The sequence below is a fragment of the Cognatiluteimonas sedimenti genome, assembly GCF_022808325.1.
In the GTDB taxonomy this organism is placed as follows: Bacteria; Pseudomonadota; Gammaproteobacteria; order Xanthomonadales; family Xanthomonadaceae; genus Cognatiluteimonas; species Cognatiluteimonas sedimenti.
The window spans coordinates 1329377-1386399 of record NZ_JALGCL010000001.1 but is presented as its reverse complement, the minus strand read 5'-3'; the positions used below and the strand labels follow the sequence as shown (position 1 = coordinate 1386399).

45 protein-coding genes, 2 tRNA genes, 2 rRNA genes and 1 riboswitch (1 of these 50 cut by a window edge) are annotated in these 57023 nt (G+C 69.0%); of the genes, 31 read left to right on the top strand and 18 right to left on the bottom strand.

Annotation, left to right across the window (positions count from 1 at the left end):
* Positions 1 to 332, bottom strand: partial view of a protein-disulfide reductase DsbD gene (locus MQC88_RS06530; protein ID WP_243320100.1) — the start only. Its footprint begins 2116 nt before the window's first position; only the first 332 of its 2448 coding nucleotides appear in the window; its start codon is at positions 330 to 332; the stop codon falls past the left edge of the window.
* 5 nt (positions 333 to 337) lie between these two features.
* On the bottom strand, positions 338 to 694 hold the full coding sequence (gene cutA, locus MQC88_RS06525; RefSeq protein ID WP_243320098.1) for a divalent-cation tolerance protein CutA: 357 nt from the start codon (positions 692 to 694) through the stop codon (positions 338 to 340).
* A gap of 296 nt (positions 695 to 990) precedes the next feature.
* Here cutA and groES point away from each other — a divergent pair, with 296 nt between their 5' ends.
* Both groES and groL read left to right on the top strand, forming a co-directional pair.
* Positions 991 to 1278 carry a co-chaperone GroES gene (gene groES, locus MQC88_RS06520; RefSeq protein ID WP_243320095.1) on the top strand — a complete coding sequence of 96 codons (288 nt, stop codon included), beginning with the start codon at positions 991 to 993 and terminating at the stop codon, positions 1276 to 1278.
* Positions 1279 to 1347: 69 nt separating this feature from the next.
* On the top strand, positions 1348 to 2988 hold the full coding sequence (gene groL / locus MQC88_RS06515) for a chaperonin GroEL (protein ID WP_243320093.1): 1641 nt from the start codon (positions 1348 to 1350) through the stop codon (positions 2986 to 2988).
* A gap of 165 nt (positions 2989 to 3153) precedes the next feature.
* On the opposite strand, the gene MQC88_RS06510 is transcribed toward groL, so the two are convergent.
* The gene (locus MQC88_RS06510; RefSeq protein ID WP_243320091.1) at positions 3154 to 5199 is read right to left on the bottom strand and encodes a tetratricopeptide repeat protein; all 2046 of its coding nucleotides are present in this window, start codon (positions 5197 to 5199) and stop codon (positions 3154 to 3156) included.
* Positions 5200 to 5309: 110 nt separating this feature from the next.
* Here MQC88_RS06510 and MQC88_RS06505 point away from each other — a divergent pair, with 110 nt between their 5' ends.
* Positions 5310 to 6926 carry a phytoene desaturase family protein gene (locus MQC88_RS06505; RefSeq protein WP_243320089.1) on the top strand — a complete coding sequence of 539 codons (1617 nt, stop codon included), beginning with the start codon at positions 5310 to 5312 and terminating at the stop codon, positions 6924 to 6926.
* A 282-nt stretch (positions 6927 to 7208) separates the two neighbouring features.
* The gene (gene glnE, locus MQC88_RS06500; protein WP_243320087.1) at positions 7209 to 10031 is read left to right on the top strand and encodes a bifunctional [glutamate--ammonia ligase]-adenylyl-L-tyrosine phosphorylase/[glutamate--ammonia-ligase] adenylyltransferase; all 2823 of its coding nucleotides are present in this window, start codon (positions 7209 to 7211) and stop codon (positions 10029 to 10031) included.
* A 25-nt stretch (positions 10032 to 10056) separates the two neighbouring features.
* On the opposite strand, the gene MQC88_RS06495 is transcribed toward glnE, so the two are convergent.
* Positions 10057 to 11040, bottom strand: coding sequence for a mitochondrial fission ELM1 family protein (locus MQC88_RS06495; RefSeq protein ID WP_243320085.1), 984 nt, complete (start codon positions 11038 to 11040; stop codon positions 10057 to 10059).
* 109 nt (positions 11041 to 11149) lie between these two features.
* Here MQC88_RS06495 and MQC88_RS06490 point away from each other — a divergent pair, with 109 nt between their 5' ends.
* The 7 genes from MQC88_RS06490 to MQC88_RS06460 all read left to right on the top strand — a co-directional run bounded on the left by MQC88_RS06490 (position 11150) and on the right by MQC88_RS06460 (position 16892).
* The gene (locus MQC88_RS06490) at positions 11150 to 11755 is read left to right on the top strand and encodes a malonic semialdehyde reductase (protein WP_243320083.1); all 606 of its coding nucleotides are present in this window, start codon (positions 11150 to 11152) and stop codon (positions 11753 to 11755) included.
* Positions 11756 to 11815: 60 nt separating this feature from the next.
* Positions 11816 to 12403, top strand: coding sequence for a YceI family protein (locus MQC88_RS06485; protein WP_243320081.1), 588 nt, complete (start codon positions 11816 to 11818; stop codon positions 12401 to 12403).
* A gap of 4 nt (positions 12404 to 12407) precedes the next feature.
* Positions 12408 to 13118, top strand: coding sequence for a pirin family protein (locus MQC88_RS06480; protein WP_243320079.1), 711 nt, complete (start codon positions 12408 to 12410; stop codon positions 13116 to 13118).
* 200 nt (positions 13119 to 13318) lie between these two features.
* Positions 13319 to 13525 (top strand): zinc-finger domain-containing protein, encoded by a 207-nt coding sequence (locus MQC88_RS06475; RefSeq protein WP_243320077.1) that lies wholly within the window; start codon positions 13319 to 13321, stop codon positions 13523 to 13525.
* A 40-nt stretch (positions 13526 to 13565) separates the two neighbouring features.
* The gene (locus MQC88_RS06470; RefSeq protein ID WP_243320075.1) at positions 13566 to 14681 is read left to right on the top strand and encodes a glycosyltransferase; all 1116 of its coding nucleotides are present in this window, start codon (positions 13566 to 13568) and stop codon (positions 14679 to 14681) included.
* The gene (locus tag MQC88_RS06465) at positions 14656 to 15996 is read left to right on the top strand and encodes an O-antigen ligase family protein (protein WP_243320073.1); all 1341 of its coding nucleotides are present in this window, start codon (positions 14656 to 14658) and stop codon (positions 15994 to 15996) included. The genes MQC88_RS06470 and MQC88_RS06465 overlap by 26 nt, the downstream gene beginning before the upstream one ends.
* A complete protein-coding gene (locus MQC88_RS06460) occupies positions 15993 to 16892 on the top strand; it encodes a lysophospholipid acyltransferase family protein (protein ID WP_243320071.1) in 900 nt (299 codons plus the stop codon). The genes MQC88_RS06465 and MQC88_RS06460 overlap by 4 nt, the downstream gene beginning before the upstream one ends.
* A 3-nt stretch (positions 16893 to 16895) precedes the next feature.
* On the opposite strand, the gene lpxL is transcribed toward MQC88_RS06460, so the two are convergent.
* Positions 16896 to 17837, bottom strand: coding sequence for an LpxL/LpxP family Kdo(2)-lipid IV(A) lauroyl/palmitoleoyl acyltransferase (gene lpxL, locus MQC88_RS06455; protein WP_243320069.1), 942 nt, complete (start codon positions 17835 to 17837; stop codon positions 16896 to 16898).
* 70 nt (positions 17838 to 17907) lie between these two features.
* Between lpxL and waaA the strand changes: the two genes are divergently transcribed.
* Entirely contained in the window at positions 17908 to 19200 is a 1293-nt protein-coding gene (waaA, locus tag MQC88_RS06450) for a lipid IV(A) 3-deoxy-D-manno-octulosonic acid transferase (RefSeq protein ID WP_243320067.1), read from the top strand.
* 15 nt (positions 19201 to 19215) lie between these two features.
* Here the strand turns inward: waaA and MQC88_RS06445 are convergent, their stop codons facing one another.
* From MQC88_RS06445 to MQC88_RS06435, 3 genes are all read right to left on the bottom strand, one after another.
* On the bottom strand, positions 19216 to 20652 hold the full coding sequence (locus MQC88_RS06445; protein ID WP_243320065.1) for a TolC family outer membrane protein: 1437 nt from the start codon (positions 20650 to 20652) through the stop codon (positions 19216 to 19218).
* A 62-nt stretch (positions 20653 to 20714) separates the two neighbouring features.
* Entirely contained in the window at positions 20715 to 21383 is a 669-nt protein-coding gene (locus MQC88_RS06440; protein ID WP_243320064.1) for a protein-L-isoaspartate O-methyltransferase family protein, read from the bottom strand.
* A gap of 162 nt (positions 21384 to 21545) precedes the next feature.
* Positions 21546 to 22199, bottom strand: a complete 654-nt coding sequence (locus MQC88_RS06435) for a TetR/AcrR family transcriptional regulator (RefSeq protein WP_243320063.1) — start codon at positions 22197 to 22199, stop codon at positions 21546 to 21548.
* 82 nt (positions 22200 to 22281) lie between these two features.
* Here MQC88_RS06435 and MQC88_RS06430 point away from each other — a divergent pair, with 82 nt between their 5' ends.
* The 8 genes from MQC88_RS06430 (at position 22282) to MQC88_RS06395 (ending at position 35039) form a co-directional block, all read left to right on the top strand.
* Positions 22282 to 23430 carry an efflux RND transporter periplasmic adaptor subunit gene (locus tag MQC88_RS06430; protein ID WP_243320062.1) on the top strand — a complete coding sequence of 383 codons (1149 nt, stop codon included), beginning with the start codon at positions 22282 to 22284 and terminating at the stop codon, positions 23428 to 23430.
* A 6-nt stretch (positions 23431 to 23436) separates the two neighbouring features.
* Positions 23437 to 26601 carry an efflux RND transporter permease subunit gene (locus tag MQC88_RS06425; protein WP_243320061.1) on the top strand — a complete coding sequence of 1055 codons (3165 nt, stop codon included), beginning with the start codon at positions 23437 to 23439 and terminating at the stop codon, positions 26599 to 26601.
* Between the two features lie 539 nt (positions 26602 to 27140).
* Positions 27141 to 28964: an FAD-dependent oxidoreductase gene (locus MQC88_RS06420; RefSeq protein ID WP_243320060.1), complete on the top strand. Its 1824-nt coding sequence runs from the start codon at positions 27141 to 27143 to the stop codon at positions 28962 to 28964.
* Positions 28961 to 30874 (top strand): 2-oxoacid:acceptor oxidoreductase subunit alpha, encoded by a 1914-nt coding sequence (locus tag MQC88_RS06415; RefSeq protein ID WP_243320059.1) that lies wholly within the window; start codon positions 28961 to 28963, stop codon positions 30872 to 30874. The genes MQC88_RS06420 and MQC88_RS06415 overlap by 4 nt, the downstream gene beginning before the upstream one ends.
* Before the next feature lie 3 nt (positions 30875 to 30877).
* A complete protein-coding gene (locus tag MQC88_RS06410) occupies positions 30878 to 31933 on the top strand; it encodes a 2-oxoacid:ferredoxin oxidoreductase subunit beta (protein ID WP_243320058.1) in 1056 nt (351 codons plus the stop codon).
* 140 nt (positions 31934 to 32073) lie between these two features.
* A riboswitch (TPP riboswitch) is annotated at positions 32074 to 32177 on the top strand.
* Positions 32178 to 32260: 83 nt separating this feature from the next.
* Positions 32261 to 34138: a phosphomethylpyrimidine synthase ThiC gene (gene thiC / locus MQC88_RS06405; RefSeq protein WP_243320057.1), complete on the top strand. Its 1878-nt coding sequence runs from the start codon at positions 32261 to 32263 to the stop codon at positions 34136 to 34138.
* Positions 34139 to 34179: 41 nt separating this feature from the next.
* Complete coding sequence (locus tag MQC88_RS06400; RefSeq protein ID WP_243320056.1) at positions 34180 to 34353, top strand: hypothetical protein; 174 nt, start codon at positions 34180 to 34182, stop codon at positions 34351 to 34353.
* Complete coding sequence (locus MQC88_RS06395) at positions 34353 to 35039, top strand: ion channel (protein WP_243320055.1); 687 nt, start codon at positions 34353 to 34355, stop codon at positions 35037 to 35039. Before MQC88_RS06400 ends, MQC88_RS06395 begins: the two co-directional genes overlap by 1 nt.
* A gap of 51 nt (positions 35040 to 35090) precedes the next feature.
* Here the strand turns inward: MQC88_RS06395 and ppa are convergent, their stop codons facing one another.
* Together ppa and MQC88_RS06385 are read right to left on the bottom strand one after the other, a co-directional pair.
* The gene (gene ppa, locus MQC88_RS06390; RefSeq protein ID WP_243320054.1) at positions 35091 to 35639 is read right to left on the bottom strand and encodes an inorganic diphosphatase; all 549 of its coding nucleotides are present in this window, start codon (positions 35637 to 35639) and stop codon (positions 35091 to 35093) included.
* A gap of 142 nt (positions 35640 to 35781) precedes the next feature.
* Positions 35782 to 37812 (bottom strand): sodium-translocating pyrophosphatase, encoded by a 2031-nt coding sequence (locus MQC88_RS06385; protein WP_243320052.1) that lies wholly within the window; start codon positions 37810 to 37812, stop codon positions 35782 to 35784.
* Positions 37813 to 38030: 218 nt separating this feature from the next.
* Here MQC88_RS06385 and MQC88_RS06380 point away from each other — a divergent pair, with 218 nt between their 5' ends.
* Positions 38031 to 38543 carry a hypothetical protein gene (locus MQC88_RS06380; protein ID WP_243320050.1) on the top strand — a complete coding sequence of 171 codons (513 nt, stop codon included), beginning with the start codon at positions 38031 to 38033 and terminating at the stop codon, positions 38541 to 38543.
* 72 nt (positions 38544 to 38615) lie between these two features.
* Here MQC88_RS06380 and MQC88_RS06375 read toward each other — a convergent pair whose 3' ends face one another.
* Positions 38616 to 39089, bottom strand: a complete 474-nt coding sequence (locus tag MQC88_RS06375) for a hypothetical protein (RefSeq protein WP_243320048.1) — start codon at positions 39087 to 39089, stop codon at positions 38616 to 38618.
* 95 nt (positions 39090 to 39184) lie between these two features.
* Complete coding sequence (locus MQC88_RS06370; protein WP_243320046.1) at positions 39185 to 40456, bottom strand: 6-phosphofructokinase; 1272 nt, start codon at positions 40454 to 40456, stop codon at positions 39185 to 39187.
* A gap of 125 nt (positions 40457 to 40581) precedes the next feature.
* On the opposite strand from MQC88_RS06370, the gene MQC88_RS06365 reads away from it, so the two are divergent.
* The 3 genes from MQC88_RS06365 to MQC88_RS06355 all read left to right on the top strand — a co-directional run bounded on the left by MQC88_RS06365 (position 40582) and on the right by MQC88_RS06355 (position 43226).
* Positions 40582 to 41160, top strand: a complete 579-nt coding sequence (locus MQC88_RS06365) for an adenylate kinase (protein ID WP_243320044.1) — start codon at positions 40582 to 40584, stop codon at positions 41158 to 41160.
* 94 nt (positions 41161 to 41254) lie between these two features.
* A complete protein-coding gene (mpl, locus tag MQC88_RS06360) occupies positions 41255 to 42625 on the top strand; it encodes a UDP-N-acetylmuramate:L-alanyl-gamma-D-glutamyl-meso-diaminopimelate ligase (RefSeq protein ID WP_256451735.1) in 1371 nt (456 codons plus the stop codon).
* Positions 42626 to 42641: 16 nt separating this feature from the next.
* Positions 42642 to 43226: an LON peptidase substrate-binding domain-containing protein gene (locus MQC88_RS06355; RefSeq protein ID WP_243320042.1), complete on the top strand. Its 585-nt coding sequence runs from the start codon at positions 42642 to 42644 to the stop codon at positions 43224 to 43226.
* Here the strand turns inward: MQC88_RS06355 and MQC88_RS06350 are convergent.
* Positions 43223 to 45217, bottom strand: a complete 1995-nt coding sequence (locus tag MQC88_RS06350; RefSeq protein ID WP_243320040.1) for a bifunctional DedA family/phosphatase PAP2 family protein — start codon at positions 45215 to 45217, stop codon at positions 43223 to 43225. The genes MQC88_RS06355 and MQC88_RS06350 overlap by 4 nt on opposite strands.
* A 153-nt stretch (positions 45218 to 45370) precedes the next feature.
* On the opposite strand from MQC88_RS06350, the gene MQC88_RS06345 reads away from it, so the two are divergent.
* Complete coding sequence (locus MQC88_RS06345; protein WP_243320037.1) at positions 45371 to 46189, top strand: SDR family oxidoreductase; 819 nt, start codon at positions 45371 to 45373, stop codon at positions 46187 to 46189.
* A gap of 68 nt (positions 46190 to 46257) precedes the next feature.
* Positions 46258 to 46689, top strand: a complete 432-nt coding sequence (locus MQC88_RS06340; RefSeq protein ID WP_243320035.1) for a VOC family protein — start codon at positions 46258 to 46260, stop codon at positions 46687 to 46689.
* Between the two features lies 1 nt (position 46690).
* Here MQC88_RS06340 and MQC88_RS06335 read toward each other — a convergent pair whose 3' ends face one another.
* Genes MQC88_RS06335 through thiE form a run of 3 tightly spaced genes read right to left on the bottom strand, consistent with a single transcriptional unit; the run spans position 46691 to position 49774 of the window.
* Complete coding sequence (locus MQC88_RS06335; RefSeq protein WP_243320033.1) at positions 46691 to 47812, bottom strand: trans-sulfuration enzyme family protein; 1122 nt, start codon at positions 47810 to 47812, stop codon at positions 46691 to 46693.
* Between the two features lie 3 nt (positions 47813 to 47815).
* On the bottom strand, positions 47816 to 49108 hold the full coding sequence (hemL, locus tag MQC88_RS06330; protein WP_243320350.1) for a glutamate-1-semialdehyde 2,1-aminomutase: 1293 nt from the start codon (positions 49106 to 49108) through the stop codon (positions 47816 to 47818).
* A gap of 30 nt (positions 49109 to 49138) precedes the next feature.
* A complete protein-coding gene (thiE, locus tag MQC88_RS06325; RefSeq protein WP_243320031.1) occupies positions 49139 to 49774 on the bottom strand; it encodes a thiamine phosphate synthase in 636 nt (211 codons plus the stop codon).
* A 101-nt stretch (positions 49775 to 49875) separates the two neighbouring features.
* On the opposite strand from thiE, the gene MQC88_RS06320 reads away from it, so the two are divergent.
* Positions 49876 to 50076, top strand: a complete 201-nt coding sequence (locus MQC88_RS06320) for a rubredoxin (protein ID WP_243320028.1) — start codon at positions 49876 to 49878, stop codon at positions 50074 to 50076.
* Between the two features lie 65 nt (positions 50077 to 50141).
* Here MQC88_RS06320 and MQC88_RS06315 read toward each other — a convergent pair whose 3' ends face one another.
* Both MQC88_RS06315 and MQC88_RS06310 read right to left on the bottom strand, forming a co-directional pair.
* The gene (locus tag MQC88_RS06315) at positions 50142 to 50987 is read right to left on the bottom strand and encodes a SirB1 family protein (protein ID WP_243320026.1); all 846 of its coding nucleotides are present in this window, start codon (positions 50985 to 50987) and stop codon (positions 50142 to 50144) included.
* 53 nt (positions 50988 to 51040) lie between these two features.
* Positions 51041 to 51493 carry a DUF192 domain-containing protein gene (locus MQC88_RS06310; RefSeq protein ID WP_243320024.1) on the bottom strand — a complete coding sequence of 151 codons (453 nt, stop codon included), beginning with the start codon at positions 51491 to 51493 and terminating at the stop codon, positions 51041 to 51043.
* Positions 51494 to 51944: 451 nt separating this feature from the next.
* On the opposite strand from MQC88_RS06310, the gene MQC88_RS06305 reads away from it, so the two are divergent.
* From MQC88_RS06305 to MQC88_RS06290, 4 genes are all read left to right on the top strand, one after another.
* A 16S ribosomal RNA gene (locus MQC88_RS06305) occupies positions 51945 to 53489 on the top strand.
* A gap of 88 nt (positions 53490 to 53577) precedes the next feature.
* Positions 53578 to 53653: transfer RNA gene (locus tag MQC88_RS06300), tRNA-Ala, on the top strand.
* 22 nt (positions 53654 to 53675) lie between these two features.
* Positions 53676 to 53752: transfer RNA gene (locus tag MQC88_RS06295), tRNA-Ile, on the top strand.
* A 210-nt stretch (positions 53753 to 53962) separates the two neighbouring features.
* A 23S ribosomal RNA gene (locus MQC88_RS06290) occupies positions 53963 to 56828 on the top strand.
* Together the 16S and 23S rRNA genes with 2 tRNA genes alongside form the textbook arrangement of a ribosomal RNA operon.
* The last annotated feature ends 195 nt before the right edge of the window (positions 56829 to 57023 follow it).

Sequence of the window (57023 nt, the reverse complement as noted above, 5' to 3'; positions counted from 1 at the left end):
GCCCGGAAGGTCTCGACCTCGCCGAAGAATTCGTCGTGGTGACTGCGGCCGTGGGGCAGTTGCAGCGGCTGCGCCGCGAACGCGCCATCGAGCGACTGCACCGAGATCCGGTGCCGGTACAGGTAGTAGCCGTCGGCGATCTTCCAGGACAGCTGGATGCGGCCGCGCTCCGGCGCGGTGGCGGTGAGCGCGAACGCCTGGTCAACCGGCAGCAGGTCGGCTTCGTCGACCGCGGCGCGGGCCGCGCTGATCCCTGCCACCCACAACGGCGCGCACAGTGCGACGGCGCACAACCAGCGGGCCGCCCGCGCGCGGCTCGAACTCAAGGACATTGCGTTCACTCTCCCGTGCCGGTCGCGGACGCGACTGGCATCGCGGCGGCGGATTCGGCGACCCAGTCCAGGTAGGCGGCCAGGCCGCCGGCGACTTCGACCGCCACCAGTTCCGGCAGTTCATGGGGGTGCAACGCCGCCACCCGCGCCTGCAGCGCCGGCAGCCGGTCCTGCACGGTCTTGATCAGCAGCAGCGCCTCGTCCGCGCGTTCGATCGCCCCCTGCCAGCGGTACACCGAACGCAGCCCCGGCAGGATGTTGACGCAGGCGGCCAGGCGCTCGCCGACCAGCGCATCGGCGATGGCCAGGGCGCTGGCGGTATCGGGGCAGGTGCAGAAGCAGACAAGTACGCTCACCGGCATAGCTTAGCGTCAGGCGGTCGTGGCTTCCCGGATTGCCGGGCGCGGGGCGGCAGCGGCCAGGGGCCGGGCCCGGTGTTGCGGGGAGGCACGGCAAGCGGGCGGCGCAGCGGCGCGTTGCCGATGCGCTGCGATCGAAATTCCGCCTGGCGCCCCTTGAAACCCGCGCACCCTTGCCCAATCTCGGTGCAGTCCCGGAGGCCCGGGCGTTTTCGCGCCGTGGTGCTGGCAGTCGCGGGTTGAGACTGCTAATATCGCCGGCCGTTTCCCCAAACAATCAAGTACTTGCGAGGGTTGCAATGAACATCAAGCCGCTTTACGACCGCGTCGTGATCAAGCGCATGGAAGAAGAAAAGATGTCCGCCGGCGGGATCGTGATCCCGGACAGCGCCACCGAGAAGCCGATCAAGGGCGAAGTGGTCGCGGTCGGCGAAGGCAAGGCGCTGGACAACGGCTCGCTGCGCGCGCCCAAGGTCAAGGTCGGCGACAAGGTGCTGTTCGGCAAGTACGCCGGCACCGAGGTCAAGCTCGACGGCACCGACCTGCTGGTGGTGAAGGAAGACGACATCTTCGCGGTCCTCGGCTGAGTCGCACTCCCGCCGGTCCCCCGGATCGATCCTTCGAACAATTCCTGAAATTCTCTTGAGGTAACTGCAATGGCTGCCAAGGAAATCCGTTTCGGCGAGGACGCGCGCTCCAAGATGGTGCGCGGCGTCAACACCCTCGCCAATGCCGTCAAGGCAACGCTCGGCCCGAAGGGCCGCAACGTCGTGCTCGAGAAGAGCTACGGCGCGCCGACGATCACCAAGGACGGCGTGTCCGTCGCCAAGGAGATCGAGCTGGCCGACAAGTTCGAGAACATGGGCGCGCAGATGCTGAAGGAAGTCGCGTCCAAGACCTCCGACAACGCCGGTGACGGCACCACCACCGCCACCGTGCTGGCGCAGGCGCTGATCCGCGAAGGTTCCAAGGCGGTCGCCGCCGGCATGAACCCGATGGACCTCAAGCGCGGCATCGACAAGGCCGTGGTGGCCGCCGTCGCCGAACTGAAGAAGCTGTCCAAGCCCACCGCCGACGACAAGGCCATCGCCCAGGTCGGCACCATCTCGGCCAACTCCGATGAATCCATCGGCACCATCATCGCCGACGCGATGAAGAAGGTCGGCAAGGAAGGCGTGATCACGGTCGAGGAAGGCTCGGGCCTGGAGAACGAGCTGGACGTGGTCGAGGGCATGCAGTTCGACCGCGGCTACCTGTCGCCGTACTTCATCAACAACCAGCAGTCGATGTCGGCCGAGCTGGACGACCCGTACATCCTGCTGCACGACAAGAAGATCTCCAACGTGCGCGACCTGCTGCCGGTGCTGGAAGGCGTCGCCAAGTCGGGCAAGCCGCTGCTGATCGTCGCCGAGGAAGTCGAGGGCGAGGCCCTGGCCACGCTGGTCGTCAACACCATCCGCGGCATCGTCAAGGTGTGCGCGGTCAAGGCGCCTGGCTTCGGCGACCGTCGCAAGGCGATGCTGGAAGACATGGCCACCCTGACCGGCGGCACGGTGATCTCCGAGGAAGTCGGCCTGTCGCTGGAGAAGGCCACGATCAAGGATCTCGGCCGCGCCAAGAAGATCCAGGTCAGCAAGGAAAACACCACCATCATCGACGGCGCCGGCGAAACCAGCGGCATCGAGGCGCGCATCAAGCAGATCAAGGCGCAGATCGAGGAGACCTCCTCGGACTACGACCGCGAGAAGCTGCAGGAGCGCGTGGCCAAGCTGGCCGGTGGCGTCGCCGTGATCAAGGTCGGTGCCTCGACCGAGATCGAGATGAAGGAAAAGAAGGCGCGCGTGGAAGATGCGCTGCACGCGACCCGCGCCGCGGTCGAAGAAGGCGTGGTCCCGGGCGGCGGCGTCGCCCTGGTGCGCGCGCTGCAGGCCATCGGCGAGCTCAAGGGCGCCAACGAAGACCAGAACCACGGCATCGTGATCGCCCTGCGCGCCATGGAAGCCCCGCTGCGCGAGATCGTGACCAACGCCGGCGAAGAGCCGTCGGTGGTGCTGAACCGGGTCAAGGACGGCAAGGGCAACTTCGGCTACAACGCCGCCAACGGCGAGTTCGGCGACATGATCGAGTTCGGCATCCTGGACCCGACCAAGGTCACCCGTTCTGCGCTGCAGAACGCGGCCTCGATCGCCGGCCTGATGATCACCACCGAGGCGATGGTCGCCGAGCTGCCGAAGAAGGACGAGCCGGCGATGCCGGCCGGCGGCGGCATGGGCGGCATGGGCGGGATGGATTTCTGATCATCCACCGTTCTTCCAGCGCCGGGCCGCAGGCCCGGCGCCGAGGGACACCGCGACACGAAGAGCCCCGCAGCGATGCGGGGCTTTTCTTTTGCATGGATGGAGGCCGGGAAAAGGTTCCCGTGCTTCCAGCGCGCAGGGCCGCAGGCCCGGACTCGAAGGGCCTTACTCAAGCCAGGGATTGCGCATCGGTGCGATTGCGGCCGGGTCGGCGGCCGCCGCCACCAGGTCGATGTGCGACTGCAGCTGCGCCGCCAGCATCGGTTCGACCGGCACCTTGTCCTGCTCGAGCAGGCGGCGGTAGGCGGCGATGGCTTCATCGCGCCGGCCCAGGCGCAGGTAGGCGTTGCCCAGTTCGACGCCGGCGTCGACCTTCTGCGGCATCTGCGCGACCACTTCCTCCAGCCGCGTCGCCACCAGTGCCCAGTCGTCGCCATTTTCCTTGTAGATGTAGTCGGACACCCTGGAGGCGAGGGCGCCGGCGCGCGTCTGCGGCCTGCGCAGCGTGCCATGCCAGATGCCGACATGGCCGAAGCGGGCGACCATCCGCATGTCCTTGAACACCACCGCCGGGTCCCAGTCCCACTGCGGCCAAGGCAAGGTGTCGCTCATCGGATACACGAACCAGCCGTTGTAGATCCCGTCGATATTGGTGTCGTCCAGGCGCTCGACCGGCTTGCGGAACTTCATGTGCGCGGCCCGGATCTGCTGCTCGCCCATCCAGTAATTCACGTATAGCGACTCGCCGGAAGGCGCGATCACGCGATCGTGGAACGCGCGTACCTCGCCGAAACGCTGGCCCAGGTCGAGGCCTTCGTTGCCGAAATAGCGATAGGCGTTGCCGGTGCCGCGCACCAGTTCGTTGTGGTACTCCCACAGGCGCGGTTCGCGCACGGTCATCCCGACCGCCGCGAGGTACAGCGCCGCCACGCCTGCGAGCATGGGGCGGGAGCGCCGCTGCCACGCGAACGCAAGTGCGCCGCCCGCCAGCACCGCTGCGCCGGCGATCACCGGCAGCGCGTGTCGCACCCCGCCCCAGATGCCGCCGGATCCGAGCAGCGCGGCCATGTGGAAACCGCATGCGGCAAGCACCGCGGCCAGGCTCCAGCGCGCGGCGACGGGCAGCGTCGTGCGCAGCAACAACGGCACCGCCGCCAGCGCCAGCAACAGCAACGCCAACGGCAATTTCGACAACACGATCGCCGGCCAGCTGAACCACGGCGGGTTGCCGTAATGCACCTTGCCCCAGACGAAGTGCATGCCGATGCTGCGGCCTTCGACACCGGTGCGCACGGTGTCCGCCAGGCCCCAGAGATAGGCTCGCGGCAGCAAGTGGTATTCATCCGCGAAGGCGATCGCGCCGCGCCAGTGCGGCAGGCGCAGTTCGGCGATCTTCTCCGGCATCGGCCGGTTGAAGGCATCACTGCCGTTGGGCGCGGCGTGGAAGCGAAAGCCGTACTGCGCCCACAGCACCGCCACGGCGAGCAGCCCGCAGGCCAGCAGTTTCAGCAGGCGCGTGCCGGCCTCGCGCGCGCCACCGCCCCGCCACCCCAGCAGCGCAACGACCAGCAGCCCCAAGCCCAATCCTGCCAGCCCCGCAAGGGCCGAATGCTTGGCGCCCAGGGCGATCCCGACCGCCAATCCGCAGCCCGCCACCCAGCGCCAGCGCCAGCCACTGGCCAGCAGGCCCGCGCACAGCGCGGCGATCATCAACGCCAGCGCCAGCGGCAGGTCGGTCATGACCACCGGCAGGTGCGCGCCCACGGTCGGGTCGATCGCCAGGAAGGCGAGCGTGCCGGCGGCCCACGCCAGCCCGAACGCGCGCCATGCCAGCAGTCCCAGCGCCAGCAGCAACACGCCGTGGAAGGCCCACATCGCACGACGCGCATGCTGTTGCGCGGCGGCCGCGTCGTTGCCGAAGAACATCGTCTTCTCGACCCACTCGCGTTCCTGCGTCTTCTCCGACAGCGGCGGCCGCTGCTGCACGCGGAAGTCGCCAGGCATGCCCGCGCCGACCCACAGCTTGGCCAGCGGCGGATGCTCGGGGTTGAGGGTGAAGTCTCCGCCGCGCGCGTAGCTGGTGCCGGCGACGATGTGCCAGGGTTCGTCGACGGTGAAGCTGTCCAGGCGCGTCCCGAGCGACGAGCGCGCCACCGCAAGCAGCGCGATGAGCACCAGCAGGGCGATGCCGGACCAGCGGCGTGCGGTCATGTCCATCGCCGGTCCAACGCGCGCGCCGGCGGCTGGCGGCCACGCCAGGACCAGTTGCCCATGGATCGAGCCCGCTGCGGTGGCCGCTCGGGCGCCGCTACAATCCGGGCATGCGCGACGACAACAGCGATGTCCTGGTCATCGGCGGTGGCCACAACGGCCTGGTGTGCGCGGCGTATCTCGCCGGCGCCGGGCTCAAGGTGCGGGTGCTGGAGCGCCGCGCGATCGTCGGCGGCGCGGCGGTCACCGAGGAATTCCATCCCGGCTTCCGCAATTCGACCGCCAGCTATACCGTCAGCCTGCTCAACCCGAAGGTCATCCGCGACCTGCGCCTGCATGAACACGGCCTGCGCATCGTCGAACGCCCGTACTCCAACTTCCTGCCGCTGCCGGACGGGCGCTGTTTCCGCCTCGGCGGTGGCCTGACCGAGGCCGAGATCGCGAAGTTCTCGCAGCGCGACGTCGCCCGCTGGGGCGACTACAACGCGATGCTCGACCGTGTGGTCGCGGTGTTGCGCGAACTGGTGCACCTGACCCCGCCCAACGTCGGCGACCGCATCGCCTTCGGCGACTGGCTGCAGTCGTATGCGGTGGCGAAGCGGCTGCAGCACCTCGACCTGCGCGGCCGCCGCGACCTGCTCGACCTGTTCACCAAGTCCGCCGGCGAACTGCTCGACCACTACTTCGAAGGCGAACCGCTGAAGGCGGCGCTGGGCTGGGATTCGGTCGTGGGCAATTTCGCCAGCCCGTACACGCCGGGCAGCGCCTACGTGCTGCTGCACCACCTGTTCGGCGAGGTCAACGGCAAGCCCGGTACCTGGGGCCACGCCATCGGCGGCATGGGCGCGATCACCCAGGCGATGCGCAAGGAGTGCGAAGCGCGCGGCGTGGCGATCGAAACCGGTGCCGAGGTGGCGAGGTTGCTGGTGGAAAACGGCAAGGCAACCGGGGTCGTGCTGGCCGACGGCCGCGAGCTGCGCGCCGGCATCGTCGCCAGCAACCTCAATCCGAAGCTGCTGTACGCGCGCCTGGTCGAACGCGCGCAACTGGACGACGACACCGCCCAGCGCATCGAACGCTATCGCTGCGGTTCCGGCACCTTCCGCATGAACGTCGCGCTGAGCGAATTGCCGGATTTCAGCGCGATGCCCGGCACGCAACTGCAGCCGCACCACCAGAGCGGGATCCTGGTCGGGCCGTCGCTGCGGTATTTCGAACAGGCCTACTTCGACGCCAAGTCGAAGGCGCACAACCCGGGCTGGGCGCGACAACCCATTGTCGAAGTGGTGATCTCCTCCACCCTTGACGACACCCTCGCGCCGCCCGGCCAGCATGTCGCCAGCCTGTTCTGCCAGCAGGTCAACCCGGACGTGGACGGCGGTTGGGACGCGCACCGCGACACCGTGGCGAAGCTGATGATCGACACCGTCGATGCCCATGCCCCCAACTTCGCGCGCAGCGTGCTCGGCTACGAGGCCTTGAGCCCGCTCGACCTGGAACGGCGCATCGGCCTGGTCGGCGGCGACATCTTCCACGGCGCACTGGGCCTGGACCAGATGTTCAGCGCGCGCCCGCTGCTGGGGCAGGGCGCTTACCGCGGCGCCTTCAAGGGCCTGTACCTGTGCGGGTCCGGTACACATCCCGGCGGCGGTGTCACCGGCTTGCCGGGGCGCAATGCCGCGCGCGAGATCCTGCGCGACCTGCGAAAGGGGCCGCGGCCCCGGTGATCGAGCGGCGGATGCGTGCGGGTTCCTGAACCGTTTAGTTCTTTTTTGCACTGCAGCGTGCATCCGGAATAACGATTCCTTCACGATGGCCCTGCATCCCGACGTGGGGGAGGGAGCAGGCCCGCAACCGGTTCGTCCGGGGCGGGCTTTTTATTTGCCCGGCCCAGGGGCGGGCCCCTGCTTCGCCAGGATGGACTGGCCGGTCGGGGAAGGAACCATCCGAAAGCCGGAACCTCCAGCTGCGTTGGGGGCGGATAGTGGACAGATGCAAGAATCCACGTGATGACTGCTTCCGACGCCGAACTGGCCGCCACCGCCGAACGCGCGCTGCAGCGCCTGCGCGCCGCCTCGCCGCTGCTGTCGGCGCAACTCGATGACGACGCCGTCGCAGCGCAGGTGGCGCGTGTCGCGATCGCCAGCGACTTCGCCATCGCCACCCTGGCGCGGCAACCGTCGTTGCTGTCGACCTTGCTCGAGGGCCAGGCGCACGCATTCGCGTTGCCGCCCCTGGACCCCGGCAATCGTGGCGACTGGCAGGCGCTGCTGCGCCGCCATCGCGCCGCCGAGTCCACCCGGCTGGTGTGGCGCGACGTGCTCGGGCTGGACGCGGTCGACGCCACGCTCGCCGGCACCACCGCGCTGGCCGAATGCTGCCTGCAGGCCGGGCTGGCGGCGCTGGAAATGGATTTCGTCGAACGCCATGGCGTCATCCGCGACGCCGACGGCAACGCACAACGGCTGGTGGTGTTCGCGCTGGGCAAGCTCGGCGGCGGCGAACTCAACTTCTCCTCCGACGTCGACCTCGTGTACGGCTACGACGACGACGGCGAGAGCGACGGCCCGCGCCCGCTGGCAGCCGAGCAGTACTACTCGCGGCTCGGACAGCAACTGGCGAAGCTGCTGGACGAGGTGACGGCGGACGGATTCTGCCACCGCGTCGACCTGCGCCTGCGCCCGTTCGGCAACGCCGGGCGGGTGGCGTGGTCGTTCGCGGCGATGGAGCAGTACTTCCAGCGCGAAGGCCGCGACTGGGAGCGCTACGCCTGGCAGAAGGCGCGGCCGGTGGCCGGCGCTGCCGCTGCCGGCGAACGCTTCCTGCGCACGCTGCGGCCGTTCGTCTACCGCCGCTACCTCGACTACGGCGCGCTGGACGGCCTGCGCGAGATGAAGGCGGCGATCGCGGCCGAAGTCGCGCGCAAGGAACTGGCCGACGACATCAAGCGTGGCCCCGGCGGCATCCGCGAGATCGAATTCCTGGTGCAGGCGCTGCAGTTGATCCGCGGTGGCCGCGAGCCGGCGCTGCGCGAGCGCCGCCTGCTGCCGGCGCTGTCGGCGCTGGTGCAGGCGGGGCATATCGAGGCGCAGGCGGGCGCGGCCCTGCGCGACGCCTACCGCTTCCTGCGCCGGCTGGAAAACCGCCTGCAGATGCTGCGCGACGCGCAGACCCACGCGCTGCCGCAGGACCCGCTCGAGCGCACGCGCATCGCGCGTTCGCTCGGGCATGACGACTGGGCGAACCTGCGCGCCGCGCTGGACCTGCACCGCGGCGTGGTCGCGGCCGAATTCGGCGCCCTGCTGGCGCCGCGCCGCCGCCGCGGCGGCGAGCCCGCGGCGCTGGCCGGCTATTGGCGCGCCCTGCCGGAGGCCGGCGACCGCCAGGCGCTCGCCGAGGCCGGCTTTACCGATGCCGCGGCCGGCGACAGCGCGCTGCGCGACCTTGCCCGCGCGCCGGCGCTGCGCGCGCTCTCGGATGCGGCACGCGCGCGCCTGGACCGGGTGCTGCCGGCGCTGCTCGACAGCGCCGCCACGTCACCCCAGCCCGATGCCGCGTTGCGCCGGCTGCTGCCGTTGCTACACAACATTTTGCGCCGCGCCAGCTACCTCGCGTTGCTCGACGAGCAACCCGCGGCGCTGCAGCGGCTGGTCGACGTGCTTGCGCGCAGCGCGCTGCTGGGCGAACGCCTGGCCGCGCACCCGCTGCTGCTGGACGAACTGCTCGACGTGCGCGTCGGTGGTCCATTGCCGGATCGCGAGGCATTGTTCGCGGCCTGCGCGGCGGCGCTGGTGCACGATGACACCGAAGCCGCGCTGCTGGCGCTCAACGAAAGCCGCCAGGCGCTGAGTTTCCGCATCGCACTGGCCACCCTGGACGCGCGCCAGCCGGCCCAGGACAGCGTGCGCCAGCTGGCGTGGCTGGCCGATGCCGTGGTCGCGGTGGTGCTGCGGCTGGCGCAACGCGAAATGCTGGCCGCGCACGGGTCGCTTGCCGATGCGCGCTTCGCGGTGCTCGGCTACGGCAGCCTCGGCGGCGAGGAACTGGGCTTCGGGTCCGACCTCGACCTGGTGTTCGTCTACGAAGCCGCGGCCGCCGCGCAATCCGGCGGCGCGCGGCCGCTGGATGCCGCGCGCTGGTGCGCGCGGCTGGCGCAGAAGATCGTCGCGCTGCTGGGCACGATGACCGCCGCCGGGCGCCTGTTCGACGTCGACGTGCGGCTGCGCCCGGACGGCGCCAAGGGCCTGCTGGTGTCGCCGTTGCCGGGGTTCGCCGACTACCAGCGCGAGCGTGCCTGGACCTGGGAGCACCAGGCACTGGTGCGCGCGCGTTGCGTCGCCGGCGACGAGGCACTGTGCGCGCAGTTCGAACGCGTGCGCGACTCGGTGCTGGCGCAGCCGCGCGATCCCGCACGGCTGCGCGCGGACGTGGTCGCGATGCGCGCGAGGATGCGTGCCGAGCTGGACCGTTCCGACCCCGCGCGACTGGACCTGAAGCAGGGTGCCGGTGGCCTGGTCGACCTCGAATTCCTGCTGCAGTACCTGGTGCTGCGCGACGCGCCGCTGCGGCCGTCGCTGCGGCTTGCGCGCGATACGCCGGGGCTGTTGACCGCGCTGTGCGACGCCGGCACCTTCGACGCCGCGACCTGCGCGCAGTTGCGCCATTCGCACGCGCTGCTGCTCGACGCCGGCCTGCGTTGCACCCTGGACCGGCGCCCGCGGATGGTGGCCCCGAGCGCGCAGGTCGTGGCCGCCTGCGCCGCGATCGCCGGCGCCTGCCGCGCACATGGCCTGGCCTTCGACCGGGCCGGGACGCGGGTGGAAGACGCCTGAGCCGATCGGCGTACTCGCCGCGCCGCTACGATGCCAGCCGCGACTGCACTTCCGCGGCGACGCGGGCGGTCTCGCGCAGTGGCTCGACCGCGAACGGCGCCAGCGCCGCGTCCAGCGCGCGGATGCGGCCGCACGCCAGCAGCGCATCGAGGAAACCGCGCACGCGGCCACCGGCGCTCGCGGGCGCCGCCACGAACACCGGCACCGTGGTGGCGCAGGCTTCCGACACCATGTTCACCGAGTCCGGCGAGCAGACGATGCGATCGGCCCAGGCCAGCAACCCGGGGTAGGGGTTGGCGCCGTCTTCAGGGCCCAGCCACAACACTCCGGGCGCGCCCGCGTAGTGTCGGCGCAGGGCCGCGCGCATCGGCGCGGGCGTGCGCCGGGACGCGGTGAGCAGCAGGCTGCCACCGTCGCGAGCCAGCGCCGCGTCGACCTGCGTCGCCAGCGCGTCGAGCGCGGCCTGGTCGAAGCGCACGTGCCGGCCTGGGCCGCCCAGCAGCAGCGCGGTGCGCGGCTGCGGCAACTGCGCGATGACCGCGAAATCGGCGCGCGCGCGCGCCAGCCACAGGTCGTCGACCGGATGCAGGCTGCCCAGCAGCGTGATCACGTTGCGGCCGCCCACGCGGTCGTGTTGCGGCGCCACGACCAGGTCCCAGTGCGTTGGGGCGATCCGCGGGTCGAGGATCTGCACGGTCTTCGCACCGCGCGCGCGCGCCAGCCGGGTCGCCAGCGCACCCTGGCGCCCGCAGCCGATCGCCAGCGCCGGCGGCTCCGACAGGGCACGGGCGAACGCCGTGCCGAAGGCCGATGCCGCGCCTGGCAGGCGCCGCGGTGCCAGCCAGCGCCAGGGCGCGCGTGCCTGGAGGGCCCATTCCCGCGGTGCGTCGATCCCGAGCGCCACCGCCAGCGCCTGCGCCTGGCGCACGTTGCCGGCATGGCCGTCGCTGAGCAACCAGGCGGCTTCGGCCTGGGCGTGGAGGGCAGCAGGGGGCGCGGGTCGTTCCATGCATGCGACCAATTCGTTGCGGGAGCGCTGGCTGTTGCCGGAGGCAGGACACTCTACACTGCACGGATTGCCGATGTCCGTCCGGCCCCGACCCACGCAAGGTAGCCCGATGCCAGATTCGATTGCCCCGTCCGCCCTCGCAGCGCCCGCCCTCGACCAGCTGTTCCTGCAGGCCCGCACCTACAACGCCTTCGACGGCGAGGTCGGCGACGCCCAGTTGCACCGGCTCTACGACCTGGTGAAGTTCGGTCCGACCACGGCCAACACCTGCCCGGCGCGGTTCGTGTTCGTGAAGTCCGCCGCGGCCAAGGCCAGGCTCGGCCCGGCGCTGGACGAGGGCAACTACCGCAAGACGATGGCGGCGCCCTGCACCGTGATCGTCGCCTACGACCTGTCCTTCTACGAAAAGACGCCGGTGCTGTTCCCGCATACCGACGCCAAGGGCTGGTTCGACACCAAGTCCGATGCCGAGCTGACCACCATCGCGCTGCGCAACGGCAGCCTGCAGGGCGCCTACCTGCTGCTGGCCGCGCGTGCGCTCGGGCTCGATTGCGGGCCGATGTCGGGCTTCGACAACGCCATGGTCGACGAGGCGTTCTTCGCCGGCACCCGCATCCGCTCCAACTTCCTGGTCAACCTCGGCCATGGCGACCGCGCCAGCATTTTCCCGCGCTCGCCGCGGCTGGGCTTCGACGAAGCCTGCCGCATCGAGTGAACCCGCGTGGCCGCTACGTCGGCCGCATCCATCATCGCCATCGAAACGGAGACTCCCCCCATGACCAAGCGCATCCTGCTGGCCAGCGCACTGGCGTTGGCGGCTTTTGGCGCCAGTGCCGAAGGCGTCAGCTACGCGATCGACCCGAGCCATACGGTGGTGCTCGCCACCTGGAACCATTTCGGCTATTCCAACCCGAGCGCCAACTTCGGGCAGGCCAGCGGTAGCATCGTGTATGACGCCGACGCGCCGGCGCAATCCTCGGTGCAGGTGACCCTGCCGATGTCCGGGCTGGCCAGCTTCGTGCCCAAGCTCGACGAGCACCTGCGCAGCGCCGACTTCTTCGATGCCGGGAAGTACCCGGCGGCGAGCTTCAGGAGCACGTCCGTGCGCGACCTGGGCGAAGGCCGGCTGGAAGTGACCGGCAACCTCGACCTGCATGGCATCAGCAAGCCGGTGGTCCTGGACGTCAAGCTCAACAAGGCCGCCGTCCACCCGATGAGCAAGGCGCCGACGATCGGCTTCGACGCCACCGCCACGATCAGGCGTTCGGAGTTCGGCATCGCCATGTACGTGCCGATGGTGAGCGATGAAGTGCAGCTGCGCATCACCACCGAAGCCAGCGCCGCGGCACCGGAAGCGAAGTAAGGCCATGATCGTCGAACGCCCGGGCAACGCGCGCGGCAACGTGCGCGCCGGCTGGCTGGAGAGCCGGCACACGTTTTCGTTCGGCCATTACCACGACCCGCAGTGGATGGGTTTCGGCCCGCTGCGGGTGATCAACGAGGACCGCGTCGCGCCGGGCGCCGGCTTCCCGCCGCACGGCCACGCCAACATGGAAATCCTCAGCTACGTGCTGGCCGGCGCGTTGGCGCACCAGGACAACGCCGGTGGCGGCGGCGTGCTGCGGCCGGGCGAGCTGCAGTGGATGGGCGCCGGCCACGGCGTGGAGCACAGCGAGTTCAACGCCTCGCAGGATCAGCCGGTGCATTTCCTGCAGGTCTGGATCCAGCCCGACCGCGTCAACGCGCCACCGGCGTATGCGCAGCGCGCGTTCGACCCCGCGGCGCGGCGTGGCCGCTGGGCGACGCTGGCGTCGCCCGATGGCAGCGACGGCAGCCTCGCGATCCGGCAGCAGGCATGGCTGCGCGGCACGCTGCTGGGCGCCGGCGAAAGCGTCGAATGGGTGCCCGATCCGGCGCGCCGATACTGGTTGCACGTGGCGCAGGGCGCGGTCGAGCTGGATGGCCGGGTGCTGGCCGCGGGCGACGCCCTGGGTTTCTTCGGCGAATCGGATCCCCGAACGTTGGCGGCCCGCGGCGACGGGGTCGCTGACGTGCTGCTGTTCGACCTGCCGGCGTAGCACGCCGCATCCGCGGGCGTGAGTGCCTTCTGGCGCGCATTTCCCCGGGTCGCGTCGGGAATCGCCGAGGCTCGCGCTTTCCACGGCGGCGCCAGGCCGGCGGATCGCGCGCGTGACGCGTCTCGCCGTCCAGGCTGACGCCACGCGCGCCGGTCGCGGCGCGCTAAAATGCGGTTTCCGTCCGTCGCGATCCCCAGCCCATGGCCGAGTCCGCCCAGCACACCGCCTCCGCGCCCGCCAATGCGCAGCAGCGCTACGAGGTGCACCGCGCCGACTTGCCGCTGAGCTGCCCGCTGCCGTCGATGGCGCTGTGGAACTCGCATCCGCGCGTGTACCTGGCGATCGAGGCCGAGGGCGGCGAAAGCCAGTGCCCGTACTGCGGCGCCCACTTCGTGCTGGTGGACTGACCCCGGGCGTCGTGGCGACATCCCTGCGCAGCGCTGGCCGATGCGCCCGCTGACCGTCGTGCAACTGCTGCCCGCGCTGGAATCCGGCGGGGTCGAGCGTTCCACCATCGAGATCTCCGACGCCCTGGTGCGTGCCGGGCATCGTGCCCTGGTGGTATCGGCGGGTGGGCGCCTGCTGCCGGCCCTGCAGGCCACCGGCGCCGAGCACGTGGCGCTGGACATCGGCCGCAAGTCGTTGCTGGCGCTACGCCATGCCGGGGGGTTGCGCCGGTTGTTCGCGCGCGAGCAGGTGGACATCGTGCATGCGCGCTCGCGCCTTCCTGCGTGGCTGGCGCGGCTGGCCCTGCGGCGCATGCCCGCCGACGCGCGGCCACGTTTCGTCACCACCGTGCACGGCCTCAATTCGCCGTCGCGCTACAGCGCGGTGATGGCCTCGGGCGAACGCGTGGTCTGCGTTTCGCCGACGGTGCGCGACTACGTGCTGCGGCACTACCCCGATACAGATCCGGCCCGGCTGCGCGTGATCGAGCGCGGCATCGATCCTGCGCAGTTTCCGCGGGCGCCGTCGCCTGGCCGCGATGCGCGTGCCGCCGTGTCCGCCCTGCATCCGCAACTGGGCGGCGACGGCCCGCTGTTGCTGATGCCCGGGCGCGGCACCCGGCTCAAGGGCCACGCCGATGCCCTGCGCCTGCTGGCCGCGTTGCGCGCCGACGGCGCCGACGTGCGCCTGTGGCTGCCCGGCGCGCGCGATCCGGCGCGCGCGGCCTATGTCGCCGAACTCGAGGCGCTGGCATTGCGGTTGTGCATCGCCGACGCATTGGCGATCACGCCGCCGACCGCGGCCATCGCCCGGGCCTACGCCGCCAGCGACCTGGTGCTGCAGCTCTCGCGCAAGCCCGAGGCCTTCGGCCGCACCGTGCTCGAAGCGCTGTCGGTCGGACGCCCGGTGCTGGGCTGGGATCACGGTGGCGCCGGCGACCTGCTGCGCCGATGGCAGGCAACCGGCGCGATCGCGCCGTTCGACGAAACCGCGTTGCGCCGCGCTGCGCAGGCCATGCTCGCGCAACCGCCGCCTGCGGTTACGATGCCCGACACCTTGCGCGCGATGCAGGAAGCCACGCTGGCGGTCTATGACGAACTTGTCCGCAACCCCTGAGCCGGCAATCGCCGCGGCGCCAGCCGCGGGCTGGCGCTGGGCGCCGGCCTGGGTGCTGGTGTTCGTGGCGCTGTGGCCGGCGCCGGGTTACGCGGAGGGCGTGATGGTGCTGGGCGCGCTCGCGGCGATCGCGCGCCTGCTGCTGATGCGTTTCCGTGGCGGCACTCGCCTGCTCAGCGGTCCGGCGTGGGCCTTGACCAGCGTGCTGTTCTTTTCCTACTGGCTGCCGGAGTTGCTGTCGGCGTTCGACGCGGTCGACCGCGCGCGCGCGTTACGCGAGACCGGGGTGGACCTGCGCTACCTGCCATTCCTGTGGCTGGTCGCGGCCGCGGTTGCCGATGCGCGCGGCCGCCGGGTCACGTTCGGCGGCCTGGGCGCCATCGCCGGCATCTGGACCGTGGATGCGCTGCTGCAGGCATTGACCGGGACCAGCCCGCTGTTCTGGGCCATCGACGGCCTCAAGCAGCTGGTCAGCGGCCATCCGATGTGCGCGGTCGACGTGGGCGCGCGCGTGGACCGCCTCAGCGGCGTGCTCGGGCCCTGCAACCTCAAGCTCGGAATCGTGCTGGCCAGCCTGTCGCCATTCGCGCTGTATGCCGCGGCCAGGCGGTTCGGCAGCGCCGGCTGGCTGGTCGTGGCGGCCGCGGTCGGCATCGTGGTGCTGCTGGCCGGCGCCCGCGCATCGTGGCTGACCTATGGCCTGGTGCTGCTGTTCTCGGGCTGGCGGGTGCTGGGCTGGAAGAAGCTTGCCGGCGTGTTCGTGTTCGGCGCGCTGGCATTGGGCGTGCTGGCCGCGAGCGTGCCGCAGCTGCGCGAGCGCATCGTGCGTACCACCTACGCGCTGACCGCCGATCAAGATGGCATGGACATGGCACTGTCCGGCCGCACCCGGATCTGGGGTGCGGCGCTGTGCATGGCGCGATCCCACCCGGTCAATGGCGTCGGCGCGCGGGGGTTCCGCGAGGCATTCCCGGCCTGCGATCCGGCGCCGGGCGAACTTGCGGCCTGGGGCGTTGGACCGGCCTTGCACGCGCACCAGATCGTGCTCGAGATCCTCAGCGAAACCGGCGTGCTCGGCCTGGTGTGCTGGCTGGCGGGGCTGGCGCTGGCGTGGCGCGCATGGCGCTATGCCGGTGCGGCGGCGCGCTCGCACGCGCGACCGGCGTTGCTGGCTCTGGCAGTGACGGTGTTCCCGTTCAACACCCACCTGGCGTTCTATTCCACCTTCTGGGGCGGGCTGACCCTGCTGCTGGCGGCGCTGTACGCGGGTAGCCTGCTGGCGCGCGACAGCAACGCCGCCAGCGACCAGCCGTGAGGGAAGCAACGACGCGGCGCTGTCGCCTGCTCCGGCCGGCGCGCTGGATCGCGGCGCGGATCGCGCGGCTGCCGCAGGCCTGGTTGTTGCGACTGGGCGTGGTGTCGGCCTGGCTGCTCTGGCCGCTGCTCGGCCGTCGCCGCCGCTATGCGCGCCGCAACATCGAGTTGTGCTTCCCGGAGCTCGATGCCCGGGCGCGGCGGCGACTGCTGCGCGCAACCCTGCGCGCGACCGTGACCGGCCTGCTGGAATCATTGCGCGCGTGGTTCGCGCCGGCCACGGCACTGCGCGGCCTGGTCGACGTCACCGGCCTGGAGTACCTCGCCGCCGCGCGCGCCGGGGGCCGCGGGGTGCTGCTGGTGACCGGGCATTCGCCGCACCTGGAGCTGGGCGGGCGCCTGCTGTCCGAAGCGCTGGGCGCGCCGGTCGACATCGTCGTGCGCCGCAACAACGATCCCTGCGTGGAGCGCTTCATCGACGCCGGGCGCCGCCAGGCGTTCGCCGCCACGATCGCCAAGAAGGACGTGCGCGGCCTGCTGCGCGCGCTGTCCAGCGGCCACCTGGTGGCCTACGCCGGCGACCAGGACTTCAACTACCAGCATGCCTTCGTCCCGTTCTTCGGGATCCCGGCCGCGACCCTGGCGGCGATCCCGGAACTGGCGCGACGCGGCGATGCGACCGTGCTGCCGTACTGGTTCCAGCGCGAGGCCGACGGCCGCTATCGGCTGTGGATCGAGCCACCATGGCGCGACTGGCCCAGCGGCGACGCAACGGCCGACGCCGCGCGCTACATGGCCGAACTCGAAGCCGTGGTGCGGCGCCATCCCGAGCAATACCTGTGGGTGCACCGGCGATTCAAGACGCGGCCTCCGGGCGAGCCCGACCTCTACGCCTGAGCGTCAGCGGTAGGGATCGCTGCCGTCCGGCTGGCGCTTGAAGCGACGGTGGATCCACAGGTATTGCGCCGGCGCCGCGCGGGCCATGGTTTCGATCGCCGCCATCACCCGTGCGGTATCGGCGGTGGCGTCGCGGGTCGGGAACCCGCCGAATGCCGGCGACAAGCGCAGCGTGTAGCCGCCGTCGGCGCGGCGCACGTGCGCAAACGCGAGGACCGCCGCGCCCGACAACCGCGCCAGCTGGTGGGTCGAGGTCAGGCTGAAGGCCGGGCGGCCGAAGAACGGCACGAACACGCTGTCGCCGCGACGCGTGTCCTGGTCGGGCGCGAACCACAGCAGGCCGCCGTCCTTGAGGTGGCGGATCGCCGGGCGCAGTTCCTCGCGCCCGAACATCGCGGCGGCATAGCGCAGCCGCCCGCGCTTGACCGCCCACTCCATCACCGCGCCGGCGTGCGGGCGGTACATGCCGGCCAGCGGCACGCCGTGGTCGCAGAGCAGGCGGCCGCAGGCCTCCAGCGTGGTGAAGTGGCCGGAGACGACGATCACGCCGCGGCCGCCGGCGCGAGCGGCGGCCAGGTGCTCCAGGCCCTCGACCACGAGCCCGCGCCGCAACGGCGCGACCGATCCCCACCAGGCGCGCGCGAACTCGAACACGCCGATGCCGATGGCCGAAAAATGCGCGCGCAGCAGCCGCGCGCGCGCGGCCTCCTCCAGGTCCGGGAAGCACAGCGCGAGGTTGCGCGCAGCGACCCGCCGCCGCGATCCCAGTGCCAGCCGCAGCGCGCTTCCGAGCAGATGCCCGAGCCCGCGCTGCAGCGCCCATGGCAGCCGCGCCAGCGTCGCCATCGCGCCGATCCCGAGCCACGCCAGCCAGTGCCGTGGCGACAACGGCGGAGAACCGGCCGAAGTCGGCGACGGCGAGGCGGGTGGGGGGTGGCCTGGCATGGATCGATTCTAGCGGGCGCGCCGGCACGGGATCCGCCGGCAAGCCCCCTGCCTTCGCTATCCTGTCGCCATGCAGGCCGACCCCATCGAACGAGTGCTGCGCGGCCTGTACGTTGTCGCGCTGTACCTGCTGGCCCCGGTCACCGTTTACCACCTGATCTGGCGCGGGTTCCGCCAGGGCGACTATTTCCAGCGCTGGAACGAGCGCTACGCGGTCTACGGCGACGAACCGCAGGCCGCCACGGTGTGGGTGCACGCGGTCTCGGTGGGCGAGGTCAATGCCGCCGCACCGCTGGTCAACGCCTTGCGCACGCGCCGCCCGGACCTGCGCATCCTCGTCACCAGCATTACCCCGACCGGCTCGGAGCGGATCCGCGCGTTGTGGGGCGACAAGGTCGAGCACGTGTACCTGCCCTACGACCTGCCCGGCGCGGTATCGCGCTTCCTGCGCCACTACCGGCCGACGCTGGCCCTGGTGCTGGAAACGGAACTGTGGCCGAACCTGCTGTTCGGCTGCCGCGACCACGGCGTGCCCGCGTACATCGTCAATGCCCGCCTGTCGGAACGGTCGCTGCGCGGGTATCGCGTGCTGCGGCCGCTGCTGCGGCGGGCGCTGCGCACCCTGCGCGCGGTGCTGGCGCAGTCGCAAGGCGATGCCGCTCGCTTCGTGCGCCTGGGCGCCGATGCGGACACCACGCTGGTATCCGGCAACCTCAAGTACGACGTCGCCGTCGGCGCCGGCTGGCCCGACTTCGCGGCGGCGTTCGCCGCGCGCATCGGCGGGCGCCCGGCCTGGATCGCCGCCAGCACCCACGTCGATGAAGAGGCCGCGGTCATTGCCATGCACCGGCGCCTGCGCGGGCGCTGGCCGGACCTGCTGCTGTTGTGGGCGCCGCGGCATCCGGAGCGCTTCAAGGCGGTGGCGCAGCAGGCGGTGGACGCCGGCTGGCGCGTCGCCACGCGCAAGCTGACGCAGTGGCCGGACCGCGACGACGCGGTGTTCGTGATCGACACCCTTGGCGAGCTGATGCCGTTCTATGGTTGCGCGCGGGTCGCCTTCGTTGGCGGCAGCCTGCAGGACGTCGGCGGCCACAACCTGCTGGAGCCGGCGGCCGTCGGCACCGCAGTGGTCAGCGGCCCGCACCTGCACAACTTCGCCGACATCGCCGCGCACATGCGCGCCGCCGGGGCGTTGCAGGTCGGGGAGGATGCGCAGCAGGTCGGCGACCACGTCGAGCGCCTGCTGGACGATGCGCCGGCGCGCGCGGCGATGGTCGCCGCCGCGCATGCCCTCGTGGACCAGGGCCGCGGCGCGCTCAGGCGCACGCTGGACCGGATCGCGGTGGACCTGTCCCCGGCCTGAGCCGGCGCGCCTCGTTTACTGCGCCAGGTCGCCCGGGGCCAGCTGCGCGTCGGCGTTGACGGTCAGCAGGCGGTTGACGTCCTGCACGTCCTCGATGTCGAGCGTGCCGGCGGCCTGCTCCAGCAGCAGCCGGTTCTGCAGGAAGTTGTAGCGCGCCTGGGCGTAGTCCAGCTGCGCGCGGAACAACGTCTGCTGGTTGTTGAGCACGTCGAGCACGGTGCGGGTGCCGACTTCCAGGCCCACCTGCGACGCGTCGTAGGCGCTCTGCGCCGACACCAGCGCCAGGCGCCGGGCTTCGACTTCGCTGATCCCGGCGACCAGCGTCTGGTAGGCGTTGCGGGTCGCGCGCTCCAGGCCGCGCTTCTGCTGCTCCAGTTCGTCGCTGGCGACATCGCGCTGCGCCAACGCCTGCCGCACCCGCGACTGGGTGGCGCCGCCGGCGAAGATCGGCACGCTCAGGGTGACGCCGAAAGCGGGGCCGCGGCTCTCGCCGCCGGTGGGGTACGTGCTGGAGAACGGCGGATTGCTGCTGGAAAACGTGCTGTCGCCCCACGTGGCGTTCTTGCCGTAGCTGCCGTTGAAGTACAGCGTCGGCAGGTGCCCCGCGCGCGCGGTGGTGACGTCGGCCTCGCTGGCCTGCACCTGCAGCTGCTTGGCCTTGAGCGCGGGATTGTTGTCCACCGCGGCGGCGACCCAGGCATCGGCGTCGCGCTCGTTGGGCAGCGTCGGCTGGAAATCGGCGGGCAGGCCCTTGAGGTTGCGGATCGGCTGGCCGGTGATCTCGACCAGCGCCTGGTAGGCGTCCTCCAGCACGTTGCGCACGACGATGGTGTTGGCGCGGGCGCTGTCGTACTGCGCGCGTGCTTCATGCACGTCGGTGATCGGGGCCAGGCCCACTTCCAGGCGCTTGCTGGCGAAGTCGAACTGCTTCTTCAGCGCGGTTTCCTGGGTCTCGGCGGCCGCCAGGCTCTCGATCGCCACCAGCACGTTGAAATAGGCCTGCGAGGTGCGCGTCACCAGCGAATCGCCGGCCGATTCGAGCTGGAAGTCGGCGGCATGGCTGATCGCGTTCTGGCTCTTGACGCGGGAGAACGTGCCGAAGTCGAACAGCACCTGGCTGACGTTGACGCTGAGGTTGCGGTTGTTGCTGGTGCTTTCCGAATCGCCGGTGAAGCGCACCGGTTGGCCGGTGACCGGGTCGAACTGGGTCTGGGTCGAGGGGCCGGTGCTTTTGGTGCGCCGGTAGCTGGCGCTGCCATCGACCTGCGGCAGCAGCGCCGCGCGTGCCTGCACCGCGCCTTCCTTGGTGGCCAGGCGCCCGGATTCGGCCGCGGCCAGTTGCGGATCGCCGGTGCGCGCGAGTTCGTAGGTCTGCAGCAGGTCTTCGGCGTGCACGCCGGCAGCCGGCAGCAGGGCCAGGGCGAGGGCGAGGACTAGGGGGCGACGGATCATGTGGGGTCCTTCGGTGCGAAGTGCGCGCAGGCGGAAGCCGCCGGGCATGCGGGGGGAGTGTGTCACCACTGGAACTGCGGCACCGGCGCGGCGCCGGCGAGGTAGGGAATGTCGGTTTCGAACAGGGATTGCACCCGCACCACGCCGCCATCGGCCGCGTCGGCGTGCAGCAACTGCGCAACCATCGCCGGCGTCCTGCCGCTGACCACGAACAGGCGCCCGCCGGGCCGCAGCCACTGCAGGAATCGCGCCGGCACCACGTCCACGGCGCCGGTGACGCAGATCGCGTCGTAGCGGCGGGTGCTTTCGTGGTGCAACGCGTCGACCACCTCGATGCGGACATTGCCGTCGAGGCCCTGCGCGGCCAGTCGCGCGTGCGCGGCCTCGGCGAGGTCGGCATGCAACTCGAGGCTGACGACCTCGCGCGCCAGGCGGCCGAGGCAGGCGGTGAACCAGCCGCTGCCGGTGCCGATTTCCAGCACCGCGTCGGTCGGCTGCAGCGCCAGTGCCTGCAGGGTGCGGCCTTCGACCACCGGCTTGAGCATCACTTCGCCGTGGCCGATCGGCAGTTGCAGGTCGGCATAGGCCAGGGCGCGGTAAGCCTCGGGCACGAATGCCTCGCGCGGCAGCCTTGCCAAGGTGTCCAGCACCCGCGGATCGAGCACGTCCCAGGGGCGCACCTGCTGCTCGACCATGGTTTCGCGGGCGCGGGCGTAGTCGATCGTGGTCATCTGGACGGTCTCGTGGGGGCGTCCGGCGACAGTGCCGGGAGCGCGATTTTACCCGTGGTCGCGCGGGAGCATGGCCACAGGATGGCTGTGCTACCACACCGGCACTGAGTGCCAGAAGTCACCGCGACCCACGGATGCAACCACGACCGTGCGCGCCGGCCTTCAGCGGGGCGCATAGGCCCGCAGGAACAGGTCGACCGTCGCCGCCAGGTGGCGCTCGGTATCGTGGCCATGCGGGCCGCAGCAGCCGAACACAAGCTGTGCGTGCGGTTCGCCCTTGAGCAGGGTCAGGAATTGCGCGGCCGCGCGCGGCACGTCGTCGATCTCCAGTTCGCCCAGCGCCGCGCGCCGGCGCAGCAGCTCGGCGAACGCGTCCTGCACTCGTTGCGGGCCTGCTTCCCAGAACAGCTGCGGCAACGGCGTGTCGGCGATCTGCGGCGAACACAGGATGCGGTGCCCGGCGACCGCCTCGGGCGAGGTGATCATGGCGAAGAACGCGCGCGCCACCAGCAACAGGCGTTCGCGCAGCGCCACCTCCGGTCGTTCCTCGAACAGGGCGTCGGGCAACTGCTGCTCGCAGAACGACTTGACCGCAGCGGCGAACAAGGTCTCCTTGTCGCCGAAATGGCTGTACACGGTGAGCTTGGAAACCCCGGCCTCGGCCGCGATCTGGTCCATGCTGGCGCCGTCGAAGCCATGGGTGGTGAACAGGCGCTTGGCGGCGTCGAGGATCGCCGTGCCCTTGCCCAGGTCCTTCGGGCGGCCCGGAGCGGCGGCCTTCGGGACAGGGACTGCAATGACAGGCTTGCGCGACATTCCCTAATAGTAGACTAATCGGTATGTTATTTATACCATACCGAAAAGTTCATTAATCCGCGGGCGGGCATCAGCGATGCGAATGACGATCACGGCCGGGCCCCGGACAGCGTTGCGGCTGGCCTTCGCGCTGGCGGCCACGCTGGCACTGGCAGCCTGCGGCCGCGGCGACGCGCCCGCCACGCCGCCGCGCCCGGTGTTGGTGGTGCATCCGGCCCCGGCTGCGGACGCTTCGGCGCTGGCCTTCGCGGGCGAGGTGCGGGCCCGCGAGGAAAGCGCGCTGTCGTTCCGGGTCGGCGGCAACCTGGTCCGGCGTTTCGTCGATGTCGGCGACAAGGTGGATCGCGGAGACCTGCTGGCCGAGCTCGATCCGGGCGACCTCAAGCTGCAGGCGCAGGCCGCCCAGGCGCAACTCGCCGCGGCGGAAGCCGAGCGGGCGCGCGCCAGCGCCGATCGCGCGCGCTTCGCGCAACTGGCGCGGCAGCAGCTGGTCAGCCGTTCCGCGCTCGATGCACAGGACGCCGCCCTTGCCGCCGCGGCCGGCCAGGCCAAGGCGGCGCGGGCCAATTTCGATGTCGCCCGCAACCAGGCCGGCTACAGCCAGCTGCGCGCGCCGCGCGCCGGTGTCATCGCCGCCCGCCAGGCCGAAGCGGGGCAGGTGGTCGCGGCGGGGCAGCCGGTGTTCACCCTGGCCGGCGATGCCGGCCGTGAAATCGCGATCGCCCTGCCCGAGTCGGTGATCCGCGGCTTCCATGTCGGCCAGCCGGTGCTGGTGGAGTTGTGGAATGCCGCGGGCACGCGCTTGCCGGGCACGATCCGCGAGATCGCGCCTGCCGCCGATCCGCAGACGCGCACCTACGCCGCGCGGGTGGCGTTGCGGGGATCGGCCTCCGATGCGGTGGAACTGGGCCAGAGCGCACGCGTCTATGCGCGTGGCGGCAGCGACCCGGGCGGTGCGGCATTGACCGTGCCGCTGTCGGCGATCCAGCGCGGCGACAACGGCGCGACCGCGGTGTGGGTGGTCGATGCGGCCACCCACAAGCTGCGCTCGGTGCCGGTGCGGCTGGGCGCCTTCGGCGAGGACCGCGTGCCGGTGTTGCGCGGCGTGGCGGCGTCGGACTGGATCGTGGCGGCTGGCGGCCACCTGCTGCGCGCGGGCGAGATGGTCGCGCCGGTGGATCGGGACAACCGGCCGGTGGCGCCGGCAGCACCCGCGGGCAAGGCGCCGTAAGCACCGATGCGCGACTTCAACCTGTCCGAGTGGGCGCTGCGCAACCGCGCGCTGGTGGTCTACGCGATGCTGGTGCTGGCGCTGGTCGGCGCCTGGTCGTACCGGCACCTCGGCCAGTCGGAAGACCCGCCGTTCACCTTCAAGGCGATGGTGGTGCGCACGCTGTGGCCCGGCGCGACCGCACGGCAGGTCGCCGAGCAGGTCACCGAGCGGATCGAGAAGCAGTTGATGACCACCGGCCAGTACGAGTTCATCCGCTCGTACTCGCGCCCGGGCGAGTCGCAGGTGATCTTCATGGCGCGCGATGCGATGCCGTCGAAGCAGGTGCCCGATCTCTGGTACCAGGTGCGCAAGAAAGTCGGCGACATCCGCCCGACCCTGCCCGAAGGCGTGGTCGGCCCGTTTTTCAACGACGAGTTCGGCGACACCTTCGGCAACATCTACGCGATCACCGGCCCTGGCTTCGACTACGCGGTGCTCAAGGACTACGCCGAGCGGATCGAGCTGGAGCTGCAACGGGTGCCCGACGTCGGCAAGGTCGAGCTGCTCGGGCTGCAGGATGAGAAGGTCTGGATCGAAGTCGACAACGCCAAGCTGGCCACGCTCGGGATCCCGCTGGCGGCGGTGCAGCAGGCGCTGGAGCAGCAGAACGCGGTCACCCCCGCCGGCTTCTTCGAAGGCAGGGGCGAGCGCGTGCAGTTGCGCGTGGATGGCGCGTTCGCCTCGGTGCAGGCGATCCGCGACTTCCCGATCCGCGCCGGCGACCGCACCCTGCGCCTGGGCGACATCGCCCGCGTGCAGCGCGGCTTCAGCGACCCGGCGGCGCCGAAGATGCGCTTCATGGGGCAGGACGCGATCGGCATCGCGGTGGCGATGAAGGATGGCGGCGACATCCTCAAGCTCGGCGGCGCACTGGACGGCGAGTTCGCGCGGCTGCAGCAGGCACTGCCGGCGGGCATGGCGCTGGACAAGGTCAGCGACCAGCCCGAGGCGGTGCGCGAGTCGGTCGGCGAATTCATGCGCGTGCTCGCCGAGGCGGTGTGCATCGTGCTGCTGGTCAGCTTCTTCTCGCTGGGCCTGCGCACCGGGCTGGTGGTGGCGGTCAGCATCCCGCTGGTGCTGGCGATGACCTTCGCCGTCATGCACTACTTCGGCATCGGCCTGCACAAGATCTCGCTGGGCGCGCTGGTGCTGGCGCTGGGGCTGCTGGTGGACGACGCGATCATCGCGGTGGAAATGATGGCGATCAAGATGGAGCAGGGCTACTCGCGGCTGAAGGCGGCGAGCTTCGCCTGGGAATCGACCGCCTTCCCGATGCTGACCGGCACGCTGGTGACCGCGGCCGGGTTCCTGCCGATCGCCACGGCCGCGTCGAGCACGGGCGAATACACGCGCTCGCTGTTCCAGGTGGTGACGATCGCGCTGCTGGTGTCGTGGATCGCGGCGGTGCTGTTCATCCCCTACCTGGGCGACCGCATGCTGCCCGATCCCGCGCACGCGGACGCGCGCAAGCCGGGCACGCTGGCCGCGCGCTGGCACGGATGGCGCATGCGGCTGGGCGACCGCTGGCCGCAATATGCCTTCGCGTTGGCGCCGCGTTCCGATGCCGCGCCGGCGCACGGAGCGGACGGGCACGATCCCTACCAGCGCCCCTTCTACCGTCGCTTCCGTGGACTGCTGGACTGGTGCCTGGCGCATCGCTGGCTGGTGATCGGCGCCACCGTGGCCGCGTTCGCGCTGTCGATCGTGCTGTTCCGGTTCGTGCCGCAGCAGTTCTTCCCCGAGTCGACCCGGCCCGAACTCATGGTCGACATGGAACTGGCCGAAGGGTCCTCGCTGCGCGCGACCGCGGCGCAGGCGCACAGGCTCGAGGCGATGCTCGAGGGCCGTGCCGGGATCGACAACTTCGTCGCCTACGTCGGCACCGGCTCGCCGCGCTTCTACCTGCCGCTGGACCAGCAACTGCCGGCGGCCAACTTCGCCCAGTTCGTGGTCCGTGCCGACGACATCGAGGCGCGCGAACAGTTGCGGACATGGCTGACCGACGACGTCGCGCCGCGCTTCCCGGAGCTGCAGTTGCGGGTGACGCGGCTGGAGAACGGGCCACCGGTCGGCTACCCGATCCAGTTCCGCGTCTCGGGCGAGCACATCGACCGCGTGCGTGCGCTGGCGCGCCAGGTCGCCGACCAGGTGCGCGCCAACCCGCACGTGGCCAACGTCAACCTCGACTGGGACGAGCCCAGCAAGGTCGTGCGCCTGCGGATCGAGCAGGACCGCGCCCGCGCGCTCGGGGTCAGCTCCGCGAACCTGGCGCACTTCCTCGCCGGCTCGCTGTCGGGGCTGCACGTGAGCACCTATCGCGAGGGCAACGAGCTGGTCGAGGTGCTGCTGCGCGGCAGCGACGACGAGCGCAGCCGCCTGGACATGCTCGCCAGCCTCGCGGTGCCGACCACGAACGGCGCATCGGTGCCGCTGTCGCAGGTGGCCACGCTCGAGTACGCGTTCGAGGACGGCATCGTCTGGCACCGCGACCGGCTGCCGACCGTGACCGTGCGCGCGGACATCCGCGACGGGCTGCAGCCGGCCACGGTCACCGCCCAGATCGCGCCCACGCTGGATGGCATCCGCGCGCAGCTGCCGGAGGGCTACCTGTTGCGGACCGGCGGCAGCGTCGAGGATGCCGCGCGCGGGCAGGATTCGATCGTCGCCGGGATGCCGCTGTTCCTGTTCGTGGTGGTGACGTTGCTGATGTTGCAGCTGCGCAGCCTGTCGCGATCCGTGCTGGTGTTGCTGACCGCGCCACTGGGTCTCATCGGCGTCACCCTGTTCCTGCTGGTGTTCCGGGTGCCGTTCGGGTTCGTGGCCATGCTCGGCACGATCGCGCTGGCGGGCATGATCATGCGCAACGCGGTGATCCTGGTGGACCAGATCGAGCAGGACATCGCCGCCGGGCACGATCGCTGGACCGCCGTGGTCGAGGCCACCGTGCGTCGCTTCCGGCCGATCGTGCTGACCGCGCTGGCCGCGATCCTGGCGATGATCCCGCTGTCGCGCAGCGCCTTTTTCGGGCCGATGGCGGTGGCGATCATGGGCGGCCTGACGGTGGCGACGGCGCTGACCCTGCTGTTCCTGCCGGCGCTGTACGCGGCGTGGTTCCGCGTGCGTCGCTGACCTGGGGCGAGGTTTCTCAGCCCACTCCCGGCAAGACGATTACCTGATTGCCTGATCGCATGCCTTCGCGGCGATTGGACCGGCCCCGGCGTGACCGCCAGCCCTTCGGGGCGAATGTCCCCCGGCCTTCGGCCTCCTCCTTTATTTCGCCCCGAAGGGCTGGCGGCCACGCCGGGACGTCGGATGACGAGCTTGCCGAAAAGCTGGCCTGCTTTGCACTTGTGAGCCAATGCGCAACCCCCACGCCGCGTGCGGACGCCCTTGGGTGCGAAATCAAGGAGGAGGTGCCGGCCAACGGCCGGCGCCGGGGGACATTCGCACCCAAGGGCGTCCGCATCCGGCGCCCCGTCATCCTGCAGGCGCGGGCCTTTCCTTCAGCGGGAAAAGAATTCGAAGAAGGGGGGTAGAGTGCCGGACAGCGCGGGTTATTCCACGTGCCCCCGGTGTTGCCTTTGGGTACCTCTCCATTGGCCGCGGATCGGGGCTAGACTCCGGCATGCGACGGCCGGCAGGACCGGTCGGCAGGCGGGAGAGAGGCGTTGGAGCCGACCGATATCCGCAACCCCGACGTCTTCCACAAGGTCGTCGACTGCCAGTGGGCATGCCCGGCGCATACGCCGGTTCCCGAATACATCCGCCTGATCGCCGCCGGCCGCTACGCCGACGCGTACATGGTCAACTGGCAGAGCAACGTTTTTCCCGGGATCCTCGGCCGCACCTGCGACCGTCCCTGCGAACCGGCGTGCCGGCGCGGACGGGTCGAGGAGAACAACACCGGCAAGCCCGAGCCGGTCGCGATCTGCCGCCTCAAGCGCGTCGCCGCCGATTTCAAGGGCGATGTCCGCGCGCGCATGCCGCAGCCGGCCGCGCAGCGCAACGGCAGGCGCATTGCCTGCGTCGGCGCCGGCCCGTCATCGCTCACCGTCGCCCGCGACCTGGCGCCGCTGGGTTACCAGGTCACCGTGTTCGAGGCCGACCCGAAGGCCGGTGGCTTCATGCGCACCCAGGTGCCGCGCTTCCGCCTGCCCGAGGAAGTGATCGACGAGGAAACCGGCTACATCCTCGACCTGGGCGTCGACTTCGTCGGCGGCCGGCGCATCGAATCGATGCGGTCGCTGCTGGCCGAGGGGTTTGATGCGGTGTTCGTCGGCAGCGGCGCGCCGCGCGGGCGCGACCTCGAGCTGCCTGGACGCAGCGAGGCCGCGGCGAACATCCATGTCGGCCTGGACTGGCTGGCGAACGTCTATTTCGGCCATGTCACCGCGATCGGCAGGCGCGTGCTGGTGCTGGGCGGCGGCAACACCGCGATGGACTGCTGCCGCTCCGCGCGCCGTCTCGGCGGCGCCGACGTCAAGGTGATCGTGCGCTCGGGCTTCGACGAGATGAAGGCCAGCCCGTGGGAAAAGGAGGATGCGATGCACGAAGGCATCCCGATCCTCGACTTCCGCGTGCCCAAGGCCTTCATCCACGCCAATGGCCGCCTGACCGGCATGGCCTTCGAGAAGGTGCGCGCAGAGTACGACGACAACGGCCGCCGCCGGCTGCTGCCGACCGGCGAACCCGACGAGCATTTCGACTGCGACGACGTGCTGATCGCGGTCGGCCAGGAAAATGCCTTCCCGTGGATCGAGCGCGACACCGGCATCGATTTCGACGAGTGGGGCATGCCGGTGGTCGACAAGACCACCTTCCAGTCCACGCTGCCGCACGTGCTGTTCGGCGGCGACGCCGCGTTCGGGCCCAAGAACATCATCTGGGCGGTCGCCCACGGCCACGCGGCGGCGATCTCGATCGACCGGCTGCTGCACGGCGAGGACCCGCGCCAGCGGCCCGACCCGCTGGTGCAGCTGACCTCGCAGAAGATGGGCATCCACGAGTGGAGCTACGACAACGCCGTGTCGCCAGACGAGCGCTTCGTCGTGCCGTGGTCGGAAGCGGCCAGGAAGCTCGACAACATCGGCACCGAGGTCGAGCTCGGCTTCGACCCGCTGACCGCGTTCAAGGAAACCCAGCGCTGCCTCAACTGCGACGTGCAGACCGTGTTCACCCGCGACAAGTGCATCGAGTGCGATGCCTGCGTCGACATCTGCCCGACCGACTGCATCACCTTCACCGCCAACGCCGACGAGCCCGAGCTGCGCCGGCACCTCACCGCGCCCGCGCTCAACCTGGCGCAGGAACTCTACGTGTCCGCGCCGCTGAAGACGCTGCGGGTGATGGTCAAGGACGAGGACGTGTGCCTGCATTGCAGCCTGTGCGCCGAGCGTTGCCCGACGGGGGCCTGGGACATGCAGAAGTTCCTGTTGCTGGAGACGCACGCCGGCTCGGGGTGCCGCGACCGCAAGGCGAGGGAAGCGGCATGAACGCACCCGCGGCTCCCGCCACGATGGCGAGCGCGCGGACCCCGGCGCTGGTCGCGGTCAACGACTTCGTCGTCAAGTTCGCCAACGTCAACGGCTCCGGCTCGGCCTCGGCCAACGAATTGTTCGCCAAGGCGATCCTGCGCATGGGCGTGCCGGTCAGCCCGCGCAACATCTTCCCCTCCAACATCCAGGGCCTGCCGACATGGTACGAGGTGCGCGTCTCCGGGCGCGGCTGGCTCGGCCGCCGTGGCGGCGTCGACCTGCTGGTGGCGATGAACCCGCAGACCTGGGACGCCGACGTCGCCGAGATCGAGCCCGGCGGTTACCTCTTCCACGACAACAGCAAGCCGCTGCCGCGCTCGAAGTTCCGGGACGACGTCAACGTCATCGGCGTGCCGCTGACCGAAATCTGCAACGCGACCTACAGCGACCCGCGCCAGCGCCAGTTGTTCAAGAACATCATGTACATCGGCGCGCTGTCGGTGCTGCTGGACATGGACGTGGCCGTGATCGAGGCATTGATCGGCGAGCAGTACCGGAGCAAGCCGCAACTGCAGACCCCCAACATCGAGGCGCTGCACTTGGGCCGCAACTGGGTGCGCGAACACGTGCTGGACGCGGATGCCTGCGCAACGGCCCGGCCATCCATGTCCGGGCTTCCCAACAAGGGCATCGGTCTTAGGGTGCAGCGCGCCGATGCGGTCGGCGACCGGATTTTCGTCGAAGGCAACGCCGCTGCCGCGCTGGGTTGCGTCTACGGCGGGGCCACGGTGTGCGCTTGGTATCCGATCACGCCGTCGTCGTCGCTGGCCGAGGCGTTCCAGAAGTACTGCCAGAAGTTCCGCGCCGCTCCGGATGGCGGTGGCAACCGTTACGCGGTGATCCAGGCCGAGGACGAGATCGCCTCGATCGGGATGGTGGTCGGCGCCGGCTGGAACGGCGCGCGCGCCTTCACCAGCACCTCGGGCCCCGGCATCTCGCTGATGAACGAATTCATCGGCCTGGCTTACTTCGCCGAGATTCCGGTCACGATCATCGACGTGCAGCGCGGCGGGCCGTCCACCGGCATGCCCACCCGCACCCAGCAGTCGGACATCCTCGCCTGCGCCCATGCCTCGCACGGCGACACCCGCCACGTATTGCTGTTCCCCGAGGATCCGCACGAGTGCTTCGAGTTCGCCGCCGCCGCGCTCGACCTCGCCGACCGCTTGCAGACGCCGGTGTTCGTGATGAGCGACCTCGACATCGGGATGAACCAGCGGTTGTGCGCACCGTTCGCCTGGGACGACGCGCGCGGCTACGACCGCGGCAAGGTGATGACCGCCGCGCAGCTGGAGGCGGGCTGCGAGTTCGCGCGCTACAAGGACGTCGACGGCGACGGCATTCCGTGGCGCACCTGGCCCGGCACGCACCCGGACAAGGGCGCCTACTTCACCCGCGGTACCTCGCGCGACCCGCAGGCCAAATATTCCGAGCGCGGCCCCGACTACGTCTACAACATGGAGCGGTTGCTGCGGAAGTTCGACACCGCCCGGTCGCTGGTGCCGCAGCCGGTGCTGCGGCAGGCGGGCCAGCCGGCCAGGCATGGCGTCCTCTACTTCGGCTCGACCGCGCCAGCCATGGACGAGGCGCTGGAGCGATTGCTGGCCGACGGCATCGCGCTGGATGCATTGCGCGTGCGCGCGTATCCGTTCCCGGAGGCGGTGCGCGCATTCATCCTCGCCCACGAATCGGTGTTCGTGGTCGAGCAGAACCGCGACGGCCAGTTGCGCACGTTGCTGGTCGACGCGTTCGAGGTCGATCCGGCCCGCCTGCTGGCGGTGCTGCACTACGACGGCACCCCGATCACCGCGCGTTTCATCGTCGACGCGATTTCCGGCCGCCTGCGGCCCGCACCCGGAGTGGCTTGAGCCATGACCTATCTCGCCAAGCCGAAGCTCCACCATCCCACGCTGGCCTGCAATGCGATCGGCTTCACCCGCCGCGACTACGAGGGTGCGGTTTCGACCCTGTGCGCGGGTTGCGGCCACGATTCGATTTCCGCCGCGATCATCCAGGCCTGCTGGGAGCTCGACATCCAGCCGCACCGCGTCGCCAAGCTCTCCGGCATCGGCTGCAGCTCCAAGACCCCGACCTATTTCCTGGGCCAGTCGCACGGCTTCAATACCGTGCACGGGCGCATGCCCTCGGTGCTCACCGGGGCCAACCTGGCCAACCGCGAACTGATCTACCTGGGCGTGTCCGGCGACGGCGATTCCGCGTCCATCGGCATCGGCCAGTTCGTGCACGCAATCCGCCGCGGCGTGGACATGGTCTACATCGTCGAGAACAACGGCGTGTACGGACTGACCAAGGGCCAGTTCTCGGCCACCGCCGACCAGGGGTCGGTGTCCAAGAAGGGCGTGGCCAACACCGACAGCCCGCTGGACATGGTGACGATGGCGCTGCAGCTGGGCGCCAGCTACGTCGCCCGCAGTTTCTCCGGCGACAAGGCGCAGCTGGTGCCGCTGATCAAGGGCGCGCTGTCGCACCGCGGCGTCGCGTTCCTGGACGTGATCAGCCCCTGCGTGGCCTTCAACAACCATGCCGGCAGCACCAAGAGCTACGACTACGTGCGCGAGCACAACGACGCGGTCAACCGCATGGACGTGATCCCGCCGCGCGCCGAGATCGCGGTCGACTACGCCGAAGGGCGGATGATCGAGGTCGAGCAGCACGATGGCAGCGTGCTGCGCCTGCGCAAGCTCGACGCCGGCTACGACCCGCGCGACCGGATCGCGGCGATGAACATCATCCAGCAGCGCCACGCCCACGGCGAGGTGATCACCGGGCTGCTGTACGTGGACCCGGCCGCCGAGGACCTGCACGCCCACCTGGCCACGGTGGCGGGGCCGCTGAACGCGCTGGGTGCGGCCGAATTGTGTCCGGGCAGCGCGGCGCTGGCGGGCATCAACGCGTCGCTGCGCTGAGCGCGGGAACGGCGCTTCCGGACGTCGCCTCCGCGCGGTGGCGGTCCGCGGATCGCAGCGCGCCGTGTCGCGACCGCCGCCCCCGCAATTGCCGCGTGCAGCAGGGAACTAGCCGATCCGGGGCGCGACGTGGTGCAATAGCGGGGAAGCGGGGGTACCGGTCGCCTGCACCAGGCCGGTTGAGACAGTCCCTTCGAACCTGATCCGGTTGAGACCGGCGTAGGGAAGCTTCGCGGCCGCCAGCCTTGCGCCCGGTCGCGCCCTGCTTCGCAACCGCCCGCGCGGCCACGCCCGGGCGACCATCCAAGCGAACGCGGGAGCGATCCGATGAATGCAGTGCCCTCCGAACTGATGCGCCAGGCCGAGCAGCTGTCCGAGGCGGTCACCCGGCCGATCCCCGGTTCGCGCAAGATCCACGTCGCCGGTTCCCGCGGCGACCTGCGGGTGCCGATGCGCGAGGTCGTGCAGACCCCGACGCCGAGCCTGTTCGGCGGCGAGGACAACCCCCCGCTCACGGTGTACGACTGCTCCGGTCCGTATTCGGATCCCGACGCGCGCATCGACCTGGCCGCCGGCCTGCCGCCCTTGCGCGCGCCATGGATCGCCGAGCGCGGCGACAGCGAGCCGTTGGCGGCGCTGTCGTCCTCGTTCGGCCGCGGGCGCGAAACCGATGCCCGCCTGGATGCCGTGCGCTTCGCCAACCGGCCCTTGCCGCGGCGCGCGACGGCCGGCGCCAACGTCTCGCAGATGCATTACGCCAGGGGCGGCATCGTCACCCCGGAAATGGAGTTCGTCGCGATCCGCGAGAACCAGCGCCTGGAGCAGGTGCGCGATGCCGGCCTGCTGGCGCAGCATCCGGGGCAGAGCTTCGGCGCCAGCATCCAGAAGCTGATCACCCCGGAGTTCGTGCGCGACGAGATCGCCCGCGGCCGCGCGATCCTGCCCAACAACATCAACCATCCGGAAAGCGAGCCGATGATCATCGGTCGCAACTTCCTGACCAAGATCAACGCCAACATCGGCAACTCCGCGGTCTCCTCCGGCATCGCCGAGGAAGTCGAGAAGCTGGTGTGGGCGATCCGCTGGGGCGCCGACACGGTGATGGACCTGTCCACCGGCAAGCACATCCACGAGACCCGCGAGTGGATCATCCGCAACAGCCCGGTGCCGATCGGGACGGTGCCGATCTACCAGGCGCTGGAAAAGGTCGACGGCCGCGCCGAGGAACTGACCTGGGAGATATTCCGCGACACCCTGGTCGAACAGGCCGAACAGGGCGTGGACTACTTCACCATCCACGCCGGCGTGCTGCTGCGCTACGTGCCGCTGACCGCGAAGCGCGTGACCGGCATCGTCTCGCGCGGCGGCTCGATCCTCGCCAAGTGGTGCCTCTCGCACCACAAGGAGAATTTCCTCTACACCCACTTCGAGGACATCTGCGAGATCATGAAGGCCTATGACGTCGCCTTCTCGCTCGGCGACGGCCTGCGCCCGGGCTGCATCGCCGACGCCAACGACGCCGCCCAGTTCGGCGAGCTGGAGACGCTGGGCGAGCTGACCAGGATCGCCTGGAAGCACGACGTCCAGACCATGATCGAAGGCCCCGGCCACGTGCCGATGCAGCTGATCAAGGAGAACATGGACAAGCAGCTGGCCGAATGCGGCGAGGCGCCGTTCTACACCCTCGGCCCGCTGACCACCGACATCGCGCCGGGCTACGACCACATCACGTCCGCGATCGGCGCGGCGATGATCGGCTGGTACGGCACCGCGATGCTCTGCTACGTCACGCCCAAGGAACACCTGGGCCTGCCCAACCGCGAAGACGTGCGCGACGGCATCATGGCCTACAAGATCGCCGCGCACGCGGCGGACCTGGCCAAGGGCCATCCGGGCGCGCAGGTGCGCGACAACGCGCTGTCCAAGGCGCGCTTCGAATTCCGCTGGGAAGACCAGTTCAACCTCGGCCTGGATCCGGAGAAGGCGCGCTCGTTCCACGACGAAACCCTGCCCAAGGACGCGCACAAGCTGGCGCATTTCTGCTCGATGTGCGGGCCGCACTTCTGCTCGATGCGCATCACCCAGGACGTACGCGACTACGCCGCCGGCCATGGGGTCGGCGAAGCCGACGCGCTCGAGGCCGGGATGGCGGAGAAGGCGGCCGAATTCCGCGCCGCCGGGGCGCAGGTGTATCGTCCCGGCTAGGCGCAAGCATGTCGCGGCGGCCGGGATCCGGAGGAGATGAAATGAAGGGTGGTCGTGCCGTGGTCAAGGCCGGGATCAGCTTCGGCAGCGCGCTGGCGATGGTGATTTCCTGGACCGCGAACAAGTCGCTGTTGTGGGTCATCGTGCACGGCCTTCTGTCGTGGGTGTACGTGGCCTATTACGCGCTGCGTTACCAGTACGGCATCATCGGTTGATGCACCAGGCCACGCTGTGGTCGCGGCCGTGGGCGGTGCTGGCGCGCCGGCATCCTTCGGCGTTCCTGCTGGCCGCGCAGTTGCTGAGCCTGCTGCTGTATCCGTCGATGGACGACACCACCAGCGGGCGCCTGCTGTTCGGCGCGGTGGCGCTGGTGGTGGTGCCGCTGGCGGTGTGGGTGGTCAACCGCAGTCCATCGGTGCGCTGGGTGGCCTGGTTGCTGGCGATCCCGGCAATGCTGCTGACCATCATCGGCGTGCTGTTCGATCATCCGGGCCTGCTGCTGTTCTCGGCATCCCTGGAGGCTGCGTTGTACTTCTATGCCGCCGGCGGCCTGATCGCGTACATGCTGCACGACCACGATGTCAGCGCGGACGAGCTGTTCGCCGCCGGCGCGACCTTCACCCTGCTTGCCTGGGGCTTCGCCTACGTGTATTTCGTCTGCCAGGCCTGGTACCCGGGCAGCTTTGCCGGGATGGTCGAGCCGGAACGGCCGCGGCGCTGGCTGGAACTGCTGTTCCTGAGCTTCACCAACCTCTCGGCCACCGGTTCCGGCGACATCATGCCTGTCAGCTCGCCGGCGCGCGTGCTGGTGATGCTGGAACAGTTCGCAGGCGTCGGTTACATCGCCACGGTGGTGTCGCGCCTGATCGGATTGACCATCATCCGCCTCGACCGGCGCTGAAACGACGAAGGCCGCATCGCGCGGCCTTCGTGCCCCGGCAAGGGAGCGTGCTCAGAAGTTGGGCTTGTGCGGCTCGGCGTTGTAGCGCGCGATCGACTCGGACAGGATCCTTTTAGCCTCGTCGGCGCCGCCCCAGCCGTCGAGCTTCACCCATTTGCCCTTCTCCAGGTCCTTGTAGTGCTCGAAGAAGTGGCCGATGCGTTCGAGCCAGTGCGGGCTGACCTTGCCGATGTCGTCGATGTGGCGGTAGCCGGCGAACACCTTGTCGACCGGCACCGCCAGGATCTTCTCGTCGCCGCCGGCCTCGTCGCTCATCTTCAGCACGCCGACCGGGCGGCAGCGGATCACCGAGCCGGGGATCAGCGGTAGCGGCAGGATCACCAGCACGTCGGCCGGGTCGCCGTCGCCGCAGACGGTGTGCGGGATGTAGCCGTAATTGCACGGGTAGCGCATCGGGGTGGACAGGATGCGGTCGACGAAGATCGCGCCGGAGGCCTTGTCGACCTCGTACTTGACCGGCTCGGCGTCCTTCGGGATCTCGATGACGACGTTGATTTCTTCCGGCGGGTTGCTGCCGGTGGGGACGAGGTCCAGGCCCATGGGGTGCTGCTCCGGGTGCGGCGGGAGGGGGGGCGCATTTTACTCGCTGCAGTGCAGCAAACGGAAACGGCGGCCCGGAGGCCGCCGTTTTCGGGCCCGTCCCAAGGCGCGGGACTTGGCTCGCGTATCGTGCGGAGGCGACCTACAGCAGCGGCACCAGCAGCAGCGCGACGATGTTGATGATCTTGATCAGCGGGTTGATCGCCGGGCCGGCCGTGTCCTTGTAGGGATCACCGACGGTATCGCCGGTGACCGCGGCCTTGTGCGCCTCGGAGCCCTTGCCGCCGAAGTTGCCGTCCTCGATGTACTTCTTGGCGTTGTCCCAGGCGCCGCCGCCGGTGGTCATCGAGATCGCCACGAACAGGCCGGTCACGATCGTGCCGATCAGCAGGCCGCCCAGCGCCTTCGGGCCCAGCAGCAGGCCGACGATGATCGGCACAGCCACCGGCAGCAGCGACGGCACGATCATTTCCTTGATCGCCGACCGCGTCAGCATGTCGACCGCCTTGTCGTACTGCGGCTTGCCCGTGCCCTGCATGATCCCGGGGATGTCGCGGAACTGGCGGCGCACTTCCTCGACCACCGCGCCCGCGGCGCGGCCCACGGCTTCCATCGCCATCGCCCCGAACAGGTAGGGGATCAGGCCGCCGATCAGCAGGCCGATGATCACCATGTGGTCGGACAGGTCGAAGCTGAAGACCTCGCCCGGGTTGTTGGCCTGCAGGTTGTGGGTGTAGTCGGCGAACAGCACCAGCGCGGCGAGCGCGGCGGAGCCGATCGCGTAGCCCTTGGTCACCGCCTTGGTGGTGTTGCCGACCGCGTCCAGCGGGTCGGTGATGTTGCGGATCTCCGGCGGCAGTTCCGCCATCTCGGCGATGCCGCCGGCGTTGTCGGTGATCGGGCCGTAGGCGTCGAGCGCGACGATCATGCCGGCCATCGACAGCATCGCGGTGGCGGCGATGGCGATGCCGTACAGGCCGCCGAGTTCGAACGCGCCCCAGATCGCGATGCAGACCGCGATCACCGGCAGCGCGGTCGACTTCATCGAGATGCCGAGGCCGGCGATGATGTTGGTGCCGTGCCCGGTGGTCGAGGCCTGCGCGATGTGCCGCACCGGCTTGAACTGGGTGCCGGTGTAGTACTCGGTGATCCAGACGATCACGCCGGTCAGCACCAGGCCGATCAGCGCGCAACCGTAGAGGTTCATCGCGCCGTAGCTGGAATCGGCCATCAGCTGCGTGGTGATCGGCCAGAACGCGATCGCCGCCAGTACCGCCGACACGATCACGCCTTTGTACAGGGCGCCCATGATCGAGCCGCCTTCCTTCACCTTGACGAAGAACGCGCCGATGATCGAGGCGATGATCGACACGCCACCGAGCACCAGCGGGTACAGCACGGCATTGCTGCCGGCCTGCGCCACCATCAGTCCGCCCAGCAGCATCGTGGCGATGATCGTGACCGCATAGGTCTCGAACAGGTCCGCGGCCATGCCGGCGCAGTCGCCGACGTTGTCGCCGACGTTGTCGGCGATCACCGCGGGATTGCGCGGATCGTCCTCGGGAATGCCGGCTTCGACCTTGCCCACCAGGTCGGCGCCGACATCGGCGCCCTTGGTGAAGATGCCGCCGCCAAGGCGCGCGAAGATCGAGATCAGCGAGGCGCCGAAGGCCAGTCCGACCAGCGCGTGCAACGCGGCCTCGCCGGTCACGCCCAGGTACTGCGTCAACACGACGTAGTAGCCGGCGACACCGAGCAGGCCCAGGCCCACCACCAGCATGCCGGTAATCGCCCCGCCGCGGAAAGCGACGTCCATCGCCGGCCCCATGCCGCGGCGCGCGGCCTCGGCGGTGCGCACGTTGGCGCGGACCGAGACGTTCATGCCGATGTAGCCGGCCGCGCCCGAGAGCACCGCGCCGAGCGCGAAGCCGATCGCGGCATGCCAGCCCAGGAACAGGCCGATCAGCACGAACAGCACGACCCCGGCGATGGCGATGGTGGTGTATTGCCGGTTGAGGTAGGCGCGGGCGCCTTCCTGGATCGCGCCGGCGATCTGCTGCATGCGTTCGTTGCCGGCGGGCTGCGCATTGATCCAGCGCGCGGAAATGATCCCGTACAGGATCGCGATGACGGCGCAACCCAGCGCCAGGACTAGACCGTACTGCTCCAGCATGAACCCCTCCCCAGAGTGGACATTCGGACAACAGGAATTTGCAGCGAGATGCCGCAGGCGCGGCGGAACCCGGCGCGCGGCAACCCTGCGACTATCGCACAGCGCCGGAGCCCGCGGGAACCGACAGGGGCCGGCGCGGCCGCCGGCCGATGTCATGGCCACGTTCAGCGGCGGCGTGACAGCCTGCGCGGCATTGGAAGCCATCCACGGGAATTCGCATGCGCCTGCCCACCCTGTTGCTCGCCGCCGCGGTCGCCGTCCCGGCCCTCGCGGCCGATCCGACCCCCGAGATCACGCGCGATCCCGCACCGGCGCAGGCGCCGGGCGTGTTGCATATCCTGCGGGCCATTCCCGAGGCGTGCGCCCGCCTGCAGGGCGAATTCACCGGCGACGCCGCGCAGCCGTACCGGTTCGCCGCGGTGCGCACCAGCCCCAATTGCCGGCCGCGCGCCCGGCTGGTCGATGCGGCCAAGGCCAAGCCTTCGCTGCCGGCAGGCTGGATCTTCAACGACGTGATCCGCGTGCCGAATGCCGCCTGCGCCACCCAGCAGGCGGTGGTCCGGGTCTGGCGGCATGCGGCGGACGTCGCCCCGCCCACGCTGGATGACCAGGGCCGCTCGCGCATCTACCTGAAGGAGTCGCTGGCCAGGGCCAAGGCCGGCCAGTTGGCGCCTATCCCGATGTATGCCGTATCGATGCAGGTCGAAGGCCTGCCCTGCAACGGCGACTAGGCGGCGCCCCCGGAACGGCTGCCGCAACGGGACGGCAGCCGCGGCAACGACCTGGATCGCATTGCGCGCCGGTCAGTTGCTGGCGTACAGCGGTTCGCGCTTGCCGGTCACCAGCCGCAGGAAGGTCAGCGCGTTGCTCGGCCGCAGCTGCGGATTGGCACGATAGTCGCCGATCCTGACGTAGCTGCGCTCGCCCGGTTCCACCTGCAGCGACAGCGCCTGGCCGGCCACGTTGTAGGTGTGGTTGCCCGGCGCGACGGCGATGGCGTAGTAGGCGCCGCTTGGCAGCTGCGCGAGCGTGCCGTCGCTGCCGTCGAGCGCCAGTTCGCCGGGTTGCCGGTCTTTGGTGCGGAAGAAGACGACCTGCGCACCGCTGCCGGGACTGGCGCCGATCACGCCGCTGACCACGCGTTCGGCGATCAGCTCGTCTTCGGCGTTGGTGTAGGCCGCGCCCTGCCATTCGTAGCGGACGTTCTGCGCGCAGGCCAGCAGCGGGGCCAGCGCCAGCGTGGCGGCCGCGAGCGAGCGGGGGATCCGGGTATTCATGCCCACCTCCAGTGGCTTGGAAGTGACGTCCAACATACGCCGCCAACCCGCGGCCGCGGCGCCGCTTGTCGGCGAATGGCCGGGCTCCGCGGGCCTCAGTCCCGGCCTGGATCCTCCGCCCACGGCGCCAGCTTGCGGGGGACCAGGGCGTGGCCCAGCGCGACGTACGCCGGCAAGCCGTCACGGCGGTACGGCGGATAGGCCTCGCCGCGGATCAGCGGCTCCAGGTAACGGCGCGCGGCCGCGGTGATGCCGCGGCCATCGCTGCGGATGAAGCCCGCCGGCATCTTCTTCTCGCGGTTGGCGATGCGTTGCAGGGGCGCGGCTTCGAGCTTCCAGCGATACGGCGAATCGGAAGTCCGGACGATCACCGGCATGGTCGCGTTCCTGCCGTCCAGCGCATACGCGACCGCCTTGCGGCCCACCGCCTGCGCCTGCTCGAAGTCGGTCCTGGACGCGATGTGCCTGGCGGAGCGCTGCAGGTAGTCGGGCAGCGCCCAATGCACCTTCACTCCCAACGCGTCGTGGACCCGCCCGGCCAGGTGCGCGGCGACGCCGCCGAGCTGGGTATGGCCGAATGCGTCCTTGCCGGCGCCCGCATCGGCGACGAAGCGGCCATCGGCCGTGCGGATGCCCTCGCTGGCGACCACCACGCACCAGCCAACGCGGGCGACGACCCGTTCCACGTGCGCCAGGAAGGCGGTTTCGTCGTAGGCGCGCTCGGGGAACAGGATGATCTGCGGGGCCTCGTCCGGGGTCTTCGCGGCGAGGCCCGCAGCCGCAGCCAGCCAGCCGGCATGGCGGCCCATGGCCTCGTACACGAACACCCTGGTCGAGGTATCGGCCATCGCCGCCACATCCAGCGCGGCTTCGCGCACCGAAACGGCGGTGTACTTGGCCGCCGAGCCGAAACCCGGGCAGCAATCGGTGACCGCCAGGTCGTTGTCGACCGTCTTCGGCACCCCGATGCAGGTCAGCGGATAGTCGAATTCAGCGGCCAACTGCGACAGCTTCAGAGCGGTGTCGGCCGAATCGTTGCCGCCGTTGTAGAGGAACCAGCGCACGTCGTGGGCACGCAGCACCGCGATCAGGCGTTCGTAGCGGGCCCGGTCGACATCCAGCGATTTCAGCTTGACCCGGCAGGAGCCGAACGCCCCGCCCGGGGTCAGCGCCAACGCGCGGACCGCGGCCGCCGGCGCCTTCGAGGTGTCGATCAGTTCCTCGCGCAACGCGCCCAGGATGCCATTGCGTGCCGCCAGCACCTTGACCCTGCGGGCCCGCGCGGCCTCGATCACGGCCGCGGCGGTGGCGTTGATGACGGCGGTGACGCCGCCGGACTGGGCGTAGAGCAGGGTCCCTTGGGGCATGGTGGCTCCTGTGGGATGGCCGGGATGCGGTAAGCTGATCCCCGGCCGCAAGGCGTGGTTTCCGCGGGTAGCCCGGAGTCTAACGCGCGGTCCGCCAGGCGATGGATCCGTTCGGGGAGTGGCTGATGCGATTGGTTTTGTTGGGCGCGCCGGGCTCCGGCAAGGGCACGCAGGCGGCACGGCTGCGGGAGCACCTGCAGGTGCCGCACATTTCCACCGGCGACCTGCTGCGGGCCGAAGTCGCCGCCGGCAGCAAGCTCGGGCTCGAGGCCAAGGGCATCATGGCCCGTGGCGAACTGGTCAGCGACGCGATCCTGCTGGGCATGCTCGAGGAGCGCTTCTCGCGGCCGGACACCGCCGGCGGCTTCATTCTCGACGGCTATCCGCGCAACCTGGCCCAGGCCAGCGCGCTCGGCGACCTGCTCGAGCGCATCGGCCAGCCGATGGACCGGGCCGTGCAGCTGGACGTCGACACGGAACTGCTGATCGAGCGCATCGCCGGCCGGGCCAAGGCCGAGGGCCGCGCCGACGACAACCCCGAATCCGTGCGCAAGCGCCTGGCCGTCTACGACGAGCAGACCGCGCCGGTGGTGGAGTACTACCGCCAGCACGGCATGCTGACGGTGGTCGACGGCGTCGGCGCGCTGGACGAGGTGTTCACCCGCATCCTCGAGGCGATCGCGCCGGTGCGCGAGGTCGGCTGAACGGCTTTCCCCTGCATTCCGCCGGCGCCTGGAGTGGGTGCCGTGCGCGGGCTGCTTCGATAAGCTAGCCGCGATCGCCAGCGGACTACCTTTCTTGAAACTCCATATCCTCGGCATCGCCGGCACCTTCATGGGCGGTGTCGCCGCGCTAGCGCGCGAACTCGGGCATGACGTCGAAGGCAGCGACCAGGCCGTCTATCCGCCGATGTCCACGCAGCTGGAAACCTTGGGCATCGCGCTGAAGCAGGGCTATGCGCCGGACCACATCTCGCCGGACTGCGACGTGGTGGTGGTCGGCAATGCGCTGTCGCGCGGCAACCCGGCGGTCGAGCAGGTGCTCGACGACGGCCGCGCCTACACCTCCGGTGCGCAGTGGCTGGCGGAAAACGTGCTGCCCGGGCGCGACACGCTGGCCGTGGCCGGCACCCACGGCAAGACCACGACCACCACGATCCTGGCCTGGCTGCTGCAGGCCGCCGGCCGCGAGCCGGGTTTCCTGGTGGGCGGCGTCGCCGAGGATTTCGGCGTGTCGGCGCGGGTCGGCGGCGGCCCCGACTTCGTGGTCGAGGCCGACGAATACGACACCGCGTTCTTCGACAAGCGCAGCAAGTTCGTGCACTACCGGCCGCTGGTCGCGATCCTCAACAACCTCGAGTACGACCACGCCGACATCTTCCCCGACGTGGCCGCCATCCAGCGCCAGTTCCACCACCTGGTGCGCACGGTGGCGAGGCGTGGGCGCCTGGTCGTCAACGGCGAGGACGCGCGCCTGGCCGAGGTGCTGGCGATGGGCTGCTGGACGCCGGTGGAACGCTTCGGCCTGGAGGCGGGCGAAGGCACCGTTTTCGACTGGAGCGCGCGCCTGCTCGACGCCGACGGCAGTGCGTTCGTCGTGCTGCACGGCGGCGCTGAAGTCGGGGAGGTGCACTGGCCCCTGCTCGGCCGCCACAACGTGATGAACGCGCTGGCGGCGCTGGCCGCCGCCCACGCCGTCGGCGTGGATGTCGCCTCGGTGCTGCCGGCGCTGGGCGGGTTCCGCAGCGTCAAGCGGCGCATGGAGGTGATCGGCACCCACGACGGCACCACCGTCTACGACGATTTCGCCCACCACCCCACCGCGATCGCGACCACGCTCGCCGGCCTGCGCGCCAGTGTCGGCGACGCCCGCATCGTGGTGGCGATGGAACCGCGCAGCAATTCGATGCGGCTGGGCGCGCATGCCGACGCGCTGGCGCCGTCGCTGGTCGACGCCGACCTGGTGGTGTTCCTGCAGCGCCCGGAACTGGCGTGGGACGCGGGCAAGGTCGTCGCCGGCCTGCGTGGCGAGGGCGTGGCGGTCGCGGACGCGGACGCGCTGGTCACGGCCCTGCGCGACCGCGTGGGCAGCGGCGACCACGTCGTGTTCATGTCCAATGGCGGTTTCGACGGCGCACCGCGGCGTTTTCTCGCCGCCTTGCGGGGCTGAGGGCGAGGCTGCGGCGATGCCGTCCAATCCGCAGACACTTGGCCTGTTTCCGCTGCCGTCCGTACTTCTGCCGGGGGCAGCGCTGGGGCTGCGTGTGTTCGAGCCGCGCTACCTGGACCTGGTGCGCGACTGCGGCCGCGAAGGCAGCGGCTTCGGCGTCTGCCTGCTGATGGCCGAGCAGGGCGCGGAAGGCGGCGCGGCGGCCCCGGCGGCCTGGGGCACCGAGGCGCGGATCGAGGATTTCGGCAGCGACGAGCGCGGACTGCTGACCTTGCGCGTGCGCGGATGCCGGCGCTTCCGCGTGCAACGTACCCGGGTGCGCAGCAACGGCCTGGTGATCGGCGAGATCCGGTGGCGCGACCCCGATCCCTACGACGAACTGCGGCCCGAGCACGCGCTGCTCGGCGTGCTGCTGCAGCGCATCCTCGACCAGGCCGGCGGCGAACATGCGAGTGCGGCGCCGGCGCAGCTCGATGACGCGGCCTGGGTCGGCTGGCGGCTGGCGGAACTGTTGCCGCTCGGCGACCTGCAACGCCAGCAGTTGCTGCAGGAAGACGATCCGCACGCGCGACTGCAGCAGTTGCTGGCGCTGATGCCCTAGCGGCCGTCGCTGCGCACCCGCAGCACGACGTTGCCGCTGGCCGGGTGCGGGGCTTCCCGCAGCGCAAACCCGTCCAGCGCCGCCCGCAGCGCGAGGTGGGCGCCGCCGTCGTCGGCCTCGGGTTGCCACAAGCCGAAGGCATCGAACGGGCGGGTGTAGTGCAGGGTCTGGGTGCTGCCCAGCCATAGCGGCGTGCCGTCGTCCAGCAGTGCCGGCGCACGCCACAGCCGCAACACGTGCACCTGGCCTGGACGCGCGCCGGGGCGGCGCAGCAGCAACGCTTCGGCCTCGGCGTCCAGCGTCGCCGGCAGCACCGGCTGCGTCGCCGGGTCGCGATCCTCGTCGAGCAGGCCAAGGGTCGCGACCCAGTCAGCCTGCGGCTGCACGCGCCAGCCGCGCGCCTGCAGCCGCGCCTGCAGCGGGGCCAGCGGGCCGGCGAGTTGCACGTCCAGTGGCCAGCGCCGGCTGGCGTCGCGTTCATTGCGTCGTGCCGGCAGCGCGCGCCAAGCCAGGCCCTGCCACCAGTCATCCACTGCCAGCACGGTCGCGGGCGCCGGCGGCCGGAAGCGCGCGAGCAGCGGATCGATCGCGTGTGGCGCATGCCACAGCGCCGCCACCGCGAAGGCGCCATAGAACAATCCCGCCAGCGGCCGCATCCACAGCGAGCGCGCGACATGGCGGCGGTAGGCGAGGCCGAGCAGCAACAGCCACACGATTCCCAGCAGCGCGCCGCCGACCACGTCGCTGAGCCAGTGCGCCCCCAGGTACAGGCGCGCAAAGCCGAGCAGCGCGACCAGTCCGCCGCCGAGCAGGTACGGCCACACCCGTCGCCGCCCCGGCAGTTCGCGTGCGATCAGGATCGCGAAGAAGCCGAACGCGATCGTCGCCATCGTCACCGAAATCGAGGGGAAGCCGAAGCCGGCCGGCGCGGTTGGCGGCCGCGGCATCTCCACCACCGCGCCCAGCCATGCGGTCAACGCCAGGCCGAAGGCGAGCGCGCCCAGCCAGTGCGCCGCGGCGATGAAGCGGCGACGCCACAGCAGCCAGCCCAGCACCAGGGTGCAGGCCGGCACCAGCACCACCGCATCGCCGAGCGATGCCAGCGCCGCCATCAGGCGGTCGGCCAGCGGGTTGCGCAGCGACAGCATCACCGAATGGACCTTGCGGTCGAGCAGCAACGGGGCGTCGCGCGCCACCACCGTGGCCAGCAAGGCGAACCAGGCCCAGCCGATCGCCAGCAGGCAGGCGGCAAGCAGCGCCAGCGAGGCCGATTCCGGGCGGTTGGGATCGATCAGCGCGACCGCGTAGCGGCCCAGCCGCGGGTGCGCGCGGCTCCAGCGCAGCGCACGCGCCAGCAGCGCGTCGGCGCGATCGGCGAACCAGCGCCAGGTGTAGAGCACGCCGGCCCAGGCCAGCGCCAGCACCGCGAGCAGGGCCAGCAAGGCCAGCACCAGCCGGTCGGCGACCGCGGCGACCGCATCGTAGGAAGCGCCGAAGATCCAGCCGGGCGCGAGGAAGATCGCGGCCCAGCTCAACGCGGCGAACGCGCTTGCGGGCACGTAGCGCCGCAGCGGCATCCGCAACATGCCCGCGACCGCCGGCACGAACGGCCGCACCGCGCCGACGTAGCGCGCGATGACGATCCCCTTGCTGCCATGGCGGCGGAACAGCGCTTCGCCACGGTCGAGCAACTGCGGATAGCGGCGGAACGGCCAGTGGTCGCGCAGGTGCGGACCCCAGCGATGGCCGATCCAGAAGCTGAGCGCGTCGCCGAGCAGCGCACCCAGCGCCGCGCATGCGATCGCATAGGGCCCCGACACATGCCCGAGCCCGACCAGCGCGCCGACCGCGAACAGCAGCGGCAGCGCCGGCACCACGATGCCGACCACCGCCATTGCATCGCAGAACGCGATCAGGAAGACCAAGCCGCCGGCAGCGACCGGGTGCGCACTGATCCAGGCAACGGTGTTGTCGAACCAGGCGCTGGGCATCGCCGCATTATAGGCAGTGGCGGCGACGCGTCCGTTGCGCCGCGCGGACATGGCGACGCCCCTGCGCGCACGGCCCGGCGCGGATCGGAGGACAATGCAGTGCCAGGATCGGGCACGTTCCCTGCCTGGATTCCGAATCCGCGAGGAGCGCGCATGGGCACCCTGTCCGGCAAGACCCTGTTCATCACCGGCGCATCGCGCGGCATCGGCCTGGCGATCGCCAGGCGCGCCGCGCGCGATGGCGCCAACCTCGCGATCGCCGCCAAGTCCGCGGTCGCCAATCCCAGGCTCCCGGGCACCATCCACACCGCCGCCGCGGATGTCGAAGCCGCTGGCGGCCGCGCGCTGGCGCTGCAATGCGACATCCGCGAGGAAGACCAGGTGCGCGCCGCGGTGGCGGCCACGGTCGACGCCTTCGGCGGCATCGACATCCTGGTCAACAACGCCAGCGCGATCTGGCTGCGCGGCACCCTGGACACGCCGATGAAGCGCTTCGACCTGATGCAGCAGGTCAATGCGCGCGGCAGCTTCCTGTGCGCGCAGGCTTGCCTGCCGCACCTGCTGCAGGCGCCCAACCCGCACATCCTGACGTTGGCGCCGCCGCCGTCGCTGGATCCGAAGTGGTGGGGGCCGCATGCGGGCTATACCCTGGCCAAGATGGGCATGAGTTTCGTCACGCTCGGGCTGGCGGCCGAATTCGGGCCGCAGGGCGTGGCGGTCAATGCGCTGTGGCCGCGCACCGTGATCGCCACGGATGCGATCAACATGATTCCGGGCGTGGACCCGGCGCAGTGCCGCACGCCGCAGATCGTCGCCGACGCCGCGCACGCGATCCTGGTGCGCCCGGCGGAGGGCTTCCATGGCCATTTCCTGATCGACGAGGACGTGCTGCTGGCCGCCGGTATTGCCGAGTTCTCCGGCTACGCGGTGGACCCGTCGCGGCCGCTGCTGCCGGACCTGTTCCTGGGCTGAGCGATGAAGCTCGCCCATGCGCATGCGTCAACGCAATGCGGCTCCCATCGAAAGGAGGAAAGCCTGCCATGAAATACCTGCACACGATGGTCCGCGTCAGCGACCTGCAGGCGTCGCTACGCTTCTACTGCGAAGGCCTGGGCCTGCGCGAGGTGCGACGCCAGGACAACCCGGGCGGGCGCTACACGCTGGTGTTCCTTGCCGCGGACGAGAGCCCCGATGCCGAAATCGAACTGACGTGGAACTGGCCCGTTCCCGGCATGGCGGCGGAGGACTACGGCAGCGCGCGCAACTTCGGCCACCTGGCGTTCCGCGTTGCCGACATCTATGCCTTCTGCGAGCGGCTGCAGGGCATGGGCTACACCATCCATCGGCCGCCGCGCGACGGCCACATGGCGTTCGTGCGCTCGCCCGACCTGGTCTCGGTGGAACTGCTGCAGGACGGCCACTTGCCGCCGCGGGAGCCGTGGGCGTCGATGCCCAACACCGGCAGCTGGTGAATCAGGCGTCCAGCGCCTGCGCCCAATCCGCGATCAGGTCGTCGGCATGCTCCAGGCCCACCGACAACCGCAACAGGTCCTGGGGCGAAACCGGGGACGCGCCTTCCACCGAGGCGCGGTGTTCGACCAGCGATTCGCAACCGCCCAGCGACGTGGCATTGGTGAACAACCGCAGCCTCGACGCCGCCGCCAGCGCCGCCTCGCGCCCGCCGCGCAGGCGGATGCTGAGCATCGCGCCGTAGTCGCGCATCTGCGTCGAGGCCAGCACGTGGCCCTGGTGCGACGCCAGGCCGGGCCAGTTGACCGCGGCCACCGCGGGGTGCGCGTCGAAGAACTCGGCGAGCCGGCGCGCATTGGCGCAATGCATGGCCATGCGCGCGGCAAGCGAACGGAAGCCGCGCAGCAGCAGCCATGCGCTGAACGGCGACAGCACGGCGCCAGTGATGTGGCGCCGGTGCATGGCGGCCTCGAACACGGCATCCCGGCGCGCGAACACCAGCGCGCCGCCGAGCACGTCGCTGTGGCCGCCGATGTACTTGGTGGTGGAATGCATCACCACGTCCGCGCCAAGCGCCAGCGGCTGCTGCAGCACGGGCGTGGCGAAGGTGTTGTCGCACACCGCGATCGCGCCGTGCGCCTGCGCGATCCGCGCCAGCGCGGCGATGTCGCAGACCTTCATCAGCGGGTTGGAGGGCGTCTCCATCCACAGCAGCGCCAGCGGCTGCGCGCACGCCGCTTCGACCGCCGCGGTGTCGGCCATGTCCACGAACTGCGCCTGCACCCCGCGTTGCGGCAGGAACTCGGCGGCGAGATGGCGCAGGCCGCTGTAACAGTCGTCGGGCAGCAGCACGCGCGTGCCGGACGGCAGCGTTTCCAGCAGGCCCGCGATGGCCGCCATCCCCGAAGCGTAGGCCAGCGCCGCCGCGCCGCCTTCCAGTGCCGCGAGCGCGGCTTCCAACCGGTCCTGGGTCGGGTTGCCCTCGCGCTGGTATTCGTAGCCGGCGATGCGTTCGGCCGCGGGTCCATGGCGGAAGGTGGTGGACAGGTGGATCGGCGGCGCCACCGCGCCGGTTTCGGCGTCGGCCTCGGCGCCTGCATGCACGGCCAGTGTTTCTAGGCGCATCGCTCAGCCTCCCTTCGCGACGCGGAAGGCTTCGCGCGCCGCCGCGATGGTAGTGGCGATTTCGGTGTCGCCGTGCGCGCTGGAGACGAATCCGGCCTCGTATGCCGACGGCGCCAGGTACACGCCGCGCTCGAGCATGGCGTGGAAGAACCGGTTGAAGGCGGCGACGTCGCAGGCCATGGCCTGGGCGTAGGTATCGACCTTTTCGGCGCTGAAGAACAGGCCGAACATGCCGCCGACCCGGTTGCTGGTGAACGGCACGCCGGCATCGCGCGCGGCGGCCTCGAGCCCGTCGCACAGGGCGTTGGACGTGGCTTCGAGCGCGTTGTGGAAGCCCGGCGCCTGCACCAGTTCCAGCATCGCCAGGCCCGCGGCCATGGCGACCGGATTGCCGCTGAGCGTGCCGGCCTGGTAGATCGGGCCGCTGGGCGAGACCTGTTCCATCAGGTCGCGGCGGCCGCCATAGGCACCCACGGGCATGCCGCCCCCGATCACCTTGCCGAAGGTGGTGAGGTCCGGCGTCACGCCGTAGCGCGCCTGCGCGCCGCCAAGCGCGACGCGGAAACCGGTCATCACCTCGTCGAAGATCAGGATCGTGCCGTGCCGGGTGCACAGCTCGCGCAGGTGCTGCAGGAAGCCCGGACGCGGCGGCAGGCAATTGGCATTGCCGACCACCGGTTCGATGATCAGGCCGGCGATGTCGCCGCCGCATTCGTCGAACAACGCGGTGGCGGCATCGAAATCGTTGTACGGCAGCGTCAGCGTCAGGTCCGCCAGCGCCTTGGGCACGCCCGGCGAGGTCGGGACGCCGAACGTCAGCGCGCCGCTGCCGGCCTTGACAAGGAAGCTGTCGCCATGGCCGTGGTAGCAGCCCTCGAACTTGACGATCCGCGCGCGCCCGGTGGCGCCGCGCGCCAGCCGTATCGCCGACAGCGTCGCCTCGGTGCCGGAGTTGACCATCCGCAGCATCTGGCAAGACGGCACGAGCCGCGCGATGGTTTCGGCCATCGTCACTTCCAGCGGATTGGGCACGCCGAAGCTGAGGCCGTCGCGCGCGGTCCGCACGACCGCCTCCAGCACCGCCGGATGGTTGTGCCCTGCGACCATCGGCCCCCAGGACCCGACGAAGTCGATGTAGCGGTTGCCATCGACGTCGAACAGGAAGGGTCCGTCCGCGCGCTGCGCGAAGAACGGCTCGCCGCCGACCGACTTGAACGCGCGCACCGGCGAGTTGACGCCGCCGGGCATCAGTTCGCGGGCGCGGGCGAAGAGGGCGTGCGAGCGATGGTGGTCGATGCGGTCGGCGGACATGCAGGTCTCGTGGGGTCAGGTGAACAGGGCGCGGCAGGCGCGCGCGGCGGCGGTCGGATCGGGCGCATCGAACACGCCGCCGATCACGGCGATGAGGTCGGCGCCGGCTGCGATCAGTGCCGGCGCATTGTCCGGCGTAATCCCGCCGATCGCCACACGCGGCAGCGGCAACGACGCGGCCTGCCGCAGGAGTTCGGGACGCGCTCGCCGCGCCGCGGGCTTGGTCGAGGATGGAAAGAAGGCACCGAAGGCGAGGTAATCGGCGCCGGACGCGGTGGCTGCGCGGGCGCGATCGATGTCGTCGTAGCAGGACACGCCGATGATCGCGTCTGCGCCCAGCAATGCGCGCGCCGCGGCGATGTCGCCGTCGTCCGCGCCCAGGTGGACGCCGGCCGCGCCCACGGCGGCCGCCAGCGCGGGATCGTCGTTGACGATCAGGGCGACGCCGGCTTCCGCGCACATCGCCTGGAGCGCCGCGGCCTGGTGCCTGCGCAAGGCAGGATCGGCGGCCTTGTTGCGGTACTGCAGCCAGGTGGCGAAGGGCAGCAACGGCGCAACCCGGGCCGACAACTGCCCGCAGTCGGCATCGTCGGGCGTGACGAGGTAGAGGCCGCGTGGCGAGTGCTGGCGTTGCCTGCGATGCGGATTCATGTCGGGGCAGGCGCCGTGCGGCCGGGAGCAGCGTGCATTATCCGCTTCCGGCGACACCGCGGCAGTGGGACAATGGCGCCCCACGCCGCATCCATGAGCCGATGAACGAAGCCGTCGCCAGCACCAGCGCCACCGCCTATCGCACCTGGATGTGCGTCGTCTGCGGTTTCATCTACGACGAGGCGGCCGGCCTGCCGGAAGAGGGCATCGCGCCGGGAACGCGTTGGGACGACATCCCGGAGACCTGGACCTGCCCGGATTGCGGCGTGACCAAGGACGACTTCGAGATGATGGCGCTGTAACCGGCGCCCGCCCGCGCGACGGTGCGCCACGCCTGCAACGGAGTCGCGCCCGCCTGCTGCGCCATTCAGTTCGGCTTCGCGTTGCCGGCGCTCAATTCGACCACGCGTTCGCGCAACGTGCCGGCATCAGGCGCCTGCGGGTGCAACTGCAGGTAGCGGCCCAGGTCGTGGCGCGCGCCATGGCGATGGCCGAGCTTGAAATAGCCCAGGCCGCGATCGCGCAGCGCTTCGGCGTTGTCGGGAGCGAGCTTGAGGATGCGGTCGGCGCAACGCACCGCGCGCTCCCAGTCGTCCCGGTCCACGTACACGCCATGCAGGTTGCGCAGCATGCGCGTCAGCATCGCGCGGTGCGATGCCGGGTTCAGGATCCGATAAAGCGCTTCGTCGTCCGGCATCTCGCCGCCCAGGTGCGGACGCGCGCGCTGGCGCAGTTCGTCCTCGTCGAGCGGGCGTCCACGGTTGAAAGGATCCATCACCAGCACCCCATCGTCCACCGGCAGCCGCACCAGGAAGTGCCCGGGGAACGACACGCCATCCAGCGGCAAGCCAAGCCGCCGCGCCACTTCCATCTGCACCATCGCCAGCGAAATCGGGTTGCCGAGGCGCCGCTCGAAGACCTCGTTGAGGTAGCTGTTGCGCGGATCGTAGTACTCGTCGTGGTTGCCGGCGTAGCCGAGTTCCTCGAACAGGTGCCGGTTGATCGCCTGCATCTTCAGCGGCAGCGGCTCGATCGCATCGACCGTGCCGCGCATTTCCTCGGCATGGCTTTGCAACAGCGTGTCGTAGAGGTCGGCGTCGAGTTGCGGGTATTCGTCGCGTGCGATCAGCAACGCGGTGCCCAGCAGCGGCAGGGTGTCGTCCTCCTGCCCTGCGAGGCGGTTCCAGTCCGGAAGCTCGAAGCCTGCGCGCATGCGGCAAGCCTGCGCTGCACGCATACGCGGCGCAACCCCCGCGGGTTTCGCATTCAGGGTGCAGGCGTGATCGCGGGCCCGAAATGCAGTTCCGCGCCGTCGCTCAGGCCAAGGCGCGCGGCTTCGCCGGCATTGAGCTCGAGCACGTAGCGCGCCGGTGCATCGCTCGGATAGGGCGGGCAGGCGTCGCCGAGCGCGCATGGCGGCACGTCGCGCTGTTGCGACACGAGCTTGCGCGCGTTGTCGAAGTAGAGGATGTCGAGGGGAATGCGGGTGTTCTTCATCCAGTACGACTGCGGCTCCTGGCGCTCGTGGATGAAGAGCATGCCGCGGTCGGCGGCGAGTTCGTCGCGGAACATCAGTCCGCGCGCGCGCTCCGCATCGTCGTCCGCGACTTCGACGCCGTAGCGTTGCCCGCCCAGTTCGACCCAGGATCCGCCGCCGCTCGCGCAGCCGGCGAGGGTGAGCAGCAGGCACGGCAGCAGGCAACGGGCGAATGCGGGCATGGCGGGTCTCTCCGGGGGTGGTCGGGTGACCTTCCGCGAGGCGCCCATTGCCGTCAAGACAGCTACCCCCTTCCCAAATCCCGGGCCGCCATGCACAATGCGCGCCCCTTCACCGGGTTGGCGCGAAACGCCTCCCGGGGGGAACGAAAAAAGCCCCTCACAGGGTGTTGACGTTCCCGAAAAGGCATGTATCATGTGCGGCTCCCTCGGGCACTTTGGTGACGAGGACGGAACAAGGCGCTGAGGCCGGTTCCACGATCTTTGACAGTGTGCGCAGGTGACTTGTGCGGGCGTCTGGCGGGTGGATAACTGTCCACAGCAGGGCGTTCGTAACAGAGTCTCCAAAATCAATTCATGCAAGTAATTGCAGCGAGTGATTCGGGAGCTCGGTGACGACGACTGCACTCAAGAAATTGGCCGGAAGTCCTTCGGGACGGAAAGCCGCAAAACTTAAGTGAAGAGTTTGATCCTGGCTCAGAGTGAACGCTGGCGGCAGGCCTAACACATGCAAGTCGAACGGCAGCACAGGGGAGCTTGCTCCCTGGGTGGCGAGTGGCGGACGGGTGAGGAATACATCGGAATCTACCTTGTCGTGGGGGATAACCTCGGGAAACCGGGACTAATACCGCATACGACCTACGGGTGAAAGCGGAGGACCGCAAGGCTTCGCGCGATTGGATGAGCCGATGTCGGATTAGCTTGTTGGCGGGGTAACGGCCCACCAAGGCGACGATCCGTAGCTGGTCTGAGAGGATGATCAGCCACACTGGAACTGAGACACGGTCCAGACTCCTACGGGAGGCAGCAGTGGGGAATATTGGACAATGGGCGCAAGCCTGATCCAGCCATGCCGCGTGAGTGAAGAAGGCCCTCGGGTTGTAAAGCTCTTTTGTCCGGAAAGAAAAGCTTTCGGTTAATACCCGGAAGTCCTGACGGTACCGGAAGAATAAGCACCGGCTAACTTCGTGCCAGCAGCCGCGGTAATACGAAGGGTGCAAGCGTTACTCGGAATTACTGGGCGTAAAGCGTGCGTAGGTGGTTTGTTAAGTCTGATGTGAAAGCCCTGGGCTCAACCTGGGAATTGCATTGGATACTGGCAGGCTAGAGTGCGGTAGAGGATGGCGGAATTCCCGGTGTAGCAGTGAAATGCGTAGAGATCGGGAGGAACATCTGTGGCGAAGGCGGCCATCTGGACCAGCACTGACACTGAGGCACGAAAGCGTGGGGAGCAAACAGGATTAGATACCCTGGTAGTCCACGCCCTAAACGATGCGAACTGGATGTTGGGAGCAACTAGGCTCTCAGTATCGAAGCTAACGCGTTAAGTTCGCCGCCTGGGGAGTACGGTCGCAAGACTGAAACTCAAAGGAATTGACGGGGGCCCGCACAAGCGGTGGAGTATGTGGTTTAATTCGATGCAACGCGCAGAACCTTACCTGGCCTTGACATCCACGGAACTTACCAGAGATGGTTTGGTGCCTTCGGGAACCGTGAGACAGGTGCTGCATGGCTGTCGTCAGCTCGTGTCGTGAGATGTTGGGTTAAGTCCCGCAACGAGCGCAACCCTTGTCCTTAGTTGCCAGCACGTAATGGTGGGAACTCTAAGGAGACCGCCGGTGACAAACCGGAGGAAGGTGGGGATGACGTCAAGTCATCATGGCCCTTACGGCCAGGGCTACACACGTACTACAATGGAAAGGACAGAGGGCAGCAATCCCGCGAGGGGGAGCCAATCCCAGAAACCTTTTCTCAGTCCGGATCGGAGTCTGCAACTCGACTCCGTGAAGTCGGAATCGCTAGTAATCGCAGATCAGCATTGCTGCGGTGAATACGTTCCCGGGCCTTGTACACACCGCCCGTCACACCATGGGAGTGGGTTGCACCAGAAGTAGCTAGTCTAACCTTCGGGAGGACGGTTACCACGGTGTGATTCATGACTGGGGTGAAGTCGTAACAAGGTAGCCGTATCGGAAGGTGCGGCTGGATCACCTCCTTTAGAGACTAAAGACAGCTGATTGCCTTCCAGGCGTCCGCACAAGTGACCTGCATTCAGAGAGAGTCCCCCTTGCCTCGGCAAGGATCCTGGGGCCATAGCTCAGCTGGGAGAGCACCTGCTTTGCAAGCAGGGGGTCGTCGGTTCGATCCCGACTGGCTCCACCATCTGGCAAAGAGACGCAACATTGGGTCTGTAGCTCAGGTGGTTAGAGCGCACCCCTGATAAGGGTGAGGCCGGTGGTTCGAGTCCTCCCAGACCCACCAATCTCTGGATGTTTCTGCGCACACTAAAGATTTGAAGCGGCCTGGCGCTGAAGCCGGGTCGCGTTCTTTGACAAATGGGATGTAGCGAGCGTTTGAGACGAATGTCCAGACGTGTCGTAGAGGCTAAGGCGGGGCCCTAGAGGCCCTAAATTTGAAGTGAGACGTTGTGTTCGCGACAACGTATGACCACGAGGCGACTTGGGGTTATATGGTCAAGCGAATAAGCGCACACGGTGGATGCCTTGGCGGTCAGAGGCGATGAAGGACGTGGCAGCCTGCGAAAAGTGTCGGGGAGCTGGCAACAAGCTTTGATCCGGCAATGTCCGAATGGGGAAACCCACTCCGCAAGGAGTATCGTGCAGTGAATACATAGCTGTACGAGGCGAACCCGGGGAACTGAAATATCTAAGTACCCGGAGGAAAAGAAATCAACCGAGATTCCCTAAGTAGCGACGAGCGAACGGGGACTAGCCCAAAAGTCGTCATGGTTTTAGCAAAACAGTCTGGAAAGACTGGCCATAGATGGTGAAAGCCCAGTATGCGAAAGGGCCATGACGATGAAAAGTGAGTAGGGCGGGGCACGTGAAACCCTGTCTGAACATGGGGGGACCATCCTCCAAGGCTAAATACTCCTGACCGACCGATAGTGAACCAGTACCGTGAGGGAAAGGCGAAAAGAACCCTGGTGAAGGGAGTGAAATAGAACCTGAAACCGTGTGCGTACAAGCAGTCGGAGCCCCTTCGTGGGGTGACGGCGTACCTTTTGTATAATGGGTCAGCGACTTACTGTTTGTGGCGAGCTTAACCGTATAGGGGAGGCGAAGGGAAACCGAGTCTGATAAGGGCGCATAGTCGCAGGCAGTAGACCCGAAACCGGGTGATCTAGTCATGCCCAGGGTGAAGGTTGAGTAACATCAACTGGAGGCCCGAACCCACTCCCGTTGCAAAGGTAGGGGATGAGGTGTGATTAGGAGTGAAAAGCTAATCGAACCCGGAGATAGCTGGTTCTCCTCGAAAGCTATTTAGGTAGCGCCTCGGACGAATACTGCTGGGGGTAGAGCACTGTTATGGCTAGGGGGTCATTGCGACTTACCAAACCATGGCAAACTCCGAATACCAGCACGTACTATCCGGGAGACACACGGCGGGTGCTAACGTTCGTCGTGAAAAGGGAAACAACCCAGACCCACAGCTAAGGTCCCAAATTCCATGCTAAGTGGAAAACCATGTGGAAAGGCACAGACAGCCAGGAGGTTGGCTTAGAAGCAGCCACCCTTTAAAGAAAGCGTAATAGCTCACTGGTCGAGTCGGTCTGCGGGGAAGATTTAACGGGGCTAAGCATGGAACCGAAGCTTGGGGTGCACAGCAATGTGCGCGGTAGAGGAGCGTTCCGTAAGCCGTTGAAGGTGGATTGAGAAGTCTGCTGGAGGTATCGGAAGTGCGAATGCTGACATGAGTAACGATAATGTGGGTGAAAAACCCGCACGCCGAAAGCCCAAGGTTTCCTTGCGCAACGTTAATCGGCGCAGGGTGAGTCGGCCCCTAAGGCGAGGCAGAAATGCGTAGTCGATGGGAAGCTGGTTAATATTCCAGCACCTCGCGCAAGTGCGATGGAGGGACGGAGAAGGTTAGGCAGGCCCCGCGTTGGTTGTCGGGGTGAGAGAGTTGAGGCGGTCCCCTTAGGCAAATCCGGGGGGGCAACGTTGAGACTAAGGACCAGCCCTTTAGGGCGAAGCTGCTGATATCACGCTTCCAGGAAAAGCTCCTAAGCTTCAGCTTGCGCAGACCGTACCGTAAACCGACACAGGTGGGCAGGATGAGAATTCTCAGGCGCTTGAGAGAACTCGGGTGAAGGAACTAGGCAAAATGGCACCGTAACTTCGGGAGAAGGTGCGCCCCTTTTGGTTAATAGCTGAGGGGGGCCTCAGAAACCAGGCCGCTGCGACTGTTTATCAAAAACACAGCACTCTGCAAACACGAAAGTGGACGTATAGGGTGTGACGCCTGCCCGGTGCTGGAAGGTTAATTGATGGGGTCAGCCGCAAGGCGAAGCTCTTGATCGAAGCCCCAGTAAACGGCGGCCGTAACTATAACGGTCCTAAGGTAGCGAAATTCCTTGTCGGGTAAGTTCCGACCTGCACGAATGGCGTAACGACAGCGGCGCTGTCTCCACCCGAGACTCAGTGAAATTGAAATCGCTGTGAAGATGCAGCGTTCCCGTGGCAAGACGGAAAGACCCCGTGAACCTTTACTATAGCTTTACACTGAACGTTGAGTTCGTCTGTGTAGGATAGGTGGGAGGCTGTGAAACCCTGGCGCTAGCTGGGGTGGAGCCAACCTTGAAATACCACCCTGTCGTGCTTGACGTTCTAACCTGGGCCCGTAATCCGGGTCGGGGACCGTGTATGGTGGGTAGTTTGACTGGGGCGGTCTCCTCCCAAAGAGTAACGGAGGAGCACGAAGGTACGCTCAGCGCGGTCGGACATCGCGCACTGTGTGCAAAGGCATAAGCGTGCTTGACTGCAAGATCGACGGATCAAGCAGGTACGAAAGTAGGTCTTAGTGATCCGGTGGTTCTGTATGGAAGGGCCATCGCTCAACGGATAAAAGGTACTCCGGGGATAACAGGCTGATACCGCCCAAGAGTTCATATCGACGGCGGTGTTTGGCACCTCGATGTCGGCTCATCACATCCTGGGGCTGTAGTCGGTCCCAAGGGTATGGCTGTTCGCCATTTAAAGTGGTACGCGAGCTGGGTTCAGAACGTCGTGAGACAGTTCGGTCCCTATCTGCCATGGGCGTTGGAGATTTGAGAGGGGCTGCTCCTAGTACGAGAGGACCGGAGTGGACGAATCTCTGGTGTTCCGGTTGTCACGCCAGTGGCATTGCCGGGTAGCTATATTCGGAAGCGATAACCGCTGAAAGCATCTAAGCGGGAAGCGCGCCTCAAGATGAGATCTCCCGGGGCACAAGCCCCCTGAAGGAACCATCAAGACCAGGTGGTTGATAGGCAGGGTGTGTAAGCACAGCAATGTGTTGAGCTAACCTGTACTAATGATCCGTGTGGCTTGACCATATAACCTCAAGTGGCCTTGGACTCGACGACGCGTCGACGTTCGGCACAATCACTCGCTACGTCCCAACTTATTCGCCAACGGCGGGCCGCAATCCGGCTTGTTCCGAGGCAACCCAATGAGAGCGTGCGCGCGTCAGCCAGTCCACCGGCCCGCGACCCTCCGCCCGTCTCCCTGGTGACAATAGCTGCGTGGAA

Bases quoted from the DNA above. Each gene is read 5' to 3' on its own strand.
- MQC88_RS06505 (WP_243320089.1), top strand. From the start codon at position 5,310: ATGCGCGACGACAACAGCGATGTCCTGGTCATCGGCGGTGGCCACAAC.
- groL (WP_243320093.1), top strand. From the start codon at position 1,348: ATGGCTGCCAAGGAAATCCGTTTCGGCGAGGACGCGCGCTCCAAGATG.
- thiC (WP_243320057.1), top strand. From the start codon at position 32,261: ATGAATGCAGTGCCCTCCGAACTGATGCGCCAGGCCGAGCAGCTGTCC.
- MQC88_RS06440 (WP_243320064.1), bottom strand. From the start codon at position 21,383: ATGACCACGATCGACTACGCCCGCGCCCGCGAAACCATGGTCGAGCAG.
- MQC88_RS06435 (WP_243320063.1), bottom strand. From the start codon at position 22,199: ATGTCGCGCAAGCCTGTCATTGCAGTCCCTGTCCCGAAGGCCGCCGCT.
- MQC88_RS06415 (WP_243320059.1), top strand. From the start codon at position 28,961: ATGAACGCACCCGCGGCTCCCGCCACGATGGCGAGCGCGCGGACCCCG.
- MQC88_RS06310 (WP_243320024.1), bottom strand. From the start codon at position 51,493: ATGCCCGCATTCGCCCGTTGCCTGCTGCCGTGCCTGCTGCTCACCCTC.
- groES (WP_243320095.1), top strand. From the start codon at position 991: ATGAACATCAAGCCGCTTTACGACCGCGTCGTGATCAAGCGCATGGAA.
- MQC88_RS06375 (WP_243320048.1), bottom strand. From the start codon at position 39,089: ATGAATACCCGGATCCCCCGCTCGCTCGCGGCCGCCACGCTGGCGCTG.
- MQC88_RS06355 (WP_243320042.1), top strand. From the start codon at position 42,642: ATGCCGTCCAATCCGCAGACACTTGGCCTGTTTCCGCTGCCGTCCGTA.
- MQC88_RS06345 (WP_243320037.1), top strand. From the start codon at position 45,371: ATGGGCACCCTGTCCGGCAAGACCCTGTTCATCACCGGCGCATCGCGC.
- MQC88_RS06385 (WP_243320052.1), bottom strand. From the start codon at position 37,812: ATGCTGGAGCAGTACGGTCTAGTCCTGGCGCTGGGTTGCGCCGTCATC.
- MQC88_RS06365 (WP_243320044.1), top strand. From the start codon at position 40,582: ATGCGATTGGTTTTGTTGGGCGCGCCGGGCTCCGGCAAGGGCACGCAG.
- MQC88_RS06335 (WP_243320033.1), bottom strand. From the start codon at position 47,812: ATGCGCCTAGAAACACTGGCCGTGCATGCAGGCGCCGAGGCCGACGCC.
- cutA (WP_243320098.1), bottom strand. From the start codon at position 694: ATGCCGGTGAGCGTACTTGTCTGCTTCTGCACCTGCCCCGATACCGCC.
- MQC88_RS06400 (WP_243320056.1), top strand. From the start codon at position 34,180: ATGAAGGGTGGTCGTGCCGTGGTCAAGGCCGGGATCAGCTTCGGCAGC.
- MQC88_RS06470 (WP_243320075.1), top strand. From the start codon at position 13,566: ATGCGCCCGCTGACCGTCGTGCAACTGCTGCCCGCGCTGGAATCCGGC.
- MQC88_RS06430 (WP_243320062.1), top strand. From the start codon at position 22,282: ATGACGATCACGGCCGGGCCCCGGACAGCGTTGCGGCTGGCCTTCGCG.
- MQC88_RS06445 (WP_243320065.1), bottom strand. From the start codon at position 20,652: ATGATCCGTCGCCCCCTAGTCCTCGCCCTCGCCCTGGCCCTGCTGCCG.
- MQC88_RS06480 (WP_243320079.1), top strand. From the start codon at position 12,408: ATGATCGTCGAACGCCCGGGCAACGCGCGCGGCAACGTGCGCGCCGGC.
- MQC88_RS06395 (WP_243320055.1), top strand. From the start codon at position 34,353: ATGCACCAGGCCACGCTGTGGTCGCGGCCGTGGGCGGTGCTGGCGCGC.
- MQC88_RS06495 (WP_243320085.1), bottom strand. From the start codon at position 11,040: ATGGAACGACCCGCGCCCCCTGCTGCCCTCCACGCCCAGGCCGAAGCC.
- MQC88_RS06315 (WP_243320026.1), bottom strand. From the start codon at position 50,987: ATGCGCGCAGGCTTCGAGCTTCCGGACTGGAACCGCCTCGCAGGGCAG.
- waaA (WP_243320067.1), top strand. From the start codon at position 17,908: ATGCAGGCCGACCCCATCGAACGAGTGCTGCGCGGCCTGTACGTTGTC.
- MQC88_RS06380 (WP_243320050.1), top strand. From the start codon at position 38,031: ATGCGCCTGCCCACCCTGTTGCTCGCCGCCGCGGTCGCCGTCCCGGCC.
- MQC88_RS06485 (WP_243320081.1), top strand. From the start codon at position 11,816: ATGACCAAGCGCATCCTGCTGGCCAGCGCACTGGCGTTGGCGGCTTTT.
- MQC88_RS06340 (WP_243320035.1), top strand. From the start codon at position 46,258: ATGAAATACCTGCACACGATGGTCCGCGTCAGCGACCTGCAGGCGTCG.
- MQC88_RS06320 (WP_243320028.1), top strand. From the start codon at position 49,876: ATGAACGAAGCCGTCGCCAGCACCAGCGCCACCGCCTATCGCACCTGG.
- MQC88_RS06370 (WP_243320046.1), bottom strand. From the start codon at position 40,456: ATGCCCCAAGGGACCCTGCTCTACGCCCAGTCCGGCGGCGTCACCGCC.
- MQC88_RS06465 (WP_243320073.1), top strand. From the start codon at position 14,656: ATGACGAACTTGTCCGCAACCCCTGAGCCGGCAATCGCCGCGGCGCCA.
- MQC88_RS06490 (WP_243320083.1), top strand. From the start codon at position 11,150: ATGCCAGATTCGATTGCCCCGTCCGCCCTCGCAGCGCCCGCCCTCGAC.
- MQC88_RS06510 (WP_243320091.1), bottom strand. From the start codon at position 5,199: ATGACCGCACGCCGCTGGTCCGGCATCGCCCTGCTGGTGCTCATCGCG.
- lpxL (WP_243320069.1), bottom strand. From the start codon at position 17,837: ATGCCAGGCCACCCCCCACCCGCCTCGCCGTCGCCGACTTCGGCCGGT.
- thiE (WP_243320031.1), bottom strand. From the start codon at position 49,774: ATGAATCCGCATCGCAGGCAACGCCAGCACTCGCCACGCGGCCTCTAC.
- MQC88_RS06410 (WP_243320058.1), top strand. From the start codon at position 30,878: ATGACCTATCTCGCCAAGCCGAAGCTCCACCATCCCACGCTGGCCTGC.
- ppa (WP_243320054.1), bottom strand. From the start codon at position 35,639: ATGGGCCTGGACCTCGTCCCCACCGGCAGCAACCCGCCGGAAGAAATC.
- MQC88_RS06350 (WP_243320040.1), bottom strand. From the start codon at position 45,217: ATGCCCAGCGCCTGGTTCGACAACACCGTTGCCTGGATCAGTGCGCAC.
- MQC88_RS06425 (WP_243320061.1), top strand. From the start codon at position 23,437: ATGCGCGACTTCAACCTGTCCGAGTGGGCGCTGCGCAACCGCGCGCTG.
- MQC88_RS06475 (WP_243320077.1), top strand. From the start codon at position 13,319: ATGGCCGAGTCCGCCCAGCACACCGCCTCCGCGCCCGCCAATGCGCAG.
- glnE (WP_243320087.1), top strand. From the start codon at position 7,209: ATGACTGCTTCCGACGCCGAACTGGCCGCCACCGCCGAACGCGCGCTG.